The following is a 57,671-nucleotide window of genomic DNA, read 5'->3' as shown; positions in this document are numbered from 1 at the left end:
TGCATCCGGCAGTTTCACCAGCTTCTCGGCCTGCAGCACATGCAGCTCGCTATACGCGCCCAGCGGTCCGGTGGCATAGGCCACGCGGTCACCCACCTGAAAGCCGCTGACCGCAGCCCCCACCGCCTCGACGATACCCGCACCCTCGGTGCCCAGGCTGGACGGCAAGCTTGGTGGCGCATACAGGCCGCTGCGGAAATAGGTGTCGATAAAATTCAGGCCGATCGCCTGGTTCTGCACCCTTACCTCATTGGGACCTGGGGCTGCGGGTGTGTAGTCGGTGTAGTCGAGAACGTCCGGGCCGCCGTGACGGTTGAACTGGATACGCATGGCCATTTTCAGAGTCTTCCGCGATTGAATGCCTGGATGATGCCCGCACGGGCAGAAACGTGCCGTTATCCAATCGTCTGCATTGACCGCCGTCAACTGCGGCCGTGGGGTGCTGGTGTTATGCTGGCCGCCCATTTTTCCCCGCGGCCACGTGCCGCCTGGCCTTACCCGTTTTCAAGGTGCCGCCGTGAGTGACCGTACTGAGGCCGTCAAAGCCTACCTGCTGGATCTGCAAGACCGTATCTGCACTGCCCTGCAAGCCGAAGATGGCGGTGCCGAATTCTTCGAGGATGCCTGGCAGCGGCCAGCCGGCGGTGGCGGCCGCACGCGGGTGATGGAGAACGGCGCGCTGATCGAAAAGGGCGGGGTGAACTTCTCCCACGTGTTCGGCGACAGCCTGCCGCCTTCGGCCAGTGCGCATCGGCCGGAACTGGGCGGACGCGGCTTCGAGGCCCTTGGCGTGTCGCTGGTGATCCACCCGGAAAACCCCTACGTGCCAACCTCCCACGCCAACGTGCGTTTCTTCAGCGCCGAGAAAGAAGGCGAAGAGCCAGTCTGGTGGTTCGGTGGCGGTTTCGATCTGACGCCCTACTACGGCAATGAGGAAGACTGTCGGCACTGGCACCAGGTCGCCCATGACGCTTGCGCGCCCTTCGGTGCCGAGGTCTATCCGAAGTTCAAGGCGTGGTGTGATCGCTACTTCCATCTCAAGCACCGCAGCGAGCCGCGCGGCATTGGCGGGCTGTTCTTCGATGACCTCAATCAGTGGGACTTCGACACCAGCTTCGCCTTTATGCGCGCCATCGGCGATGCCTATCTCGCCGCTTACCTGCCCATCGTGCAGCGCCGCAAGCTGACCCCCTATGGCGAGCGCGAGCGTGAATTCCAGGCCTTCCGCCGTGGCCGCTATGTCGAGTTCAACCTGGTGTTCGACCGCGGCACGCTGTTCGGCCTGCAGTCCGGCGGGCGTACCGAGTCGATCCTGATGTCGCTGCCGCCGCACGTACGCTGGGGCTACGACTGGAAGCCAGAGCCGGGCAGTGAAGAGGCGCGCCTGACAGAGTATTTCCTGACAGATCGTGACTGGCTGAATGAGGCGGGCCGCTGATGGACCGCTACGGCGTATTCGGCAACCCCATTGGCCACAGCAAATCACCGCTGATTCATCGCCTGTTTGCCCAGCAGACTGGCGAGCAGCTGAGTTATGAAGCCCTGCTCGCGCCGCTGGACGACTTCCCCGGATTTGCCCGCGCCTTCTTTGCCGATGGTTTGGGTGCCAATGTCACGGTGCCGTTTAAGGAGCAGGCGTTTGCTCTCACCGATCAGCTCAGCGCCCGTGCTCAACGCGCTGGCGCGGTCAATACCCTAAAGAAGCTTGCCGACGGCAGCCTGCTTGGCGACAACACCGACGGCGCCGGCCTGGTGCGTGATCTGACGGTGAATGCCGGGGTAAACCTCAAGGGCAAACGCATTCTTCTGCTCGGCGCCGGCGGTGCGGTGCGCGGGGTGCTGGAGCCGTTGCTGGCCGAGCAGCCGGCGGCGTTGGTGATTGCCAACCGCACGGTGGAAAAGGCCGAGCAGCTGGCCCGCGAATTCGCCGACCTGGGCCCAGTGGTTGCCAGCGGTTATGACTGGATTGATGCGCCGGTGGACCTGATTATCAACGGCACCTCGGCCAGCCTGGCCGGCGAGTTGCCGCCGATTGCACCGAGCCTGATCCAGCCGGGGCATACCCTGTGCTACGACATGATGTACGGCAAGGAATTGACTGCCTTTAACCGCTGGGCTGCCGAGCACGGCGCAGCGCGCACTCTGGATGGCTTGGGCATGCTGGTCGAACAGGCCGCCGAAGCCTTTGCCCTGTGGCGTGACGTACGCCCTGCCAGCGCCCCGGTGTTGGCCGAACTGCGCCGCCTGCTGGCCGAGGGTTAAGCGCGTATGCCGCTGAGCCCGACTGAACTGGCGCAGATCAGCGCGCTGACCCTGCGCCATTATCAGGAATGCGCCGAAGACTTTCGCGAGGGCACCCGCGACCACGATGTCAGCCAGAATATCGCCGCCCTGCTCGCGCATATTCAGGCCACTACGCCCTACCAGATTCTCGATTTCGGCTGCGGGCCGGGGCGCGATCTGCGCACTTTCAGCGCTATGGGCCACAGCGCTGTCGGTTTGGACGGCTGCGCGCGCTTTGTCGAAATGGCTCGCGCCGACAGTGGCTGCGAAGCCTGGCAGCAGGACTTTCTCGCCCTTGATCTGCCGCCTGAGCGCTTCGATGGCGTGTTTGCCAATGCCTCGCTGTTTCATATTCCCCGCCAGGAACTGCCACGGGTGCTGAAGCAGCTGCATGCCACCCTTAAACCTGGCGGCGTGCTGTTTAGTTCCAACCCCCGTGGCGAGAACCAGGAAGGCTGGAATGGCGAGCGCTACGGTGCCTATCACGACCTGGCCAACTGGCGCGTGTTGCTTAACGCCGTAGGCTTTAGCGAGCTGCAGCATTACTACCGCCCAGCGGGTTTGCCGCGTGAGCAGCAACCCTGGCTGGCCAGTGTCTGGCGCAAACTTTGAGCCTTCAGTACACGTCGCGCAGATAACGCTTCTGTTCGGCCAAACGGCGAATATGTTCGGCGGCTTTTTCCTCGCTCAAACCACCGTGCTCGCGCGCCACATCGCGTAGTGCCTGTTCGACATCCTTGGCCATGCGGTTGGCGTCGCCGCAGACATACAGCTGCGCACCCTCCTCCAGCCAACGCCACAGCTCGCCGCCCTGTTCACGAATACGATCCTGCACGTAGATCTTCTGCGCCTGATCGCGGGAGAAGGCTAGGCTGAGGTTGGTCAGCAGGCCGTCGTGCTGCATCGCCGTCAGCTCGTCGCGGTAGTAGAAGTCGCTGGCCGCATGCTGCTCGCCGAAGAACAGCCAGTTCTTGCCGGCATCGCCGCGCGCGCGGCGTTCGTGGAGGAAGCCGCGAAACGGCGCCACGCCGGTGCCGGGGCCGATCATGATCATCGGCACGTCGCCATCTTGCGGCACGCGAAAGTTTTTATTGCTCTGCACAAACAGCGGCACCTCGGCGTTATTCACACGGTCGGCGAGAAAGGTCGAGGCCACGCCCTTGCGCTTGCCGTAGCGCACGGCGGACACGGTCAGGTGCACTTCGCCGGCATGCGCCTTGGGGCTCGAGGAGATGGAATACAGGCGCGGTTGCAGGCGCTTGAGGCTGCCCAGCAGTTCGTCAGCCGTGTGTTCAGCCGGATAGGCCTGCAGCACATCGGCCAGTTGGCGGCCCCACAGCCAGTCCTTCAGCTCGGCCTTGCACTTGCCAAGCAGGCTGCGCAGCTCGTTGCTGGCGCTGCGCTTGGCGACCAGGGCGATGGCCTCGTTGCTCGGTCGGGCAATTTCGAAATGACTGGTCAGCGCCTCGCGCAGCGGCAGCTCGCCGACCTTGGCCACGTTGACCAGTTGTTCGCCGTCCAGGCACGTCAGTTCGAGCACTTCCTCGACCAGCTCCGGGCAGTTGCGCGGCCATACGCCGAGGGCATCGCCGGCTTCGTAGGCCAGGCCGGAGTCGCCCAGGGCGAAGGCGAACTGGCGGGTGTCCTTGCTCGCGCCTTCTGCGTTCAGGCGTAGGTTCAGCGCCAGGCGCGCGGGCAGCGGCTGGGTCTTGCTCACCGGCTGAGGGCCGACGGGCTCAGTTGCGGCTGCGCTGTGTGCGGGAGCCGGCGTTGCAACCGGGCGCAGCAAGGGCAGCAGCTCGCTTAGCCAGGCCGCCGCTGCGTCGTCGAAATCGCTGTCGCAATCCAGGCAGGGCCGCAGTGGCGTGGCGCCGAGTTCGGCCATACGCCGGTCGAGGTTTTTGCCGTGCTGGCAGAACTGCTCGTAGTTGGGATCACCGAGGGCCAGTACCGCATAACGCAGATTTTCCAGGCGCAGGTCGCTGGTCTGCAGGGCGTTCCAGAAGGCCTGGCCGTTGTCCGGTGCATCACCGTCGCCGAAGGTGCTGCTGAGCAGCAACACCGAGCCGGCGCTGGCCAGTTGCTGCGGTGGGTAATCGGCCATGCAGCTGAGCGCCACAGCTACCCCGGCCTCGCTCAGGTGCGCCGCAAGGCGTTCGGCCAGTGCTTCGGCATTGCCGGTTTGTGAGGCCCACAGCAGCGTCACTGCAGGGTTTGCTGCCAGAGCCGCTGGCGCGACGCGGCTGAATATTCCGGCGAGCATGCCGTCGAGCCATAGGCGGGTCGGCTCGGCCAGGGGGGCCTGGCTTGGCAGGCTGGGCACTCCGCCGCCGGGGTTGCTGCGCAAGCCGCTGATATAGCCGGCCATATAGGTGCGCTCGCTTTCGCTGAGGGGAGGCGGCGCGCTGCAATCTACGCCGACCAGGGCCGCAAAGGTTTCGATGCTCGACATCGCGAGTTCCTCGGGCGGGTGAGATAGGCGAGTGCTGTCGACTGCCTCGGCTGCGGGCGAGTCGAGGTGTTGATGGGCGATCAGCTCGATACGTCGCAGGCTGACGGCGCAGAACTTGAATTCCGGCTGCTGCGAGATGGGGTCGATGGCGTCGCTGGTCACCGCGTTAATCGCCAGGTTGTCGCCGTACACATCGTTCCAGTGGAACGGCGCAAAGCAGCCGCCGGGCAGCACGCGGTCGCTGATCTGCACCGGCAGCACGGCATGGCCACGCCGCGAACGGACTTCCAGCTGGTCTCGGTCGCGCACGCCGAGGGCGGCGGCGTTCTGCGGGTGCACTTCGATAAAGGGGCCGGGGTTGAGCTTGTTCAGCGTGGCGACCTTGCCGGTCTTGGTCAGGGTGTGCCACTGGTGCTGCAGGCGCCCGGTGTTGAGTACGAAGGGGAAGTCGGCATCGGGCATTTCCGCCGGGTCGAGGTGCGGGCGCGGGAAGAACTGCGCCTTGCCGCTGGGCGTGGCAAACGCCAGGCGCGGCGTGCTGCCGTCTGCGCGAATGTGCAGATGCTGGCTGATTCCGTCGTTGATGTAGCGCAGCGGCATACGCCCGTCGCCCTCTTCACTGGCGCAGGGCCATTGCAGCGGCGTTTGGCGCAGGCGCGGGTAGCTGGCGCCGCGCAGGTCATAACCGGTTTTGCGGTTGTGGAAGCGTTTGATTTCCTCGAATACCTGCTCGGCTGATTCGTAGCTGAAGCCGTCGGCAAAGCCCATGGCGCAGGCCACCTCGGCGATGATCCGCCAGTCGGCCATGGCCTCTCCGGGCGGCTCGACGGCTTGCGGCATCAGGGTCAGGTTGCGTTCGGAGTTGATCATCACCCCTTCGGCTTCGGCCCACAGCGCGCCAGGCAGGAGGATGTCGGCGTAGCGATTGGTTTCGGTGTCGAGGAAGGCGTCCTGGGCGATCACCAGTTCGGCGGCCTTCAGTCCTTCGATCACCTTGCTACGGTTGGCCATGCTCGCCACTGGATTGGTGCAGATGATCCAGCAGGCCTTGACCTTGCCGGCTGCCAGATCCTCGAATAGGGTCACGCTGCCGCCGCCCAGGCGGGTGTGCAGGGTGCCGGCGGGCACGCCCCAGATCTGCTCGACAAAGGCGCGGTCGTCGTCCACCAGTACGCTGCGCTGGCCCGGCAGGCCGGGGCCCATATAACCCATCTCGCGGCCGCCCATGGCGTTGGGCTGGCCGGTGAGGGAGAACGGCCCGCTGCCGGGGCGGCAGATCTTGCCGGTGGCCAGGTGCAGGTTGCACAGGGCGTTGGTGTTCCAAGTGCCGTGGGTGCTCTGGTTGAGGCCCATGGTCCAGCAGCTCATCCACTCGCCGGCTTCGCCGATCCAGCGTGCGGCCTGGCGGATCGCCGCTTCGCTCAGACCGGTGTGGGCGGCGACGTAGTCGGGGGTGTAGCTTTCGAGGAAGTCCGGCATGACCTCCCAGCCTTCGGTGAACTCGGCAATAAAGGCCGGATCGGTGTGGCCGTTCTTGTGCAGCAGGTGCAGCAATCCGTTGAGCAGCAGCAGGTCGCTGCCCGGTTTGATCTGCAGAAACAGGTCGGCCTTGTCCGCCGTGGCATTACGCCGGGGGTCGACGACGATCAGCTTGGCGCCGGCCTTGACCCGTGCCATCAGGCGTAGAAACAGGATTGGGTGACAGTCGGCCATATTCGCGCCGATCACCAGCAGCACATCCGCGCGGTCGAAATCCTGGTACGAGCCGGGCGGGCCGTCGGCACCTAGCGACAGCTTGTAGCCGCTACCGGCGCTGGCCATGCACAGGCGCGAGTTGGATTCGATCTGGTTGCTGCCCAGGTAACCTTTGACCAGCTTGTTGGCCAGGTACTGCGCCTCCAGCGACATCTGCCCGGAGACATACAGGGCGATGGCGTCCGGGCCGTGTTCGTCGAGAATCGCGCGCAGGCGGGCGGCGGCGGCGCTGATCGCGGCGTCCATGGCGATTTGCCCCGGGTCACGGTTACGTTCGCTGCGCAGGTAGGCGTGCTGCATGCGGCCGGATTCGTTCAGCGGCTGGGCGCAGGTGCTGCCCTTGGTGCACAGGCGGCCGAAGTTGCTCGGATGCTGTTGGTCACCGCTGACCTTGGCGATCTTGCCGTTTTCCACTTGCATGACGATGCCGCAGCCGACGCCGCAATATGGACAGACACTCCGAACCGTTTTGTTCGCCACACCCCTCTCCTGCACCTGAAACGCAAAACGCCATGCAACCCTCCGTCGAAACGGGAGTGGCACGGCGTCTTTGTCGTGGATGGGCAATCAGCGTTGATTGCCTGGGTTGGTCTATAGCAAGGCACGCGCCAGGGTTCGCCAGGGCGGCTTGAACGCCCGCGTGGCAAGGCCTGGCGAGGTGTGTGCGGGACCGCTGGCCGGTTTTGCGCGACTCATAATGGGGCGCAGGCTGCCCTGCTCGCCTCTTTTTGGGTCTTTATCGCGCCGGGCAGGTGAGCCTGCAACTGCGCCTGCAGCCCACTGCAATGCGGGCCGCAGGCCACTGCGGGGAAACTGGCACAGGCGCTGCATGAGCCCCTGCGAGCCCGCCACATTCGGGCCGCCCATTCGATCAATGGCGATCGCCAGCCTGCACAGGCAATGGGTAATCAGGTGCCACTCGCAGGCACCGCACAGAACAGGCAAAGGCGCCTGAAACCGCAAGGTTTCAGGCGCTTTTTTTATTGCCGCAGAAAAACCTGATGAGCTTCGGCCGGGAAATGCCATGAACAGCACAGATACCTCCACAGACCAGCAGCGGCTGATCATCATCGGCAACGGCATGGTCGGCCATCATTGCGTCGAGCAACTGATCGAGCGTGGCGCGCTGGCGCAGTACCGCGTGCAGGTATTCAGCGAAGAGCCGCTGCGCGCCTATGACCGCGTGCACCTCTCCGAGTATTTCACCGGCCGCGATGCCGAATCCCTGGCCCTCAGCGGTGCCGAGCTGTACCAGACGCCGGGCGTAACCCTGCACCTGGGCGTGCCGGTGCTGGAGATCGACCGCGAACGCCGCGAAGTGATCACCGCCGAAGGCAGCTTCCCCTACGACCAGCTGGTGCTGGCCAGCGGCTCCTACCCCTTCGTGCCGCCGATTGAAGGTGCCGAAGGCGATTCGCGCCTGGTCTACCGCACCCTGGCCGACCTTGACACCATCCAGGCCGCCGCCAAGAGCGCGCGCCGTGGCGTAGTGGTTGGCGGTGGCCTGCTCGGCCTGGAAGCGGCCAACGCGCTGAAGTCCCTGGGCCTGGAAGCCCATGTTGTGGAATTCGCCCCACGGCTGATGCCGGTGCAGCTGGATGAGCATGGCGGCCTGGCGCTGAAGGCGCAGATCGAGGCCCTGGGCGTCAGCGTGCACCTGTCGCGCGGCACCCAGTCGATCACCCCGGGCAGCGAGTACCGCTACCGGATGAATTTCGCCGGTGACGAATTCCTGGAAACCGACCTGATCGTGTTCTCCGCCGGTATCCGCCCGCAGGACGCCATCGCCAAGCAGTGCGGTCTGGAACTCGGCCCGCGCGGCGGTGTGGCCATCGACAGTCAGTGCCGCACCAGCGACCCGGCCATCTACGCCATTGGCGAATGCGCGGCGTGGAACGGCGGCATCTTCGGCCTAGTCGCACCGGGCTATCAGATGGCCCGCAGCGTCGCCACCCAGCTGTGCGGCGAGGACAGCGAGCCGTTCATGGGCGCGGATATGTCGACCAAGCTCAAGCTGCTCGGCGTCGACGTCGGCTCCATCGGCGATGCCCACGGCGCCACCGCCGGCTCGCGCAGCTACCGCTTTATCGACGAAGCCAACGCCAGCTACCGTCGTCTGGTCGTCTCCGCTGACGGCAAGCAGGCTATCGGCGCTGTGCTGGTCGGCGACAACAGCTACTACGACACCCTGCTGCAGTACGTGCAGAACGGCATCAAGCTGCCGGCCGATCCGTCCTGCCTGATCCTGCCGCAAGGCGAAGGCGCCCCGGCGCTGGGTGCCGATGCCCTGCCGGACACCGCGACCATCTGCTCCTGCCATAACGTCAGCAAGGGTGCGATCTGCTCGGCGATCGACGCCGGCTGTGGTGACCTCGCCGGGCTCAAGGCCTGCACCAAGGCCGCCACCGGTTGCGGCGGCTGCTCGGCGCTGCTCAAGCAGGTGTTCGAACACGAACTGACCGCCCGCGGCGTGACCGTCGACAAGAGCCTGTGTGAACACTTCGCCTACACCCGCCAGGAGCTGTACGGCATCGTTCGCGTGGAAGGCATCGAGAGCTTCGAGGCGCTGCTGGCCAAGCACGGCCGTGGTCATGTCGGCTGCGACATCTGCAAGCCGGCGGTGGGCTCGATCCTCGCCTCCTGCTGGAACCGCTCGATCACCGACCCGGCGCTGGTGCCGCTGCAGGACACCAACGACACCTTCATGGCCAACATGCAGAAGAACGGCACCTACTCGGTGGTGCCGCGTATTCCCGGTGGCGAAATCACCCCGGACGGCCTGCTGGCCATCGGCGCGGTGGCGAAGAAATACGACCTCTACACCAAGATCACCGGCGGCCAGCGCATCGACCTGTTCGGCGCGCAGCTGCACGAACTGCCGGACATCTGGGCCGAACTAATCGCCGCCGGCTTCGAAACCGGCCACGCCTACGGCAAATCGCTGCGCACGGTGAAGAGCTGCGTCGGCAGCACCTGGTGCCGCTACGGCGTGCAGGACAGCGTCGGCATGGCGCTGCTGCTGGAGGATCGCTACAAGGGCCTGCGCTCGCCGCACAAGATCAAGTTCGCCGTCTCCGGCTGCACCCGCGAATGTGCCGAGGCGCAGAGCAAGGATGTGGGCGTGATCGCCACCGAGAACGGCTGGAACCTCTACGTGGCCGGCAACGGCGGCATGCGTCCACGCCACGCCGAGCTGTTCGCCACCGATCTGGATGACGAAACCCTGATCCGCTACATCGACCGCTTCCTGATGTTCTACGTGCGCACCGCCGACCGCCTGCAACGCACTTCGGTGTGGCGCGAGTCGCTAGACGGCGGCCTGGATTACCTCAAGGAAGTGATCATTCACGACAGCCTCAATCTCGCCGCCGAGCTGGAAGCGCAGATGCAGCTGGTGATCGACCGCTACGAGTGCGAATGGGCCAACACCCTGAAGGACCCGGAGAAGCTCAAACGCTTCCGCACCTTCGTCAACCAGCAAGGCGGCGATCCGGACATCCAGTTTGTCGAAGAACGTGGCCAGCGCCGCCCGGTGCGCGCTGACGAGCTTGCCCTTATTCCGCTATTCGAGGAGGTGGTCTGATGAGCCAGTCCAGCGCAACCGCAACAGTCGAACAAACCCGCGTGCAGTGGCGCGCCCTGTGCAGCCGAGCCGATCTGGTTGCCAACTCCGGCGTGGTCGCCTGGGTCGATGGCGCCCAGGTGGCGCTGTTCTATCTGCCTGACGAGACCCGCGGCAAACAGCTGTATGCCGTCGATAACCGCGACCCGAAGTCCGGTGCCAACGTGATTGGACGCGGCATTGTCGGCAGCCTGGCCGGCGACCTGGTGATCGCCGCGCCACTGTACAAACAGCACTACCGCCTGGAAGACGGCAGCTGCCTGGAATACCCCGAGCAGCAACTGCGTACCTGGCCGGTGCGCTTGCAGGGCGACCGGGTGGAAATTGGTCTGAGCTAAAGCCAACGTTCAGTAAACATCGACCAGCCCGCGAACAGCACCCTTGCCCGGTGTTGCTCGCGGGCTTTGTCGTTCAATGGCCGTCCGTATAGGATGGCCATGCTGCGGCACGGCAAAACCTGCACTGCCGGTAATTAATAAGCGAAGGAACCCCGTGCATGCACCGCCGACTTAGCCAGGCCCTGTTTACGCTCTGCATCAGCCTGAGCTGCATCGCCGTTACCCAGGCCGGGGATGTTCAGTTGGCAGTGGCTGCCAACTTCAGCGCACCCATTCCGGCCATCGCCCGCGGCTTCGAGGAGGCCACAGGGCATCGGCTGGTGACGGCTTACGGCGCTACCGGACAGCTCTACGCGCAGATCAAGAACGGTGCACCCTTCGAAGTATTCCTCGCTGCCGATGAGCTAACCCCGGCCAAGTTGGAGAGCGAAGGTGAGGCGGTTGCCGGCTCACGTTTTACCTATGCCATTGGCGCCCTGGCGCTGTGGTCGGCGCAGGTCGGCTATGTCGACGAGCGCGGCGCCGTGCTCAAGGCCAATAAGTTTCAGCACCTGGCCATTGCCAACCCGAAAACCGCTCCTTATGGCCTGGCTGCCGCCCAGGTGCTAGCCAAGCTGGGGCTGAGCCAGGCCGTGGCGCCCAAGCTGGTCGAAGGGCAGAGCATTGCCCAGACCGTTCAGTTTGTTGCCAGTGGCAATGCCGAACTGGGCTTTGTCGCGCTGTCGCAGGTGTACAAGGACGGTCTGCTCACCAGCGGCTCGGCCTGGAAGGTGCCTGCTGAATTGCATACTCCAATTCGTCAGGACGCGCTGATCCTCAAAAAGGGTGAGCACAATCCAGCCGCTATGGCCTTGGTCGAGTATTTGAAAAGCGAAAAAGTGGCCGCAATCATCACGTCCTACGGCTACACGCGTTAGAGGAGCGTTGCGATGCCACTGACTAAAGCCGATTTCGCAGCGGTCCTGCTGACGTTCGAGCTGGCATCGCTGACTACCCTGTTGCTGCTGCTGATCGGGACGCCGATTGCCTGGTGGCTGGCGCGCACTGATTCGCGCTGGAAGCAGCCGATTGGTGCCATCGTCGCCCTGCCGCTGGTGCTGCCGCCAACGGTGATTGGCTTCTACCTGCTGGTGAGCATGGGGCCGCATGGCGTTATCGGTCAGCTGACCCAGAGCCTCGGCCTTGGCACCCTGACGTTTACCTTTGCTGGGCTGGTGATCGGTTCGGTGTTCTATTCCCTGCCCTTTGTCGTGCAGCCACTGCAGAACGCCTTCGAGGCGATTGGTCGTGCCCCGCTGGAGGCGGCGGCGACGCTGCGCGCCGGGCCTTGGGATGCGTTCTTCACGGTGGTGTTGCCGCTGGCCAAGCCGGGGTTTGTCACCGCAGCGATTCTTGGTTTTGCCCATACCGTGGGCGAGTTCGGCGTGGTGCTGATGATTGGCGGCAATATCCCCGGTAAGACCCAGGTGGCCTCCGTGCAGATCTACAACCACGTGGAAACCATGCAGTACGCCCAAGCCCATTGGCTGGCCGGCGGTATGGTGCTGTTCTCCTTTATCGTGCTGCTGGCGCTCTACTCTGGTCGAAGCAGCGGGCGCAGCAGTACGCGGGTGTGGCGATGATCTGGCCTTTGGCGCGGCGCAATCCGGCGATTCGTACAGTCGCCGGGGCGGGTGAAATCCAGGCGCGTTTCAAGGTGGAGCATGCCGGTTTCACCCTGGATGTTGAGCTGAACCTGCCCGGTCGCGGCGTCAGCGCGCTGTTCGGCCATTCTGGCTCGGGCAAGACCAGCTGCCTGCGCTGTTTTGCCGGGCTGGATCAGCCGAGCGCAGGCTACCTGCAGGTCAACGGCGAGCTGTGGCAGGACAGCGCCCAGGGCGTCTTCGTGCCGGCACATCAACGTGCCGTGGGTTACGTGTTTCAGGATGCCAACCTGTTTGCCCACCTTACCGTGCGGCGCAATCTGCAGTACGGCTTGAAGCGCATTCCCGCAGCCCAGCGGCGGATTGCCCTGGAGCAGGCGGTGGAATTGCTCGGTATAGAGCATCTGCTGGAGCGCTTGCCAGGCAAGCTGTCTGGCGGCGAACAGCAGCGCGTAGGCATTGCCCGCGCCCTGCTGACCAGCCCACGCCTGTTGCTGCTGGACGAGCCGTTGGCGTCCCTCGACCTCAAACGCAAGCAGGAGGTGTTGCCCTATCTGGAGCGCCTGCATCAGGAGCTGGAAATTCCGATTGTCTACGTCAGCCACTCGCCGGATGAAGTGGCGCGTCTGGCCGATCATCTGGTGCTACTGGAGGACGGTAAGGTCAGCGCCAGCGGTCCACTCAAGGAAACCCTGCTGCGCGCCGACCTGCCGTTTGTCTTCGAGGACGATGCCGAGGCGGTGGTCGACGGCGTAGTTACCGCCCATGACCAGGCTTACGGGCTGCTCTCCCTGCAATTGCCGGATAGCCAGATCAACTTGCGCTTGCCCCACGGGCCGCTGCCGTTGGGTCAGTCGGTGCGGATCAAGGTCAAGGCGCGGGATGTCAGTCTGAGCCTGCAACAGGCCGAGGACAGCAGCGTGCTCAACCTGTTGCCAGCGCGAGTAGTGGACTGGATCAACGTCGCCGAACAAGCCCATGTGCTGGTGCGTGTGCAGGTGGGCGGCGAGCAACTGATTGCCCGCATCACCCGTTACTCCTTCGACCGCCTGCAGATCCAGCGCGAGCAGTTGCTGTGGGCGCAGGTCAAGTCGGTGTCGTTACTGAGCACTCACTGATGTCTGGGCAAACGCGCCGGGGATGACCTGCGAGCGCTTCAGCCCCAGCCACTCCAACTCGATAAACACCACTACCACAACAGCCTGGACGATCACGAAGGCGTAGCCCAGCGCGTTCGGTGTGAACCAGCCGCTGAGCAGCACCAGCAGGCTGAGCACCACCCATAGCGCATTCAGGCCGATCACCGTGTAGACCGCTGCCCGCGCCATGCTTTCACGGCGCGATAGCCAGAGCAGAAAGGCCACCAGCGGAATCAGCACCACGCCAACGCCGAAGAGGAATGCACCCGGCAGGGCCAACAGACTGCTGAGCCAGTCAGCCAGCAGCAGGAGTTGCGCCGTGGTGATCACGCCCACCAGGCCATCGGCGAGCAGGGCACGGCGCAGTAACAGCGAAGGTTGCAAGGTGGTCATGGCGAAGTCTCCATAAAGAACCGTCGAAATGGCGGCTTGCTCTTAGATTTCGCCGATCCACGCGCCGCGTCGATTACCTCGCAGGTAATGGCTGCAATGACCTTGCTGGTCTATCGTCGATGCCCATGAACAGCCAAATCCAGCCCGTCGGGGCCCTGCTGCGCCAGTGGCGCCAGCATCGTCGTCTGAGTCAGCTCGACCTCGCTTGTGAGGCCGATATTTCCACCCGCCACCTGAGCTTTGTTGAAACCGGGCGCGCCCAGCCCAGCCGCGAGATGCTGCTGTTGCTCGCCGAGCAGCTGGAGATTCCGCTGCGCGAACGCAATCGTCTGCTCAGCGCCGCTGGCTATGCACCGCTGTTTACTCAGCATGCGCTGTCCGAGCCAGCCATGGCGGCCGCGCGCAGCGCCATCGACCTGCTGCTCAAGGCCCACGAGCCCTACCCGGCACTGACCATCGACCGTCACTGGAACCTGCTGGCGGCCAACAGTGCCCTCGCGCCCTTTCTGCAGGGCATTGCGCCTGAGCTGCTGACGCCGCCGATCAACGTCATGCGCCTGAGCCTGCACCCGCAAGGGCTGGCACCGCGTATCGTCAACCTGGGCGCCTGGCGCGCCTACCTGTTGGCGCGGCTGCAGCGCGATTTTCAGGCCAGCGGCGATGCTCAGTTGCACGCGCTGTGGGATGAGCTGAACGCCTATCCAGGGCCGGCGGCGCCCGCGCAATTCGACAGCGACACAGTGCTGATGCCGTTGCAGTTTGCCAGCGAGCAGGGCGTGATCAGCCTGATCGGCACCACCACGGTGTTTGGCACCGCCAATGACATCACCCTGGCGGAACTGGCGCTGGAAACCTTCTTTCCGGCCGATGCCTTCAGCGCGCAGTACCTGCGTGACTTGGCCGAATCGACGCATCTTTCCGACGAAATCACTCTTTAGGCTGCTTTTATCCCGTATTCAGTGCAGTACCCTGTTGCGCGCGATTGTATAAGCTGACCTCGTTCAGCACTGCTCACAAAAATAATAAGGAGCACACCACGTATGCGTTCTATAACGCTGTCTCGCTCGCTATTGCTCGCGGTTATCGGGTTGTTGGCCGGCCTCTCGCCGCTGACCTTTGCCCAGGCCGTTACCCCCCAGGAACAGGTTCAAGTGCAGGCCAGCCGGGTTACCAGCAGCTTGATGCTGTTACGCGGTGAGGGTTTCCAAAAGAAACACCAGGACGCCCTGGAAACTGATCTACAGGCCCTGGCCGCCGCCGTGCAGAGCCTGCCGCAAAGCAGCGATGCCCTGCGCAGTGCCCATCAGGAACTGGTGGTGCAGATTCGCCGTGGCGTGGCCTTTGGCCCGAGTGAAGATGACATGCCCTGGCGCTACCCCGAGGACCTCAGCAAGGCCCTGCTCGGCGTGCTTGAGGAAACCCGCAAGCTGGCCGGCCCGGCTGATAGCGAACTGTCCGCCAAGCTCGAATACCTCTCGGTGCAGTACCTCAGCCGCGCCTACTTCGGCAATTTCGAAACCGCCCGCGAGCAGCCCGACACCTACCTCGGCCAGGATGAACGCAAGATCGTGCCGTCAGTCGATGCGCAGCTGGCCGCACTGGATGGCAAGGCCGACCCGCAGGTGGGCAAGCTGAAAACCCGCTGGGATTACCTCAAGGCCGCGCTGGTTGACCTTAACAGCCAGAGCAGCGCCCTGCAGAGTGCCTCGGGTCGACCGTTTGCGCCGATCACCGTGTATCGCCATACACGGTCACTGACCACGCAGTGGATGGCGATGTATTGAGGTCTGTCTTGGATCTGCTGCGCGTCGGCCCTGCTGCGTTAAAAACAGGCTCGGAATGCTCATGTACAAAAGTACACTCCGCTTCCTCGCCTGTTTTTGCCTTGCAGGACTCTAGCTCGCAAGATCTTGATTACGTTCTAGGCGTGAATCGATCAAGCAGTGGTTTTCTTCTCGCGGATACAGGTCGGGCCGGCGCGCTCGACGATGGCGTGCTCAACCTCTTTGCGTAGGCCCAGCAGGAAGGCCGCTTCGGCGGCGACGAACAGTGGGCCGATCACCAGGCCCATGACGTCATCGACAAACGCCGGTTTGCGCCCTTCGTAGTAATGGCCGACAAACTGAATAATCCAGCCGATCACAAACAGGCCGATGCCGCTGCTTAGCCACACCGCCGTTGATTGCACGGCCAGGCCCGCCGCTGCCCACAGGCTGAGCACCAGCAGCAGCGCCATCAGCAGGCCGAAGCGCAGGTCCAGGCGCAGGTAAAACACGCCCGCCGCCACGGCCACCAGCAGCGCGGGGGACAGCCAAAGGCCCAGCAGCTCGAAGCCGGGGCGTGACAACAACACGGCCACCGCCACAACGATCAGTGGAATACCGATAAAGTGGCTGAGAATATTGCGTTGGTCGCGGTGATAGGCCGCGTATTGAGCCAGATGATCAACCAGGGTTTTCATTATTATTTTCCTCATGCAAGACAGGTGGCCAGCATGAACCCACGCCCACGCAGCGCTCTGTCAGCTAGCCGACAAACCGCCTGGAGCCGTCGATGAACAGCGGCCACCACTATCAGGCACGTCTGCGTCAGGGCCACTGGTTCAGCGCCCTGCCCGCTGCATTACAGGAGGCGCTGCTGGCCGCCGCCCAGGTGCAGCAACTGGCGCCTGGTCAGGTGCTGTTTCGTCGGGGCGACAAACCCTGCGGGCTGTATGCGGTGGTCGAGGGCGGCATGCGCATCGGCGCGGTCAGTGCCACCGGCAAGGAAGCGCTGCTGACCCTGGTCGAGCCACCCTACTGGTTTGGCGAGATTTCCCTGTTTGATGGCCAACCGCGCACCCATGATGCCTTTGCCGAAGGCCCCGCCACCTTGCTGCTGGTGCCGCAGGCGCGGCTGCTGGCGCTGCTCGAACAGCAACCGCAGTACTGGCGTGATTTCGCCCTGCTGATGAGCCATAAACTGCGCCTGGCGTTTATCGCCCTGGAAGAAATGAGCCTGCTGCCCGCCGCCCCACGTCTGGCCCGGCGCCTGCTGCTGATTGCCGAGAACTACGGTGAAGGCGAGCCGCGCCGCGTGCTGCACCTGCCGCAGGAACAGCTGGCGCTGATGCTGGCGATCTCCCGGCAGACCACCAACCAGATCCTCAAGGAGTTGGAGGCCCAGGGCATTCTGCGCCTGACCTATGGCGAGATCGAACTCCTCGATCTGCCGCGCTTGCGTCAGGCGGCGCAGTAGGCAGCGGCTGCAAAGACTGAACCTCTGGCGCAGAATGGCGCTCTATTGCCGACCTGTTTGCCGCCAGAGCCCGATGTACTGATGCCGATAAACGCTGAGACACCCCCTGCCGTCCACGCTGACCTGCCCCTGGTGCTGGCCGGCCCGCTGCTGCGCCGCATGGAAGCGCAGCGCCTGGTGCTCTGGCTGGTTGGCAGCAGGCCCTTATCGCTAACCCTGCAGCTGAGCCATGGTGATGCAGCCGAGCCACAGCGCTTACCGCTGCACGGTGACAGCTGCCAGGTTATCCAGATTGGCGAGCAGGCGTTTATCCACCTGATTGACCTCAAGCTGGAAGCGCCGCTGCCCTGCGATGTGCAGATTGATTACGACCTGCTGATCGAACAGCCGGATCAGGCCGCGCTGGGTATCGCCGACTGGGCGCCGCACTTGCTGTACGACGGCGCGACCCAGGCGAATTTTGTGCTGCGCGCGCAGCTGGATCATCTCCTGCACGGCTCTTGTCGCAAGCCTCATCATCCGGCGGCTGACGGCTTGCTCTGCGCTGACCGTCTGCTGGCCGAAGCGCATGCCGCCGAGGAGCGCCCGGCCTTGCTGCTGATGAGTGGCGATCAGATCTACGCCGATGATGTCAGCGGGCCGATGCTGCGGGCGATTCATCAGGTGATTGAGCGCCTGGGTTTGTTTGGCGAGCATTTGCAAGGTGCGGTGGTCGATGACAGCACGGCGCTGTACCAGCACCCCGCCAGCTACTACCAGCGCGCCGAGCTGCTGCCGGCGCTGAAGAGCAACGAAACCCTGCGCGAGCGCTTCTTCGGCGGCGTGGAAAAACCGGTGTTCACCACCAGCAGCGCCGACAACCACCTGGTGACCTGCGCCGAAGTGCTGGCCATGTACCTGCTGGTCTGGTCGCCGGTGCCCTGGACCTTGCTGGATGCCGAAATGCCGGCGCTCAGCGCCGAGGAAGTGCCGCGTTATCAAGCCGAGCGTGAGCATATCGAGACCTTTCGCGGCGGGCTGGGCCAAGTCGCCCGCGCCCTCGCCCATTTGCCGACGCTGATGATCTTCGATGATCACGACATCACCGATGACTGGAACCTCTCCGCGCAGTGGGAAGAAACCGCCTACGACCACCCGTTTTCCAAACGCATCATCGGCAATGCGCTGATCGCCTACCTGCTGTGCCAGGGCTGGGGCAATAACCCTGATGTGTTTGCTGAGCCGCTGCAGATGATCCGCGCGATGACCGAGGGCCGCGATGCTGCCAACCACATGGACAGTCAGCCGCAGGATGCGCTGATCGACAGTCTGCTGAGTTTTCACCAGTGGCAATTCGTCCTGCCGAGCAGCCCGACGCTGGTGGTGCTCGACACCCGTACGCGGCGCTGGCGCAGCGAGCGCAACCTCAAGCGACCGTCTGGTCTGCTGGATTGGGAAGCGCTGTGCGAGTTTCAGCAAGAGCTGCTGGATCATCCGGCGGCGATCATCGTCTCCCCCGCGCCGATGTTCGGCGTCAAGCTGATCGAGACCATCCAGAAGGTCTTCAGCTGGGCCGGCCATCCGCTGATGGTCGACGCAGAAAACTGGATGGCCCACCGGGGCGCAGCGCAGGTGATGCTGAACATCTTCCGCCACTCGCGCACGCCGGGTAACTACGTGATTCTCTCCGGCGACGTGCATTACTCGTTTGTCTACGAGGTGTTGATTCGCCAGCGCAAGCGCGGGCCGAAGCTTTGGCAAATCACCAGCAGCGGCCTGAAAAACGAATTCCCGCCGCGCCTGCTCGACTGGTTCGACCGCCTCAACCGCTGGCTCTACGCGCCGTGGTCGCCGCTCAACTGGCTGACCACGCGCCGGCGCATGCAGGTCAAACCGCGCATCCCCTCGCGCAGCAAGGCCGGCGAACGCCTGTGGAATGGGGCGGGGCTCGGTCAGGTGTGGTTCAACGACAACGGCCAGCCGAGCGCGATCTATCAGCTGAATGCCGATGGCTCGCCCGCGGTGGCGTTTGTCGATGACCGTGATAAAGCACCGAGCACGGCGCCTGCCCGCCGCGCAGCAACTCAGTCGGCCGATCGCTCGGCCTGAGAACGCACTGGCCAGAACATGGCCAGCCACTGCGCGCGCCAGCTTAATGTCAATGCGACGAGCAGCGTGGCGACGCCCAGCAGCATCAGCCACAGCAGGATGGCCATGGCCGGCGAATCGCCCGCCAGGCTGCACAGCAATGACAGCCCAAGCATCAGGCTGGCGCCGCTGCGCAGGGCGACTTGCCGTGACGCCGTCTGTTGCACGCCTTGATGCACCTGACGCCAATGGTTGGGCAAGGCCAGAGCGAGCCAGGCAAAGCCCAGCACCGCCAGCAGCAGGGCCAACAGCGAGTACAGAGCGGCGTCAGACATGGGCGACCTCCAGCGTTTCTTCCTGCGGTACGCGGCGGCGCAGCTTGTGCGCGGCCAGCAGGGCGAGTGCGGCCGCAGCGAGCAGGCACAGGTCTGTGCCGGCCACCGGGCCGTTGCCGCTGCGCAAGGTGGCCAGCAGGTGATCGCCGGTGTTCAGCCAGTTGGCCAGAACGGCCAGCACCGCCAGCAGCGCAATCGCCGTGCATTGCTCGCGCCAGGCGTGCAGGTAACCGAGGCGTTGGTCCCGCATCACGCGCCACACGGCATGGGCGCTCGCCACGAACCACAGGGCATAGAAACTCAGGATTTCGACACGCGCGCGACCCAGGCCAAACAGCTGCTCCTGCATGGGCAGCCAGCGGTTGGCGAGCAGAAACGCCAGGGTGGCGAGAATCACCCCGCACACGCCGGCAACACTCAGGGCATCCAGCAGCGAGACACCGAGATGGCCGTGGCGCTGCTGCTTCTTGCGCCGGGCCTGGGTCCAGAAGAACAGCCCGGTGGCGATCACCACACAGCCGCCCAGCCCGCCGAGGAAATACAGCCAGCGCAGGGCGTCGTGGCGGAACTGGATGTAGTGCAGGCCGGCGATGAAGTTCCAGGTGTTCACCGTGGCTGAGGCCTGGAAACGACCCATGACCTCACCGCTGACGTTGGCAAAGCGGAAGTTGTCGATGTCCTTGGTCACGCTGCTGTGGCTGGTGCGGCGCAGCAGCACATTGCCGTTGGCATCCTTGGGGTTGTTGACCCGCAGCAGGTACACCGAGCCCCGTCCCCAGTGTTGTTCAGCCTTGGTCACCATGAGCTCCAGCGGCGCCAGTTCTCCCGGCTGCTTGGCGGCCCGCAGGCGGATGCGACCGAGTGCTTCGCCGAGGAAGGCGCGTTCGGCGCTGACGCCGCTTTGCACCTGCTCGCGGTAGGTGTGCTGCGGCGCATCCGGGTAGTAGATGGCGAAGGCGACGATCAGCCCGGACAGGGTGATCAGCAGGTGGAACGGCAGCAGCGCCACGCCGACCACGTTATGCACATCCAGGGTGCTGCGGCCAAAGGCGCGGTGCAGGCGCAGGGTGAAAAACTCGCTGAACAGCTTGCGATGGATCACCACGCCGGACACCAGCAGGCAGAGCATGGCCATGCCGGCGATGCCCACCAGCCAGGCACCGATGTTTTTGTAGCGCAGCGTCAGGTTGTGGTGGAAGGGGTAGATAAAGCCACTGGCCCCCAGGGTCAACGGCTTGGCCAGCGGCTCAAGAGTGATTGGGTTGAACAGGTCGCGGCTGCTCTTGCGCGACTCTTCGCTGCCGTAAGTGAGGGTCAGAAACGGCGTACGTTCCAGGGGCAGGATGATGGTCCAGACGGGCGCGTTGGCGGCGCGTTGTTCCAGCAGTGGGCGAATGTCACGGTCCAGCGACGGCCGCTGCATGCTGTCATCCCAGTGCAGGCGCGTGCTGGGCATCATCCAGCGGTCGATTTCCTTGTCGAACACCGACAGGCTGCCGGTCCAGAATACGGCGAACAGCAAGACGCCGAGCAACACGCCGGCCCAGGTGTGCAGCTCGCCCATGCGGCTTCTGAATCCTGTTTTCATGCTTGCACCTGCAGCAGCAGGGGCGTGCCCCAGGCCAGCAGGCTCAGGCCGCCGAGCAGCAGCCAGGCGTTACGCCGGCGCTCGCAGGAAAAGCCCCAGAGCAGCAACACCAGCAGGTAAATGAAGCCGAGCATGAGCGCCAGCATCACCGCATCGCCCTGACTCATGCCGGCCCACCAGGCCAGCAGGCCGCTCAGGCCAACCAGTTGTGCGCTGGCGAAATAGGCCAGCGCACACAGGCCGACAACGTGGGTAGCCGTCGCGGCCGGTTGGATAACATCGCGCAGGTGCATGACGGCCTCACTCGAAGCGGTAGCTGGTGCTGAATTGCAGCGAACGCGGTTCGCCCGGCAGGATGCCGAGGTCGTTGGTGGCTGACTCGTAGTAGGTCTTGTCGCCCAGGTTGCGGACGTTGAGGGCAAACGCCCAGGGGCCGCGCTCATGGAACAGCCCGGCATCCAGCACGGTGTAGGCCGGCAGGGTGACGGCGTTGGTGGTCGAGGCGAAGGAATCGCCCTGATGGCGCACGCCGAGGCCGACACGCCAGCCGCTACCCAGCTCTTTGACGCCCCACAGGGTGGCGCTAAAGCGTGGGGCGTTGGCAGCCCGTTTGCCTTCCAGCGGCGTGGCCGGCTGCGTCGGGGTGATCGCCGGCGCCGTGGTGTTGTTCGACTGGGTCACCCGCGCATCCAGGTAGGTGAGCCCGCCCTGCAGGCTCAGGCCGTGGCCGAGATCGCCGAGGGCCGAGAGCTCGACCCCTTCGGCGGTGATTTCACCGACATACAGCGACGGGCCGTTGGGGTCGCTGGGGTCACGGGTCGGCACGTTTTCCTTGATGATCTGGAACAGGCTCAGGCCCAGCTCCAAGGCACCGTCATTCAGGCGCAGCTTGCTGCCCAGCTCATAGCTGGTGGTGATCTCCGGCGGCTGGATGGCGTTGCCGGGATCAATCACCCCGGTGGCGCTGCCAGGCTGGTAGGAGCGTGAAGCGGACAGGTAGTAGGACGACCAGTCATTGGGCTGATAGACCAGGCCGGCGCGCGGGCTGCGGTAGTCATCATCGCGGCTGTAATCACTGCCCACGCGGTTGTCGAAGTCGCGCTCCAGTTGGTCTTCGCGCAGCCCGAACAGCATCACCCAATGCTCGTTGTAGCGCATCAGGTCCTGGATGTAGTAACCGGCGGTGTGGGTTTCGTAGATGCCATCGCGGCGCACGGAGGCTGCGCTGTAGGGCACGGTCTTGAGCACCGGGTTGTACACCGACAGGTTGTAGGCGGCCGGCAGGTCGCCGCCGCGTGACAGGGTGTCGCGTTCCTCGATGGCGTACTCGGCGCCGACCATCAGCTCGTGCTGGATGCCCAGCCACTCGACCTGCTTGCTCAGCTCCAGCTTGTTGGCCAAGTCAGTCTGCTGGCTGTCGAAGTTGCTGCGCGACAGGCGCACGGTGGGCGTGGCGGTGTTGAGCAGCAGGCGGTTGATGGTGGTCTGGTTGCGCTCAAGGTCCAGGGTGCGGTGGCTCAGGGTATTGCGCAGTTGCAGACTGTCGCTCAGGTCCACCTTGAGGTCGGCCTGGAAGGTGCTGTCGGCGCTGGTGCCGCTGTCGTTGTCGCCGGGGTTGGCCGAGCCGTAATAGGTCGAGCGCGAGACATCCGCCGGCTTGCCGTTGATCCCGGGAATACCGGCGTCGAACACGCGCTCATCGGCCAGGTGCTGGGCGCGCAGGTCGAGGGTCACGTCATCGTTGAAGCGCAGGGTGGAAGCCAGCGCCAGGCCGTGCTTCTTGTACCAGACCTCGTCGCGGTACGAGTCGCCCTCATCGGCCATGGCATTGATGCGCACCTGTACCGCTTCGTTCAGCGGCTGGTTGACGTCGAGGGTTAGGCGCCGGGCATCGTAGGAGCCCAGGCTGGCGGCCAGGTCAGTCTGCGCCTGCGAGTGCGGGCGCTTGCTCACCAGGTTGATCAAGCCCCCGGCCGAGCCTCGACCGTAGAGCACGCCGCTGGGGCCTTTGACCACTTCCACCTGCTCCAGGTTGAAGGTGTCACGGAAGGTATTGCCGCCATCGCGCATGCCGTCCACATAAGTATCAGAAATAGCCGAGAAGCCACGGATGACGAACTGCTCGCGAATACCTTCACCAGTGCTGCTGGTCACGCCTGGGGTGTAGGCCAGGGCTTCCTTGATCGAACGCGCGCCGCGATCACGCAGCACAGTGGCTGGCACCGCATCGACCGTCTGCGGTACATCCAGTGAGTCGGCATCGGTGCGGGTGGCGCTGCTCACCGGCACGCTGCTCTGGTAACGGCTGGCCTTGCCGGAAATGGTCATCGCGGGCAGTTCGGTGCGGGCCGCTGCGTTGTCCATGTGCGCGGGTGCGGGCCGCAGCACATAACCGCCAGCCTCTACTTGTAAGGCCTGCAAGCCGGTACCGGCCAGCAGCACCGCCAGGGCTTCGGGCACGGTGTAGTGGCCTTGAAGACCTGCGGTTACCTTGTCGGCCGTTTGCTCGGCGGTAAAGCTGAGCAACAGGTTGGCGCTGCTCGACAGGCTGCGCAGTGCCGGTGCCAAAGGCCCGGCGGCAATCGTGAAGGCTTGTTGCGCCTGCTGCTGGGTGGGCGTGCTGTCTGCGGCCAGGGCCACGCCCGGCAGTTGCTGGAGGGCCAGGCTGCAGGCCAGGGCCAAGAGCAGACGGCCATTCGGCCGCTGTTGGAGGTTGCGCGCGGTGTGACGCGGCGGCGTCATGGGGCGATTGGCACGGTGCATGGGGGCTCCTGGCACAGAAAGCGAATAAGGTTCTTGCTGTGTAGGTGCCGCGAGAATCGAAATCGGGCAGTGCGTGGCTGAATTATTTTTCGTCGCGCTCGACTATCCGCTGCGACGCGGGCTTAGCCGGCCTGTTCGATCAGCACCCAGTAGCGGCTGCGCGTGCGCACCTGCACTGGCAGCACGCTGGGCAGCGTGGCGAGAATGCGATCGCTGTCGTGCACCGGAAACACCCCGGACAGGCGCAACCCGGCCACGTGCGGATCGCAGCGCAGCACCCCGGGGCGGTAGCGATCAAGCTCGGCGATGAATGCGCCCAGGGGCATGTCATCAGCAATGATCTGCCCACGGGTCCAGGCCAGATCAGCCTCATGCAGCGGTCGCAGTGGGTCGATATGGGTGCGGCTGAAGCCGGTGCGTTGCCCGGCCAGCAGCACTTGCACGCGGTCACTGCGGGTCGGGTGGAGTTGCACGGCGTTTTCCTGCACGGCCACCTGGGTATGGCCGTCGTCCTGGCGCACGCTGAAACGCGTGCCCAACGCGCGAATGCGCCCTTGGGCGGTCTGCACCTCAAGCGGACGTGGGTCGACGGGCTGCAGGCCCTGGGCCGCGGCGGTGACGACCATGATCTCGCCCGCGCGCAGGTGCAGCAGACGGGTCTGCGCATCGAATTGCAGATCGAGCGCCGTGGCGGTGTTGAGCGTGACGTGGGTGCCATCGCTGAGGGTCACGCGGCGTTGCTCACCGGTGCCGGTACGGTGTTCGGCCAGCTGTTCCTGCCAGGTCTGGGTGCGGCTGGCCAGCAGCCCGGAGCCGGCCAGCAGGCCACCCCAGAACAGCGAACGCAACAGCGTGCGGCGGCTGGCTTGAGTGGTTTGGCGGGCATAGGGCGAGAGCGTCTGGTAGGCACTCTTGGCCGGCAATGCCTTGAGCCGGCCGGTCATGGCCTCGATATGCCGCCAGGCGCGTTCGTGCTCGGGGCTGGCGGCGCGCCAGGCTTGCCAGGCCAGCTGCTCCTGGGCGCTGGTTGCGCCTGACATCAGCAGGGTCAGCCATTCCACCGCCTGGTCGGCCACGGCTGCGCTGATCGGCTGGCCCTCGGCCAAGAGCCTGGCGGGTGTGTTGGGGTAAACCGCGTTGTGCTGCCCGTTCATGTCAGCTGGCCAGTGCAAACAGGTATTGGCGGTTGGCGCGCATCAGGTACTGCTTCACCGAGCTGCTGGATACGCCCAGGCGTTCGGCGATTTCGGCATAGCTGAGTTCTTCCAGGTGGGCGAGCAGGAAGGCTTCCTTGACCTGGGCCGGCAGACCGTCGAGGGCGCTGTCGATCTGGCGCAGAGTTTCCAGTGCCTGCAGCTGTTCTTCCGGCGAGGGGTAAACCGCTTCCGGCAGGCTGGCGAGCACTTCAAGGTAGGCGTCTTCCAGGCGCTGGCGGCGATGACGATGGGCAATCAGCCGGCGCGCGATGGTCGCCAGAAAGGGCCGGGGTTCACGGATTTCACCGACCTGACCGGAATGAATAACGCTGACGAAGGTGTCCTGAGCCAGGTCTGCGGCAGCAAAGGTGTCGTTCAGCTTGCGCCGCAACCAGCTTTCCAGCCAGCCGTGGTGCTGGCGGTAGAGGGTGTCGAGGTCGGTAGACAGGTCAAATTCAGAGGCGGGCACAGTGAGCTCCGGTCAGCCGGATGGCTACTCAGGCGCACATGATAATTATTATTATTAAAAACTCAATGCTGCCGGTGACGTGTGCCCCGGCAGCTGATCAGCGGACGGCGCTTACGCGTCAGCGCCGCAGCGTTCTTAACGCAGCTTTTCCAGCATCTGGTAGTACCACATGCCGGCGGCCAGCATCGGGTTGCCGAACACATCACCCAGCGGCACCTTGATGTGTTTGCAGGCGGCAAAGGTGTCGTAGTGACCCAGGGTGCCGGTCAGGGCGTTGGCCATGATCTCGCCCATGATGTGGGTGGTGGCGATGCCGTGGCCGGAGTAGCCCTGGCAGTACCAGACGTTGTCCGAGAGCTTGCCCAACTGCGGGATGCGGTTGATCACGATGCCCATGGCGCAGCTCCACTGGAAGTCGATGTCGACGCCCTTGAGCTGCGGGAAGGTCTGCTCGATACCGGGGCGCAGTTCGGCGGCGATATCCCGCGAGTCGCGCCCGGAGTAGTTGCAGCCACCGCCGAACAGCAGGCGGCCGTCGGCGGTCATGCGGTAGTAGTCGAGGACGAAGCGGCAGTCGTACACGGCCAGGTCCTGCGGATTGATTTCTTTCGCCAGCTCACCCAGCGGCGCGGTGGTGACGATGCCGCCCATGGCCGGGAAGATCATACCCTTGAGCTTTTTCGGCTCCAGCTTGTGATACACGTCGCCGGCCAGCAGCACCTGCTTGGCGTTGATCCGGCCTTGGGCGGTGACCACTGCCGGCTTGGCGCCATGCACAATCTCCAGTACTTCGGAGTGCTCGAAAATCAGCGCGCCCAGGCTGGCTGCGGCCTTGGCCTCACCGATGCACAGATTCAGCGGGTGCAGGTGCATGTTGCGGGTGTTCTTTAGCGCGCCGCTGTACAGGTCGCTGGCCAGGTAGCTGCGCACGCCGGCGCGGTCGAGCAGGGTCACGTCAGCGCCCATGCCGCGACGCTGTGCTTCGGCGTAGGTGGCTTCCAGCTCCTGCATGTGCGTGGGCTTCATCGCCGCGTGCAGGTGACCGTACTTGAGGTCGCACTGAATGCCGTACTTTTCCACGCGGTTCTTGATGATCTCGTGACCGCGCCAGCGCAGGTGCCAGATAAAGTCTTCGACTTCCTCGCCGAGTGTGTTGCGCATCTGCTTGGTCATCGCCGCATCGCCCGACAGGCTGCCAGTGACCTGGCCGCCGTTGCGCCCGGTGGCGCCCCAGCCGATCTTGTTGGCTTCGACAATCGCCACCTTGAGGCCGCGCTCGGCCAGCTCCACGGCAGACGCCACGCCGGTAAAACCGCCGCCGATGATCACCACATCGACGCTGACCTCGCCTTGCAGGGTCGGGTAATCGGTTTCTTCATTGAGGGTGGCGCTGTAGTAGGACGGGCAGCGCACAGCGGCGGGCGTTGCAGGTTTGAGGGCGGCATTCATAAGCAGCTTCCTGGTAGACGACGGGAATGGACAGAGGATCAGGGCTGAGCGGTCCAGTCATCCGGCGGGCGCGCGTGACGGCAATGCCACAACGCCCAGAACGCCAGGGTATGCGGCAGTTTGACCTGGTCACGCGGCGCGGCTGCGTGCAGGGGAACGGGGGAAAACACATGAGAAGAGCGCATGGCCACAAGGTTCACACAGGGCCATGCGTTGGTTAAATGCGGTTTTTTACATGCTTGGTTGCTGTTGGGCTAAACATTACGCGCGTCCATCAGCCACCGCGTAACTGCGCCATCACCCGCTCTGCATTCTCGGCGCAGGGCATGCCCTCGGGTTTGCTTTCGATGCTGGCGATGATGCTCAGCAGTTGCGCCTTGTTTTGCGCCAGCCGTTGTTGCATGGCCTCGATCTCACCGACTTTACTCTGCAGGCTGGCCAGCAGCTCCGCGTGCGCCAGGCCCTGTGAGTCGCCTTGCGGCAGCAGGCGGCGGATTTCGTCGAGGCTGAATCCGGCCTGCTGCGCGCAGCTGATGATGCCCAGGGTCTGCACCGCCTGTTCCGGGTAGCGGCGGTAGCCGTTGGCCTGACGTTGGGCGCTGATCAACCCACTGGCCTCATAGAAACGTATGCGCGACGCCGCCAGCCCCGTGCGGCTGGCCAGTTCACCGATTTTCATCCTCAGTACTCCGGGCTATTGACCTTAAAGTTGACTTTAACCTTAGCCTTGCTCCACCTGCTACCTCGGAGTACGCCATGACTGCCTTTCAACCGCTGCACCTGCCCAACGGTACTGTCATCCCCAACCGCATTGCCAAGGCGGCGATGGAAGAAAACCTGGCTGACGCCAGCCAAGGCCCGTCCGCTGAATTGCTGCGCCTTTACCAGGCCTGGGCCGAGGGTGGTGCCGGGTTGCTGATCACCGGTAACGTGATGGTCGACCGCCGCGCCATGACCGGCCCCGGCGGCGTGGTGCTGGAGGATGAGCGCCAGCTGGATAAATTCCACGAGTGGGCCCGGATCAGCCGCGCTCAAGGCGGGCAGGTCTGGATGCAGATCAACCACCCTGGTCGGCAAATGCAGGCCAACCTTGGCCAGCAGACCGTCGCGCCCTCAGCGGTCGCGCTGGAGCTGGGTGGCCTGTCGAAAATGTTCCCCGTGCCCAAGGCGCTGGATGAAGCAGAAATCCAAACTCTGATTCAGCGCTATGCGCGCACCGCGCAGTTGGCCGAACAGGCCGGCTTTACGGGCGTGCAGGTTCATGCGGCGCACGGTTATCTGCTCAGCCAATTCCTTTCGCCGCTCAGCAACAAGCGCAGCGATCGCTGGGGTGGACCGCTGGAAAACCGAGCGCGGTTTCTGCTGGAAGTGGTCAAGGCGGTGCGGGCTGTGGTGGCCCCCAGCTTCTGCGTGGCGGTCAAACTCAACTCGGCGGACTTCCAGCGTGGCGGCTTCGACGCGGCCGATGCCAAGCAGGTGGTGCAGTTGCTCAATGAGCTGGCGGTTGATCTGGTCGAGCTGTCCGGCGGCAGCTATGAAGCGCCGGCCATGCAGGGTGATGCCCGCGACGGCCGTACCCTGGCGCGTGAAGCCTATTTCCTGGAGTTCGCCGGTGAGATTGCCTCCGCGGCGAAGATGCCGGTGATGGTCACTGGCGGCATTCGCCGTTTACCAGTGGTCGAGCAGGTGCTGGCCAGCGGCGTGGCCATGGCTGGGATAGCCACGGCCCTGGCGATCAACCCGGCGCTGCCGAAACAATGGCAGGCCGGGCAACCCAGCAGCGCCGAATTGCCGCCTATTCGCTGGAAGAACAAGGCGTTTGCCTCCCTGGCGTACATGGCTGTGGTGAAGTTTCAACTGCGCCAGCTCAGCCTAGGCAAGCACACCCACGCTGGGGTCTCGCCGCTACGCGCGCTGTTATTGGAACAGCTGAAAAGCGCGCGACGTACCCGCCACTACAAACGCCTGATGGCAGCGGGTTAATCGGGCAAATGCCCGGTTTTCACCCAGATCAGGCAGCCTGCTTCGCTGAACGGTGTGTGCTGTGACAGGTGTGGGCTGCGCAGCCAGCTGCCGGCCGGGTAGTCGCCGAACTCGTCCTGAAAGGTGCCTTCAAGCACCAGGATTTCTTCGCCACCCCAATGCCTGTGTGCATTGAAGTAGGTGCCGGGGGCCCAACGCACCAGCGCCACGTGCTCGGTACCGTGCTGGTGCAACGGCAACACCTGCAGGCCCGGCACCAGGCCGGGTCGCCATTGTGCCTGGGTGCTGTCGATCACCACTGGCTGATCATCAGCTTCATCGAACTGCATCAGTTTGACGAAGATCGTGCAGCCTTCGCGGCTGAAGGGCGCATGATGGCTGCCGATTGGGTTACGTACGTAAGTGCCGGCTGGGTAATCGCCGCGCTCATCGGAGAACACCCCGTCGAGCACGAGAAATTCCTCGCCGCCGGGGTGGTGATGCTCGCTGAAGCGCGAACCTGCCGCATAACGCACGATGCTGGTAGCGCGTGCCACCTCCTCGCCGATGCGGTCCAGCATGCGCCGCTCTACCCCTGGCATGGGTGAAGCCACCCAGGGGCTGTCGGCCGGACGGATCAAGGCGCGCTGACTAAAGTCGGCATTCAGTTGCATGGTCGCCCCCTTCACTCCGTCTGATTCAAGCCTGCTTGAGCAGGTGGATCAACGCGTCTGCGGTGGCATCCGATGAGGCCGGGTTTTGCCCGGTGATCAGCAGACCATCTACGGCTACATGGCTCTGCCAATCGTTCGTGCTGGTGTAATGGCCACCGTTGGCGATGAGCATATCCTGCACCAGGAATGGCACCACGTCGGTTAGCTGCACCGCAGCCTCTTCGCTGTTGCTAAAGCCGGTGACTTTCTTGCCGCTGACCAGCGGCAGACCGTTGGCCGCTTTGACATGACGCAGCACACCCGGAGCGTGACAGACCGCCGCTACCGGTTTGTTTTGTGCCTGGAAGTGTTCGATCAGTGCGATGGAGGTGCGGTCTTCGGCCAAATCCCACAGTGGGCCATGGCCGCCCGGATAGAACACGGCGTCGAAATCATCGGCCTTCACCTGGCTCAGCGGCACGGTGTTGGCCAGCGCCTGTTGCGCTGCCGGATCAGCACGGAAGCGCTCGGTAGCGGCTGTCTGTGCATCAGGGGCGTCGCTCTTAGGGTCCAAAGGTGGCTGGCCGCCTTTGGGCGAGGCCAAGGTCAGTTGCGCGCCGGCATCCTTGAACACGTAGTACGGCGAGGCGAATTCCTCCAGCCAGAAGCCGGTCTTCTGCCCGGTGTTGCCCAGTTGGTCGTGAGAAGTCAGTACCAGCAGGATCTTCATGGGTATTCCTTGGGGCGCAGGCCCTGATGAGCAAAGAGGCATGCAGCTTACGCGCGTTAGCCGCTGGCGATAATGTAAACGGCTTAATGGTGCCTATCACGTGCAGGCATACAGCGCCGATCAGGGTTCGGGTTTGTATCCGAGACGAATGCCGCCCCAATGCCGGCCGTTGACCATAATCGGCACCGACAGGTCATGCATCAGCTCACCGGTGTCGCGCATATAGGTCTGCAGCAGCACCGGTTTCTGATGGCTGCCACAGCGGATGCCAGTGCGGTCGTTGAACAGGCGCTTGCTGCGACTCTTTAGCGTGTCCACCGCGCGGTCACCGCATGGTGGGTGGTTGAAGGCATTGTTGTGCGTTGGCACATAGCCTTCGGCGGTGCAGGCGATGGCGAACACCAGGCCTTCGTGCTGGCTGAGCAGGGGTTCCTGAATGGCCGGCAGCACCTGATCGGCATAGCCGTCAAAGCGCGTTTTGTACTTGGCCGGGAAGCTGCCGGCAATCGGTTGGTAATGACGGTCGAACAGGTCACTGGCGCTGATCCGTCCGCTTTGTAGGTCAGCCTCGAACTGCGAGGCAATCTGCGCCGCGGCGCTGCGCGCGAGGTCGTAGATGCGCTGGTGGTAGTCATCCAGGCCGACTTCGGCGAGCTGTTCGCTGACGCTTTCGGCCTGCGCGACTAACCGCTCGGCGGCGCTGCTGAGTTGACGCGTCTGCCCTTCGCTGTCGCTAACATCGCCGCGCAGCTGGCCGACCGCCACAGACAGTTCAGCCAGGCGTTCGTGGTTCTGCCGGGTGCCGCTGTCGATCTGGCTGACCTGATCCTCTACATTTGCCGCCAATCCGGCAATGCCTTGCAGTTGCGCGCCGGTGTGCTCGACCTGCTGCGCGGCCAGGGTCAGTTGTTCGGCCTGCTGCTGCATATGGCTGACCACCGCCGCGCTCTGTTGGCGGATATCGCTGACGATCTGCCCGACTTCCTCGGTGGCGCTGCTGGTGCGGCCGGCCAGGTTACGCACCTCATCGGCGACCACCGCAAAGCCGCGGCCGAGTTCACCAGCGCGGGCCGCCTCGATGGCCGCATTCAGCGCCAGCAGGTTGGTCTGGCTGGCAATCGACTGGATTACTTGGGTGACTTTCTCGATCTGCTCGGTGCGGCTGCTCAGGCCGTCAATCAGCTCGCGGCTGGTGGCGGTCTGCGCACTCAGGTGCTGCATGGCATCGATTGCCTGACGCAGCTCCTGCTGCCCGCTGCTGCTGTCTTGCCGCACGCTCTGCGCGGCAATCAGGGTCTGTTCGGCGCGCTGGGCACTGTCCTGTTCGGTGTGGGTGATGGCCTCGGCGGCCTGGTTGATCTGCTCGGTGGCGCTCAGTTGCGATTGCAGTTTGCCGGCCAGCTGCTGCGCCGCATGCGCCACTTCAGCGGCGGCCAAGGCGTTGTGGCAGGTGTGCCGCGACAGGTTCTGGCTCAGGGTGCTGAACGCATCATGTGGCGTCTCGGCGGATACGGGCAGCTCTTCATGCTGGCGCTGCCAGGGCCCCAGCCACGGCCACAGGGCCAGCAGCAGAAAGGACGGAATGCTGATAAACCAGGGCAGCTGGATCTGCTGGTACGTCACCATCAACCCGGCCAGCCCGATGGCATGCAGCAGGCAGGCCTTGGGGTAGGTAATAAACGCAGAACGCATGACAAACCTCGTTATTTTTATTCTGGTCGAACCACGACCAGAAACTGCCTGCGGCACGCCACCATGAAGTGGACGGGCCATGCCTGCTGAAATGGGAGTGCGTGCAGCTGGAGATTCCTGGGTAGGCAATCGGCCGCTGTCAGCGAATCTATAGACCATAGCGGGTGTCGCTCCCTGCGGCCAACCTTTGCTGGGAGGATGATTCGAGCACCCGTGGCGGTTCAGGGCCATGGCACTTTGGTAGCAGGTGGATCAGTCCTTACAGGCGATGGCGCTGAATAAAACCCTTGTCGAGAAAATCCTTCCAGCGCCCGTAGAAACGCCCGCCGGCACTGTGTCCATGCCAGTCCAACAGGGCACCGCCGTCACCGGTCGCCAGCAGCGCTAAGCTCTGGCGTTGCGGCCGGTAGCGTTTGAGGGGCAGGCCGCGCAAGGCGGCGCTGAGGTTGTTCGCTAGCACCGGCCCCTGGCGCACCGCGTACACCCCGCTTTTGCGTGCGCCGGGCAGGCTGGCGCAGTCGCCCACGGCGAAAATCGTCGGGTGGGTGTAGCTCTGCAGCGTTGGTGCGATCAATACGAAGCCCTGCTCATCGCAGCCCAGGCCACTGTGCGCTGGCCAGGCAAAGGCCTTGGCACCGCTGGCCAGCAGCAGCCGTTGACCGCGCCAGACCGGTTCGTCGCCGCTGAACAGGCAGTCATCCTCAATGCGGCTGATTGGGCAATCCTCGCGCACCCACACACCACGCTGACGGAGATGGCCGAGGGCCCGCAGACGCACTCCAGCAGACAAACCATCGAGCAAATGCCCGGCACAGAACAGCGCCAGTTGCGGCACCTTCCCGGCCAAGGCCAGCGCCAGTTCAACTCCCGCCGCGCCGCCGCCGAGAATCGCCAAGGGCTGAGGCTCGGCCTGCCAGCGTTGCCAACCATCAAGAAATGCCGCGAAGGGTTTTACTGCCAGCACCTGCATGCCATCACCGTGCTGCGCAGGTGCAGAAACCTGCGCGCCGACATTCAGCGACAGCCAGCTGCCATTCAAGGTCTGCCCATTGGCCAGTTGCACCTGTTGCTGTGCGGCGGACAGGCTTTCCAGCGGGCTGACAATCAACTCGACCTTGGCCGCGCGGCACAGTGCCTGCAGCTCGACCTGGCAATCCTCTGGCCGATGCCGCCCAGCCAGCAGCCCCGGTAGCATGCCGGAATACCAGGCCACCGGACCGGCACTGAGCAGCGCAATGCGCCCCGGCGGCCGCTCGACCAGGGCCCAGCGCCGCAGCACGCCGAGGTGGGCGTGGCCGGCGCCGATCAACAGCAGGTCATAGTGATGAGTCATGCAGGGCTTCCATGGGTTGCGCTGAGACAGAGCCCGCATGGTAAAGACTTAAGCGCGCGGTTGTCGCCCATCAGGTTGTTGCGATTTAGCTATCTGCTCTGGGTACGGTGATGTGCTTGACCTGCTGAAACGCTGACAGCCCCCAGGGCCCCAGCTCGCGGCCGATGCCGCTGGCCTTGCCGCCGCCCCAGGAGGTGTGCGGGTAGATCACCTGCGCCGAGTCGATCCACACATGCCCAGCTTCCAGCGCTGCGGCCACGCGCAGGGCGCGCTTGCGGTCGGCGCTGACCACGGTGGCGGCCAGGGCAAAGTCGCAGTCGTTGGCTTGCCGCACAGCATCTGCTTCATCTTTGAAACGTCGGCTGCAGAGCACCGGACCGAAAATTTCCTCACGCCATAGGCGGCTGTCGGCGGGCACATCGGCGTACAGCGTGGGTGCGACAAACCAGCCCGGCCCCGGCAGTTGCTGGGCGCCACCGAGGCAGTGCAGGCCTTCCTGTGCGGCGATGGCGAAATACTCCAGCACTTTGTGCAGCTGCGCCTGACTGGTCATCGGGCCCATTTCGCAGCCATCGCTCAGTGGGTCGCTGACCTTGAGCGCGGCCATGGCGTTGGCCAGCTTGTCCAGTAGGGCGTCGGCGATGCTGTCCTCGACCAGCAAGCGCGAGGTTGCCGAGCACATCTGCCCGGCGTTCCAGCAGATGCCGGCGATGATCCACTGCACCGCCTGGTCCAGGTCGCTGTCGGCGAATACCAGGATCGGCGATTTGCCGCCCAGCTCCAGGGCCACTGGCATTGTGCGGGTGCTAGCGGTCTGCATCACCTTGCGCCCCACCGCATTGCTGCCGGTAAACGACAGCTTGGCGATCTGCGGGTGAGCGACCAGGGCCGCGCCGGTGGCGGCATCGCCCGGCAGCAGGTTGAACACCCCCGCCGGCAGGCCGATGGCGGTAGCAATCTCGCCCAGTTGCAGCTCGATCAGCGGGGTCAGCTCGGACGGTTTAAGCAGCACACAGCAACCCGCCGCCAGCGCCGGGGCGAGCTTCCAGGCGCTGGTCACCAGGGGGAAATTCCACGGCACGATCAGGCCGACCACGCCGAGCGGTTCCTGGCGGGTAAAGGATTGGTAGCTGTTGTCCGGCAAGGCCACGGCGGCGTTCTGCCGGGCATCCAGGCCGTCCGCCAGCTCGGCGTAATAGGCAAAGGTGGCGATGGCATCGCTGATATCCAGTTCGGCCTCATGCCGCGGCTTGCCGCTGTTGCGCATCTGCAACTCGATCAGCTGCGGGCTGCGCGCCTCGAACTCTGCGGCGAAGGCGCGTAGATAGTCAGCGCGTTCACGGGCCGGGCGTTGGCTCCAGGCCGGAAAGGCGCGGCGCGCCGCCTGCACTGCCAGCTCGACATCCGCCGCCGAGGCGCAGGCCACGCTGGCAATCTGCTCGCCGGTGCTGGGGTTAAACACCGGCAGTTGGCTGGCGCTGCTGGCGGTGTGCCAGACGCCGTCGATAAACAGTTGTGCGCTCATGCATCACCTTCAGCGGAAGGATGGAACGGTGCCTGCTCCAGCACTTCGATAATCAGCGGGCGGTCGCTCGGCGCACCGCGCAGCAGCTCGGCCAGGTGCGCGTGGTCGCTGGCACGTTCGGCGGCGCAGCCGAAGCCTCGGGCGATGGCCAGCAGATCTGGGGTGTAGATATCCACGCCAATCGGGGTGATGTCGCGTCTTTCCATATAGCGCTTGATCTCGCCGTAGCCTGAGTTATTCCACAGCAGCACGATAATGCCGACGCCGGCCTCCACCGCGCTGGCCAACTCCGGCAGGGTGAACTGAATGCCGCCATCGCCCATCAGGCTGATCACCGGGCGGTTTGGCTCGGCCAACTTGGCACCGATCGCCGCCGGCAAGCCGTAGCCAAGGGTGCCGTAGCCGGTGGAGGCGTTGAACCAGCGTCGCGCGCCGTCCAGCTCCACCAGGTGGTTGCCGCTGTACACGGTCTGGGTCGAGTCGCCGACAAAGCGCGCCTCGGGCAGTACCTCAAGCACTGTTTCGAACAGCTGGCGGTAATGCGCCCAGCCGCTGAAATCCTCGGTCAGATGCGCCTGCACGGCAGCGGTGCGCATGGCGCCGGGGCTGTTGTCGCGTTGTTCACCGGGGTCGAACTCGGCCAGCAGCATGCGCATGGCCAGGCGCGCGTCGCCCTGGATGGCCAGGGTTGGGGCGAAGTTGCGCTGCAGTTGCTGGGCGTCGATATCAATGCGAATCAGCGCGCCACCGAGCTGGAAGTTGCCGTCGAACACCACGTCGTAATCGGTCTCGCCCAGCTCGGTGCCGATCGCCAGCACCACATCGGCGGCCAGCGCCAGCTCGCGTACCGGGATCAGCGACTGGTTGCTGCCCAGCAGCAGCGGATGGCCAGGCGGCAACAGGCCCTTGGCATTGATGGTTTGTGCGGTCGGCGCATCCAGGGCTGTTGCGAGCGCGCGGGCTTCGGCCTGGGCCGTGACGCAGCCACCGCCGAGCAGTAGCAGCGGGCGCTTGGCGTTTTTCAACATGGCCGCCGCTTCGCGGATCAGCGTGCGGTTGGGCGAGGGGCGCTGGATGCTCGGTTTGGCGGCCAGCTGCATGTGTGTGGCATCGGCGGTGATGATGTCCAGCGGCAGCTCGATATGCACCGGCCGCGGCCGTTCCCCTTCGAATACGGCGAAGGCGCGGGCCAGCACAGCGGGCAGCTCATCGACGCTCATCAATGTGTGGCTAAACGCCGTCACGCCGGCGGTCATCGCCCGCTGGTTGGGCAGCTCATGCAGATAGCCTTTGCCCAGGCCGAGGCGCTCGCGCTCGTTGACGCTGGAGATCACCAGCATGGGAATCGAATCGGCGTAAGCCTGGCCCATGGCCGTGAGGATATTGGTCATCCCCGGGCCGGTGATGATAAAGCACACGCCCGGTTTACCCGAGACGCGGGCATAGCCGTCGGCCATAAAGCCGGCGCCCTGCTCGTGGCGCGGGGTGATATGGCGGATGTTGCTGTGCGGCAGGCCGCGGTACAGCTCGACGGTGTGTACGCCGGGAATGCCGAATACGGTGTCGACGCCCCAGGCTTCGAGTTGCTTGACGAGAAATTCGCCGCAGGTGGTCATGTCATCTAATCCTGTGCTGTCGTTGTAGGAGCGGGGGGAAGCCGAGTCCCATGCCCGCGAACCGCTGGAGCTAAGAGCATCGCGGGCATGGCCCGCTCCTACGTCAGAGGTTTTTAACCGACGATCCAATGCGCCATCAGCGCGATGATCGGCAGGGTGATCAGGGTGCGGATGATAAAGATGGCGAACAGTTCGAGGATGTTCAGCGGCAGCTTGGCCTTGATGATCAGCACGCCGACTTCCGACATATAGATCAGCTGGGTCAGCGAGACGCAGGCCACCACGAAGCGGGTCAGTTCACTCTCGATCCCCTTGCCCAGCACCGCCGGCAGGAACATATCGGCAAAGCCCACCAGCATGGCCGGCGCGGCCTTGGCGGCTTCCGGCAGTTGCAGCAGTTCCAGCAGCGGCACGATCGGCGCGGACAGCCAGTTGAAGATCGGCGTGTACTCGGCAATCGCCAGGGAAACGGTGCCGATGGCCATTACCAGCGGCAGCAGGCCGAGCCAGATATCCACCACGTTATGCACGCCGACCTTGACCATCTGCGCGGGCGAGGGGTTGCTGTTGGCGCGTTTTACCGCCTGCAGCACGCCCCAGCGCAGCAGCGAGGTGCCGGCCGGTACGTCTTCCTTGATCTGCTTACCGACACCGGCAACGTAGTCGTCTTTCTTCCACGACAGCGGCGGAATGCGCGGGGTGATGATCGCCGCCGCCAGGCCCGCCACTACTACGGTGAGGTAGAAGGGCACGAACAGGTGGTCGAGCTTCATAAAGCTGGTGATCAGCAGACTGAAGGCGATGGAGGCGACCGAGAAGTTGGTGGCGATCACCGCCGCTTCTCGGGCGCTGTAGAAGCCCTTCTGGTACTGCTGCGCGGTGATCAGCACGCCGACGGTGCCGGAGCCGAGCCAGCTGGCGATGGCGTCAATGGCCGAGCGGCCTGGCAGGCCGAAGACCTTGCGGAACACGTTGCGCACCAGGGTGCCGCAGAGCTCCATCAGGCCGAAATCGGTGAGTAGCGGCAGGATCAACCCGGCCACCAGAAAGAAGGTGATCAGCACCGGGGCCAGGTCTTTGAGTACCACGCCGCCGGTGTTGGCGTTCCACACCCATTCCGGGCCGAACTGCCAGAAGGTCATGGCGGCAAACACTGCGCCGAGCACGCGCAAGCTGAGCCATAGCGGGCTGAGGTTGAACATCTCGTTAAGTGTCGGGCGTGTGGTCAGCCACTTGGGTTTGAGCAGGCTGGCGAACAGGCCGAGGGCGGCGGAAAACAGCAGCAAGCCGGTGGCGATGGCCGGCAACCAGGCGCTTAGCGCGGCTTTCAAGGCGTCGGCCATTACGCCCAGGCCGATGGTGACCTTGTCGTCATAGACGATGGGGGTGAGAAACAGCAGCACGCCGAGCAGCGAGGGGATCAGAAAGATCAGCAGCTGGCGCAGGTTGTAGGAGCTGTGAGCGGGCGGCTGGTCGTCCAGCAGCGGCATGCTTTGGTCGTGGTTCATCGTGGCACCCTATTTATTGTTGTAGTGCACGGGCACCGCACGAGGTGCCCGATCAGTATAAAAAAGCCGGGCCCGCTTCAGCGGTGCTGAACACCCGGCAACACGCAGAGCATTTCGTAAAGCAGGTTTGCCCCTAGCAACGAGGTATTGCCGGTGGTGTCGTAGGGCGGCGAGACCTCGACCAGATCACCGCCAACCAGCTGCAGGCCCTGGCAGCCACGGATGATTTCCATGGCCTGGATGGTGGTCAGGCCGCCGATTTCCGGGGTGCCGGTACCTGGGGCCCAGGCCGGGTCGATGCCGTCGATATCGAAGCTCAGGTACACCGGGCCGCCGCCGACCTTGGCGCGCACTTCTTCCATCAGCGGGGTCAGGGATTTGTGCCAGCACTCTTCGGCCTGGACCACACGAAAGCCCTGCTTGCGGCTCCAGTTGAAGTCCTCGGCGGTGTAGCCCTGGGCACGCAGACCGATCTGTACCACGCGCTCGCAATCGAGCAGGTCTTCCTCGACGGCGCGGCGGAAGGTGGTGCCGTGGGCGATTTTCTCGCCGAACATATGGTCATTCACATCGGCATGGGCGTCGATATGCACCAGGCCGACCTTGCCGTGTTTCTTCTTGATCGCGCGAAGAATCGGCAATGTGATGGTGTGATCACCGCCCAGGGTCAGCGGGATGATGCCCAGTTCGAGGATCTCGTCGTAGGCTTCCTCGATGATGCGGATGGCCTCGGCCATATTGAAGGTGTTGATCGGCACATCGCCGATATCGGCGATATTCAACGAGTCGAACGGTGCGGCGCCGGTGGCCATGTTGTAGGGGCGGATCATCACCGACTGGGCGCGGATCTCGCGCGGGCCGAAGCGGGTGCCGGAGCGCAGCGAGGTGCCGATATCCAGGGGCACGCCGACAAAGCCGACATCCAGTTGGCGTTTCTCTTCAGCTTTCTGGATATGCGGCAGGCGCATCATGGTGGCGATGCCACCGAAGCGCGGCATCTCGTTGCCGCCCAGGGGCTGGTGCAGGATCTTGTCCACGGCTAGGCCTCAGCATTGTTGTGGTTATTAGTGGGGCCGATTCTTGGTCAGGCTGCGCTTGCGACAAATCGCTGCAGGCAAAAACTTAGTTCAGAAATTTCTAAACTAATACGCGCCTCTGTAGGATGGGTCGAACCGCGTAACCCATCCGAAGAGTCCGCGCTGATGAGCCAAGCCCTGCCCGATCTGAAACTGCTGCGCATCTTCGTCTCGGTGGTGCGTCATCAGGGTTTTGCCGCCGCGCAGCAGGAGCTGAACCTGTCCACCTCGGCGATCAGCACCTATATGAGTCAGCTGGAGAGCCAGCTGGGTTTGAGTCTTTGTCACCGTGGTCGTGGCGGCTTTAGCCTGACCAGCAAGGGCGAGCTGTTCCATCAGGAAACCCTGCGTCTGCTGGGTGAGCTGGAAGGTTTCGAGCGTTACTCGGCGGCGCTCAAGGGCGAGCTGCGCGGCACCCTCAACCTCGGCGTACTGGATTCCACGGTGAGCGACCCGGCCCTACCCCTGGCCGAGGTAATCGGCGCTTACAGCCAGGAGCACCCGGCTGTGCACCTGCATCTGTCGGTGGTCAGCCCTTACGAGCTGCAACTGGCGGTGCTGGATAACCGCCTGGACCTGGCCATCGGTGCGTTCTCCACGCGGATGAACGGCCTGGTCTACCAACCGCTGTACCGTGAGCAGCACTGGTTGTATTGCAGCGAGCGGCATTCGCTATTCACCGAGCGGCGCATCCCCGAGGAAGTGATCGCCCAGCAGCGTATGGTCGGCCGCGGTTACTGGAGCCAGGCGGAGCTGGCCCGGCACGGCTTCAAGCACAGCGCGGCGACGGTGGAGTCGATGGAGGCGCAGCTGATTCTGGTGCTGTCCGGCGCTTATATCGGCTACTTGCCGGAGCACTACGCGCAGCCCTGGGTCGAGCAGGGTCGGCTCAAGGTGCTGCTACCGGCGACCTTCGGCTATCAGGCGCCGTTCTCGTTGATTTTGCGCCGTGGCCGTTCGCGGGAAGCGCTGATTCAAACCTTTCGCGACTTGCTTAAGGCTCAACTTAATCAGGGGTAGAGCCTGTTTAGCGCGTCGTACTGCGCAACTGCGGGGCAGCGAAATAGCTTTCTGCCGACTCGCCGGTGTTGTCGCTGTCGGCGGCGAAGACCACGCCGAGAATCTTGCGTGGCGCGCTGCCAAAGGCGGCGGTGGCGTCTGCACGTAGATCGCGCGACTCCGTGAGCCATTGCCCCAGTGGCGCTTCCGGGCCACGCAGCACGTGCATTTCCACCGTCTCGGTGTAGGCGCTGCGCGCGTGGGTGCCGGGTGTCGCGCGGTTGTCCCAGACATAGCTGAGGGTTGCCGCCGGCAGGTCGGGATCAAAGAACGTACGCGCCAAGCGCAGCTTCTGGCGGGTGACGAAGCTCAACGAATCCAACGGGTAATCCAGCAGCACATAAACCCGCGCCGCGTAGTCGTCACCTTCACGGGTGGCGAAGCGCGCCTGCTCCAGTTTGCGCTCGGTGCGCCACTGCCAGCTCAGTTGCCAGGGCTGATCGCCGGGGAGGTCCAGCGGATGCAGCAGGCCGCCCGCGGCGGCATCGGCCTGGATGCGCAACACCTGCTGGCCATCCTGCTCGACCAGCGTACGCGAGGACGGTTTGAGTTTGGGGATATCCGCCAGGCGCCAGGGCGCTGACCATTCACCGCTGGGCGGGCCGGCCGTCCAGGGCGTCAGTTGGTTTTCGGCTTGCGCCAGCGGCGTCAGCACAAGTAGGGCCAGCAGTAACCTACGCATCAGCTGCGGCGCCAGGTATGGAAACGCTCGACCAGGCGCAGCAGGCCTTGCGGCGCATGAGCGCGTTTCCATTCACCGGCCGCGTATTTGTTGGCCTCGGCCATGGTCGGGTAGGTGTGGATGGTGCCGAGAATCTTGTTCAGGCCGAGGCCATGCTTCATCGCCAGCACGTATTCGGCGAGCAGCTCCCCGGCGTGTTCGCCGACGATGGTCACCCCGAGAATCTGATCCTTACCCGGCACGGTCAGTACTTTGACAAAGCCGTGGGCGGCGTCATCGGCAATCGCCCGGTCGAGGTCGTCGATGCCGTAGCGGGTCACCTCATAGGCGATATTCTGCGCCTTGGCTTCGCCTTCGGAGAGGCCGACGCGGGCGACTTCGGGGTCGGTAAAGGTGCAGGCAGGAATCACCCGGTAATCCACCTTAAAACGCTTGAAACCTGAGAACAGCGCGTTGACCGCCGCATACCAGGCTTGGTGCGCCGCCACATGCGTGAACTGGTACGGCCCGGTGACATCGCCCACCGCATAGATATTGGGGAAGCGTGTCGCCAGGTACTCGTCGGTTTCCAGGGTGCCGTTAGGCCGCACCGTCAGGCCCAGTTCCTCGACGCCGTAGCCGCTGACATTGGCCACCCGGCCGAGGGCCAGCAGCAGACCGTCGAAGGCGATGGTCACCTCCTCGCCGGTGTCCACGCGGCGGGCGACCATGCGTTGTTCGCCATTGACCACTTCAAAGCGTTCGGCGCGGTGTTGCAGGCGCACATCCACGCCGTCGGCACGCAGGCTATTCAGTACCAACTCGCTGGCGTCGGCATCCTCGCGCGGCAGCAGGCGTTCGGCCAGCTCCACCTGAATCACCTGGCTGCCGAGGCGCTGGAAGGCCTGGGCCAGCTCGCAGCCAATCGGTCCGCCACCGAGCACCAGCAGCCAGCGCGGCTGTTCACGCAGGCTCCAGATGCTGTCCGAGGTGTAGCTCTGCACCTGCTCCAGGCCAGGAATCTTCGGCACCAACGGCCGCGCCCCGGCCGCGATGATCAGGTTGCGGCTGGTCAGGGTTTGGCCGTTCACCTCCACGCTCCAGGGCGAGAGGATCTTCGCTTCGCCCTGAATCACTTCGACGCCCAGGCCGGTGTAACGCTCCACTGAATCATGCGGTTCGATGTCGGCGATCACCCGCTGGATGCGCTGCATCACGGCCGGGAAATCCACCGTGCCCTGCACGCCGGTAAAGCCCAATGCCGGGCCCTTTTTCAGTTCATTGGCCAGCTTGGCCGAACGCAGCAGCGCCTTGGATGGCACGCAGCCGGTGTTCAGGCAGTCGCCGCCCATCTGGTGTTTTTCGATCAGGCTGACCTTGGCCTTCACCGCTGCTGCGATATAGGCGCTGACCAAGCCACCGGCACCCGCGCCGATCACCAGCAGGTTGCGGTCGAAGGTTTTCGGTTTGTGCCAACCGGCATACACCCGCCGCGCCTGGATCAGGCCGAGCAGCTTGCGCGCGATCAGCGGGAATACCCCAAGCAGCACGAAGGCACCCAGCAGCCCCGGCGAGAGGATGCCCGCCAGGGAGTCCAGCTGGCCCAGTTCGCGGCCGGCATTTACGAATACCAGTGTGCCCGGCAGCATGCCGAGCTGGCTGACCCACCAGTAGGTGCGCGCCGGCAGGCGGGTCAGGCCCATGGCCAGGTTGATCAAAAAGAACGGAAACAGCGGCACCAGGCGCAGAGCGAACAGGTAGAACGCGCCTTCACGTTCGATGCCCGCATCAATACCGGCCAGGCGCTGGCCGAAGCGGCTTTGCACCCAATCGCGCAGCAGAAAACGGCTGCTGAGCATGGCCAAGGTCGCGCCCAGCGTCGAGGCGAAGGACACCAGCACAAAGCCCTCGAGCAGACCGAACAGTGCGCCGGCCAGCAAGGTCATCAAAGCCGCGCCGGGCAGCGACAGCGCCGTGACCGCGACGTAAGCGATAAAGAACAGCCCCGCCGCTAGCCAGGGCTGCGCGGCCACTTGAGCATTCAGCGCCGCTTGCTGCGCTTTGAGTGCTTCCAGGTTGAGGTACTGGCCGATGTCGAAGACAAAGAAGCTGCCTAGCAGCGCGAGGATCAGGCCCATCAGGGCGAGTTTGCGGCTATTCATCAGTCAGCGCCTCCAAGGCGCAAAGGCTTTGGCACAGGCTAAAACCGGCCAGCAGAGCAGTCTCTGGGCGGTCGGTCAGTTGGCCGAGCACCCGCGAACGATAGGACAACGCCGCCGGGCTATGGGCAGGCCACTGGCGGTCGAAGTCGGCGAGAAAAGCAGTGTGGTCGTAGTTCAGCGGCAGCGCTTCGATAAACAGGCCGTCACGCTGGCAACGGTAAAGCGCCGCCGGGTGTGGCGTGGTGGCGATGCGACTGAGCAGGCCATAGCGGCCTCCGGCAAAGTTCGGCAGTCCGGCCGCGCCGTTATTGATCAGCGCGCCATGCTCCAGGTTCAAGGCCACCGCCGAGCAGGTATGGCTGGTGGCGAGTACCTGCACCCTGTTGGCGGTAAACCAGGCGTTCAGTTGCTCCTGGCGCTCCGGCTCGCTGAGCGATTCCCGCGAGCAGCCCCAGCCAGCCAGGGACTGCTCGTCGCCATGGCTGATCGCCACGCGTTGGCCGGCGACACTCACCAGCACGGTACTCGGACGCGCCGCCAGGCGTGCGGCCATACCCGGCAAGCCCTGCACGGTTCTATTCAATTCCAGCTGGATGGCATTGGAGCGCTCGACTACCGCTTCATCCACCGTCATCGGATAGGCACAACCACAGCCGGCACCGCTGTCATCGGCGCGGCCCAGCTCGGTTTCGACATTGCCGCGCAGCGGTAGATGGGCGGCGAGGCCCTGCTCGATCTGCTGGAAAATCTCGGGGTCGCGATCGAACCAGTGGGCGTCACCGTTAAACACCACGCGCGCCTTAGGCTCCGCCGCCACGCGCCGCTGCAGGGCGGCCAGGGCCTGGCGATTGCCATACAGGCCGCCGACCACATAGAGGGTGTCGCACTCGAAGGCGGGCTCACCGCTAAAGGCATCCCGCGCCAGACGGTAGTCCAGCGGGCAATCGCGACCGGCGCGCATCAGGCTTTGCCTCGCAACCAACCAGGCAGTAGATAGCCGAGCACACAGAGTCCCAGGCCATACAGGTTGGTGCCGAGCAGCAGCGCGTATTTGCCGTCGCCGATGGCCCAGCTCTGCGGAATCCAGTTCAGGGTCAGGGCAACGCCCAGGCCCAGCCCAGTCCAGAAGCTCAGGTGAAAACCCAGCCGTGTCGGCGTGGTGAGACCGTGCAGGACGAACACCGGCGCCAGGCCGATGACCATGGTGCCGCTAATGGTGGTGGCCTTGAGGATGTCGGTGCCGGCGATCATCGGCAGGTTGCCAAGCAGTGCGAATACCACCATCACCGCCATGCCCACGCCAATGGCTTTCTGCCCGAGGTCGCGGCCGGCCAGCTTCGGCAGCTCGCGCCCGGCCAGTTTGGCCAGGCTGGAGAAGGTCGAATCCAGGGTCGAACCAGCAGCGGAAACCATCACCACGGTCATCACCAGCAGCGCGCCGATGCCCAGGCTCTTGGCCAGGGCGGCGGGTACGTTGTCGGAGGCGGCCAGGCCGGTAAGTTGGGCGTGCACGCCGATAAGGCTGAAGGCGAGGATGGCGATAAAACCCAGCACCCCGGCAATCAGGAAGGAGCGGCGCATGGCCTTTTCTTCGCTGATAAAGCCACGGTCGGTCAGCACCGGGTCATGGAAGCCGTAGCTGAAGGCCTGCAGGCCGGCGACCAGCAGCAGGTCGACGCCGGCATTCAGTGCCCAGTTGCTGGTGCTGGCCAGCTCAGTCGGCGAATGCTGCGGCAGCACCAGGCCGAGCACCCAGACCAAGGCAATCACGAAGATCGCCGCTTGCGCCGCGTCGGTAAGGATCGAGCTGCGCAGCCCGCCGCGCAGGCTGTAGGCCAGAGTCACTGCGGTAAACAGCAAAGCCGAGGCAATAAATTCGAAGCTGCCCGAGTCGCCGTAATAACCGCCGACCACGGCCGTGTTGCTCCACACCTCGTTGAACAGGCGAATCAGAATCGCCGCGGAAAACGCCAGCGCTGCGCCACGGCCGTAGTGACTGCTCAGGAAGCTGACCAGGCCGGTCGCCGCAAAGCGCCGACGCAGGCGGTAGATGACAAAGCCAGTGAGCGGAATTGACAGCCAGTACATGGCATAGGCCAAGCCGCCGACCAGGCCATAAGTGGCACCCAGATTGGCGGCATTGGTCACCGATTTGGCGAAGATCCAGCTGATAAAGATGCTGGAGGTGATCAACCACGGGCTGGCGCTGCGGCCCTGGTTGTCCTCGCCATTAAAGAACCCGCCCAGGGTTACGGCGCGTGGCGACAAGGCCAGCATCAGCACGCCGTAGACCACAAGAAAGCCCCAGAAGAACAGCCCGGTGAGACTGGTTGGTTGCATGGATTGATCCTTAGGAAGTTAACGAACCGCCGCAGCTGGAGCCCTGGCCGGCGGTGCAGGCATAACAATGATCACGGGTCACGATGGGGTTGCCGGCCAGTGTTGCACTCAGCAGATCGCGCAGGTGCGGCCGGTCACGGCCGATCACCTCTGGCAGTTGCAGCGGCAGATCGAGCATCTGGTTGAAATCGCAGTCGTACAGGTAGCCCTGCCAATCGACGCTGACTAGGCTGCGGCACATCAAGGGTTCGAGGTTTTCCGGCCGGTAGCTGTCGCGCAACAGCTGCATATAGCCGTTGAACTGGCCCTTGCTGACCAGGGTGCTGCCAAAGCGCGCAATCGGCTGGTTGGTGATGGTCAGCAGGTGGTTGAAGACGATGCCGAAGTCCTCGACCAGGTGGCGTTTGTAATCGGCTTCCAGCGCCGCTTGCGGTGGCGGCAGGCTCGGCCCTTGTGGGTTGTACACCAGGTTGAGGATCAGACCGCTACCCGGCTGGCCGTAGCCCAGGGCATTGAGCTGTTGCAGGCCCTTGATGCTGGCATCGAACACACCATCGCCGCGCTGCTTGTCGACGTTATCGCGTGAGTAACAAGGCAGCGAAGCACTGATTTCCACGCCCTGGTCGGCGAGAAACTGCGCCAGGTCTTCATAGCCCGGCTCGCTCAAGATGGTCAGGTTGCAGCGATCGATCACCCGCAGGCCTTCACGCCGCGCGTGGATCACGATCTCGCGAAAACGTGGGTGCATCTCCGGCGCGCCGCCGGTGAGGTCGAGGGTGTGCACCGGGTGGGCGTCGATCACCTGATGCAGCAGGGCCAGGCTTTCATCGGTCATGGCCTCGGTGCGGGTCGGCCCGGCATTGACGTGGCAATGCAGGCAGCGCTGGTTGCAGCGGTAGGTCAGGTTGATCTGCAGTGCTTCCAGCTGGCCACGGCGGATGGCCGGAAACGCCAGTTGGTCGAGCAAGGGAAGCATGGCATGCACGGTGTCTGTTTCCTTGATGCTGATGCGTCGGTTGATTATGTCAGCCGCTAAGTAGCCACTATAGAGAGTGCCCGAGGGCTTTTGTTACGCATGTAGGCAGAAGAATGTTACGCAATTAGTTATACAAATCTTATACAGATAGGGCAGTATCGGCTGATAATTCTCAGCAAAGGATGTGTCGATGCTACGTCTTAGCGTGTTCTTTGTAGCGGGTTTTCTGGCCGTGCCGTTTTTTCATCAGCCGGTTTTGGGTGTGTTGCATGCCTTGGCTGTGGTGCCGTTTGCGCCGTTCAACTTGAGCCCAACGGCGCCGCTGGGAGTGCCGTCATTGCTTTCGGCATCCTTCTGGGGCGGTGTCTGGGCGGTGGTGATGCTGCTGGTTTTGCGCTGGGATGCACACAAGCCACAACCCTGGATCAAGGCCCTGCTGTTTGGTGGTATCGCCCTGACTACTGTTGCCCTGCTGGTGGTGTTTCCGCTCAAGGGTATGGGGGTTGATCCGGCGCAGTTGCCGGGCCGCTTTTTGATTGGCTTTCTGCTCAACGCCACCTGGGGCGTGGGCACCCTGATTCTGGCCCGGACCCTGCTTCCGCGCTAAAGGAGATCACCATGCTTGTGCGCCTCACCTACGCCAGCCGTGCCAGTCACGGCGTTTCTTCCGAGCTGATCCGCGAGATTCTCGACAGTTCACAGCGCAACAATCCAGGCAAAGGACTGACCGGCATCCTCTGTTGCAACGCGGATATCTTCCTGCAGGCGCTGGAAGGTCCGCGTGCAGAGGTGAACGCCCTGTACAACCGATTGGCAGATGACAGCCGGCACAAGGACCTGACCATCCTCGATTACGCGGAAATCAGCATGCGCCGTTACGGCAACTGGAGCATGGGCTGGGCTGGTGCGAAGCAGGCCAACCGCGAGTTGTTTCTGAAATATTCCTCCAGCGACCGTTTTGACCCCTTCAACATGAGTGCCGAGCAAATTACCGGGCTGCTACTGGAGCTGAGTGAGACCGTCAGCGCAATCAAATCGCCAGTTCTCAGCTAGAATTCTCGAGCGTCAACTCGCTCTAGCCGGCGAGCTGTGTTCACCCTGAGCCTTGGCGCACCTCGCAGTTTATTGAGGCGCCAGGATGCTCCGTTTGCTCAACCTTCCTTTGCTGGCTGCATTGCTCTGCTTTGCACTGGGCAGCGCTTCGGCGTTTGCTGAGCTGCCATTGTTGGTGCTGAGCAACAAACAGCTCACGCGGCCGGTAGAAGTGCCCGCCAGTTTGGTGCTGGAAGACCCCAGTGGCAATTTGACCGCGGCCGAAGTGCAGCAGCGTATTGACCGCGAAGGCACGCGAATGGATGGCGTGCCGCGCCTGGGTTACTCCGCCAGCGCCTGGTGGCTGGCGTTTCGCCTTGATGCACCGGTGGCCGAACGTCTTGACCTGATGATCGACCGGCCTTTTCTCGACGACATCGAAGTCTGGCTATACGACCGTGAGCGGTTGATCGCGCCCTTCTACAGCGGTGACCACCGCGATTTTCTTTTGCGTGGTGCGCCCTCGCCACATTTTCTGCTCAACCTGCCGCGTCTTGGCGAAGGTCCGCATACCTTGTTACTGCGGGTGCAAAGCGGTTCGGCGGTGAGTGTGCCGATGCAGCTGGTGGCGGCCGAACAAAGCCCGCTATTGCTGGCCGAACACTGGATGCGCAGCGGCTTGCTATTGGGTGCGCTGCTCAGCCTGACCCTGTTCTTCCTGGTGAAATACAGCGCGTTGCGCGAAACGCAGCTGGTGTGGTTCTGCCTGACGGTGGCCAGTGTGGCGCTGTACAACGCCAGCATGCACGGCATCATCAGCCTGCTGGCGCCGCAGTGGGTGTGGTTGTCGGCTCAGATGGCCAATTTGGCCAACCCTGGCATGTTGATCTTCAGCAGCCTGTTTCTCGCCAGCTCGCTGAAACTGGAGTTGGGCCGTGTGCGCCATCTGCGCAATGTGCTATTTGCCGTGACCCTGCTGGTGTGCGGTTGGACCATAGTCAGCTATGGCCATTTCCGCTCCTACCAGGCACTGAATGTGCTGATCCTGTTTAACGGCATGTTCCAGCTGCTCTTGTTGATTCTCGGCGTGTACCAGCGGCGGCCTTATGCCATCGGTTACCTGCTGTGCTGGAGTTCGGCCCTGTTGCTGATGCTGTTGGTACCCCTCGGCCGCACGGGTGTGATTCCCTTGCCGCCGGGGTTTAATTACATGCATGCCTACCTGCCAGTGCTGAGCATGCTGCTGTTTGGCGCCATCCTCGATAAGCAACTGGAGCATATCCGCCGTGCCTTGTTGCAAAGCAAGGCTCAGGCGCTGGGCAATCTGGAGCAGTACCAAGCGTTGTTCAGCAGCAGTGGTGAGGGTATTTTCCGGTGCACCCGCAGCGGCGCCCTGATTGAAGCCAACCCCAGCTTTACCGCGCTACTAGGGCTGGCACAGGACAGCCGCGAGCTGTCCATGCAGCAGCTGTTGGGCACCGAACAGTGGGCCGAGTACGTGTCGCAACTGCACAACGAGCAACCGGCCACTAGCCAGGAATGTCAGATTCATGGCCTCGACGGGCAGAGCCATTGGGTATACCTGTCGTTGCACCTGCGCCCGACCCAGGATTGCATCGAAGGCATCGTGGTCGACCTCAGTGAGCGCCGCGCGCTGGAAGAACGCTTGCAGTACCTGGCTGCACATGACTCGCTGACCGGCCTGCTCAACCGCCGCGAGTTAGAGCGTCTGCTGCGTGAAAGCCTCAAAGGCCAGAGCACGCCGCGCTACAGCCATTTGTTGTGCCTGGACCTGGATCAGTTCAAGCAGGTCAATGACCTCTGCGGGCACTCGGCGGGTGATCAGCTGCTGCGCCAGCTGTCTGGCCACTTACGGCACCAACTGCCGCGGCATGCCGAACTGGCGCGCATTGGGGGCGATGAATTCGCCGTGCTGCTGCGTGAAATCAACAACGAGGCCGCTCTGGAACATGCAGAAAATCTGCGCCACTGCGTTGAGCAATTCGTCTTCAGCTGGCAAGGCCGACCATTCCGCGTGCAGGCCAGCATCGGCCTGCTGGAGCTGGACAGCGGCGTAAGCGACTGGGAAACCGCATTGAACTGGGCCGACAGCGCCAGCCAGTTGGCCAAACACCTCGGCCGCAACCGCGTGCAGCAGTTCAACCCTGCCGATGGCGTGCTGCTGGAGCATCAGCGCCAGCTGCAATGGATCACCCGCCTGCGTGAGGCCATCGAACTGGGCCATTTCGAGCTGTTCTATCAGCCGGTAATGGCGCTGCAGAACGCCAGCGATGGCCTGCGCTATGAAGTGCTGCTGCGCTACCACGACCCGCACAGTGGCGAGTGGATCAGCCCGGGGCAGTTTCTCGGTGCCGCCGAGCGCTACGGCTTTCTCGGTGCCATCGACCGCTGGGTGGTGATGCGCCTGCTGCAATGGCTGGCGGACAACCCGCGGCATGTGCAGCAATTGGCTCAGGTGAATTTCAACCTGACTGCCAGCTCGCTGCTCAACGCGCACTTCCACGAGATGCTCCACAGCGAGCTGCTGCGGCACAACTTGCCGGCGCACAAGCTGTGCATCGAAGTGACCGAGATGGTCGCGCTGGGCGAGCTGGGGGTGTCTGCGCAGTGGATCAAGCAGTTGCGCAGCCTGGGCCTGAAAGTGGCGCTGGATGACTTCGGCAGCGGCTTTGCCTCCTACGCCTACCTGCGCCATCTGCCGCTGGATATCGTCAAGATCGACGGCAGTTTTATCCGCGGTATCGAGAGTGACCCGATCAACCAGGCCATGGTCGGCTCGATGCAGCAGATCGCCAGCCAGCTGGGTCTGAGTACCGTGGCTGAATTCGTCGAAAGCCCGGAGACGCTTGAGTGTGTGCGCAAACTGGGCCTCGACTATGCCCAGGGCTACTGCATCGGCCATCCGCAACCACTGACTCAGCTAAGCGATGCGGCCGATGCAGAAGTGCAGATGCAGCTCGCCCTCGACCGTCGTTGATCCAGCTCAACCTTTATCTGAGGTTGCCGAAATAAGCTTACCGCCGGTAGTTCCGGCTGCTGTCTCCTGCCGTCTTTTTGGAGTTGCGTGCATCATGTTTGACCGTAAATGGCGTTTGCGTTGTGAGAGTCTGGAGCAGGAAGTCAGTCGTCTAAGTCAGGAAAAATCCGCCATGCAGCGCGAGTTGGACGAGCTGCGCAGCTTGCATCAACAGAGCCAGCAGGAGCGCAACGAGCTCAATGGTGTAACCCGTTATCAGCATGAGCTGCATGGCAAACTGAGCCGCTTTGAAGATTCCCTCTCGCAGACCCGTGATGGCGTGGTGGCCCAGGCCGAACAGCTGAACCAGGAAGTCGCCAAGCTCGAACAGCACAGCGGCATCTTCCAGCAAACCTCAGTGCTGCTGGCAGGCTTCTCGGACTCCCTGAGCAGCATGGCGGTGCAGGGTGTGAGCAGCGTGCAAAGTGTCGATCTGCTGCAGCAGCGGGTCAGCGAGATCAGCCGGATTGTTGAGCTGATCAAGGCGATTTCCGACCAGACCAACCTGCTCGCGTTGAACGCCGCCATCGAAGCAGCCCGCGCCGGTGAACAGGGCCGTGGCTTTGCCGTAGTAGCCGATGAGGTTCGCGCGCTGGCACAGCGCACCAGTCAGGCTACCCAGGAAATCAGCACCCTGGTCGGCAGCATCAATCAGGAAACCGACAGTGCCAGCCGTTCCATCGGCAGCCTGTCCAGTGAGGCCACGCGCTTATCCGGGGATGTTTCGCACTCGGCGCAGACCCTGGATGAAATGGTCGTGCTGGGCGAACACATGAGCCAACTGATCGAAAGCATCGCCCTGGGCTCGTTCTGCGAGGCGGTCAAACTCGATCACCTGCTGTTCAAGCTCACGGTCTACCAGCGCCTGTTCCTGCATGACGGCAACACCCAGCTGAGCAGCCACACCAGCTGTCGCCTGGGGCAGTGGTACCAGAGCAGCGACACCAACGCGCGCTACGGCAAGCAGCGCAGCTTCCAGCAGCTGGAGCAGCCGCATCGGGTGGTACATGACAGCGCGCATGAGGCCCTGCACGCCGCCCAGGCGAAGGAGTGGAGCAAGGTGCTACGCGCCGTCAGCGATATGGAGAAGGCCAGCATGGAGGTCAACTCGCTGATTTCGGAGTTGGCGGGTAGTTGATTCGCTGCTACGAGGCTTTATCTGCACGCTACACCTAAGGGATGCGTTCCAGCAGGCTGAGGTCCAAGCGCAGCATGCGCACACAACGTTCATCGCGTAGCTCTTTGGGCGACTGGTTACTGCGCAGGCGCAGCACCTGGCAGACCAGATTGAGCACCAGCGCCTCGCGGCTAAACACTCCGCTGCCGAGGTTGTAGAACGCCGCGATCAGCTCACGCAGGCCGAACGGCAGACGCCAGCGGATGCGCAGCGCCGAGCCGAAGCTGGCGGCGCGTTGCTGGAAGCTCTGGTGAATATCCTCATCGCGCAATAGGCCGCCGGCGTCCTGCCAATCCTGCAGGCTGCGCAGCAGGGCCAGCTCACCGATGTTGTGCAGCAGCGCGGCGGTAAAGCACAGCTCGGCATCCAGTTGCAGCTCGTCTGCCAGCCAGCGCGCCAGTTCGGCGCTGCGTTGTGCGCTGTCCCAGGCGCTGCTGGCCAGCTCGGCGAGGCGCGGATCACTGAGCAGTGCGTTGCGTTGTACGGCCATGCCCAATACCAGATTCAGCGTACGCGCCAGGCCCAGACGCGGCAGTGCCTGGCTGAGGGTTTGGCAGGGTGCGCCCTGGTGCTGGGCGGCGCTATTGGCGGCGGCGATCAGTCGCGCGGTGATCTGCGGATCACGGGCAAACACCTCTTCCAGCTCACGCAGATCGCTGTCGTCACCGTTGAGGCACTGGCTCACCGAGTCGCGTACCGAGGCCAGCAACGGCGCGCCCTGACCTTCTTCGCGCACCGCATTGAGGTAATCATCCAGGCTGTCGACCAGCAAGGGTGCCGCTATCGCTGTTGCGCTGGCGGCGGCGCTGCCAAGAATGCCGAGCAGGCGCTGGCGTAGTTGTTCGGCATTAAACGGCTTGGCCAGGTAGGCCGCCGGTGCCAGCGGCCGCGCAGCGCGCACGCTGCTGGCATCCAGGCGACTGCTGATCAGGATAAACGGCAGCGCCGGAGTGCGTGGATGGCGGCGCAACTGGCGCAGCAATTCCAGACCATCAAGGCCCGGCAGGTCGCCATCGGCAATCACCAGCGCCGGCAGACGGCGTTTGCATTTGGCCAGCGCTGCCTCACCGTCGGTGACTCTTATAACTCGCGCATCGGCGCGTACATCGAGTACCAGTTGCACGAGCAGATCGGCAGTCCAGGGGTCTGCTTCGGCGATCAGAATCTCCGGAGCGTTGGCCAGGGCAGTCATGAAAACCTCAGGGAAAAGCGTGATGGCAAAATAATGGCGCCATCGATATGGCGGCGCGCAGTGTACGGGTTGGTTACTTTAAAACCAGCGTCGCCCGACGAAATGCTGAGTCTTTAGTCAACTTTGTAAGTTTGCCTGAAAATACCGCAATAGAGCGGTCTGGTTGTCCTACAAAGCGCTTTTTAAACGCTTCAGGGACAGTAATGGAGGGATGCTGCCTGGGGTGCTTGTACACTGGCGATTAGCGCCGTGCTGACTGTTTGATTACCGGGGCAGATGCAGAACGCAAAAGACCCGCCGAAGCGGGTCTTTTGTATGAGCGCTGCGGGCTTACGCCAGTTCGTCGAAGCACTCGGCGATGATCGCCAGGCCACGGTCGAGCAGCGCATCTTCAGCGGTCAACGGCACCAGCACGCGCAGGACGTTGCCGTAGGTGCCACAGGACAGCAGGATCAAACCCTTCTCACGCGCCTTGGCAACAATCTGCCCGGTCAGCGCGGCGTTGGGTTTGTGCACGTCGCCACCTTCGCACAGCTCCATGGCAATCATGGCGCCCAGGGCACGTACTTCGCCGATGCTGTTGTGCTTGGCTTGAATGGCTTTGAGGCCAGTGACCAGGTGCTCGCCCACTGCTTTGCAGCGATCCAGCAGCTGCTCTTCCTCGAACACTTCCATCACAGCCAGGGCCGCGGCGCAGGCAATCGGGCTGCCCGCGTAGGTGCCACCTAAACCGCCTGGAGCGATGGCGTCCATGTATTCAGCTTTGCCGCACACGCCCGCCACCGGGAAACCGCCGGCGATGGATTTGGCAAAGGTGGTCAGGTCGGCGGCGACGCCCATCTGCTCCATGGCGAAGAAGGTGCCGGTACGGCCAGCACCGGTCTGCACTTCGTCAGCGATCAGCAGGATGCCGTGCTGATCACACAGGGCGCGCAGGCGCAGCATGAAGTCTTTCGGTGCCACATAGAAACCACCTTCACCCTGTACGGGTTCGATGATGATCGCGGCGATATCGCGCGGCTCGGCATCGTTCTTGAAGATGCGCTCGATGCTGGCGATCGCATCATCCGTGCTGACGCCGTGCAGTTCACACGGGTACTGGGCGCGGAAGATGCCGCCCGGCATCAGGCCCATACCGGCCGAGTACGGTACGACCTTGCCGGTCAGACCCAGGGTCATCATGGTGCGGCCGTGGTAACCGCCGGTGAAGGCGATCACGCCGGCACGGCCGGTGGCAGCGCGGGCGATTTTGATCGAGTTTTCCACGGCTTCGGAGCCAGTGGTGACCAGCAGGGTCTTCTTGGCGAAGTCGCCTGGCACGCGCGCGTTAACTTTCTCGCACAGTTCAACGTACGGCTCGTAGGCCAGCACTTGGAAGCAGGTGTGGGTCAGTTTGGTCAGCTGCTCTTGCACCGCCGCCACCACTTTCGGGTGCAGGTGGCCGGTGTTGAGCACGGCGATGCCGCCAGCAAAGTCGATAAACTCGCGGCCTTCGACGTCGGTGACGGTGGCGTTCTTCGCCGACTCGGCAAAGATCGGGTGGATCTGGCCCACGCCGCGCGGGACGGCAGCGGTGCGGCGTTGCATCAAAGATTCGTTGGTCTTGCTCATGATGTCCTCATTCGCCGGTTAATCTCGGCGCGGTTCAAGGATGTGTCACCGGCGGCGGTTTGGCAGTTTTCGATGATCGACTGCCACAACACGCCCGGCCACAGCTATGTCCATATAAAGCCGAAGGCGCAGCGCTCTCGTGCGTCTTCGGCGGGGTTACTGCTACGTCGCCGGGGTTAGATACCCAGGCAGAGGTATTTGATTTCCAGGTAATCCTCAATGCCGTACTTCGAGCCTTCGCGGCCAAGGCCCGAGGCCTTCACACCACCGAACGGCGCGACTTCATTGGAGATCAACCCGGTGTTGACGCCGACCATACCGTATTCCAGAGCTTCCGCCACACGGAACACACGACCCAGGTCACGGGCGTAGAAATACGAAGCCAGGCCGAACTCGGTGTCGTTGGACATCGCGATCACTTCGGCCTCGTCCTTGAAGCGGAACAGCGGCGCCAGTGGGCCGAAGGTTTCTTCCTTGGCTACCGCCGCGTTCTTCGGCACGTCGACCAGAATGGTCGGCTCGAAGAAGCTGCCACCCAGGGCGTGCGGCTTGCCACCGGCGAGCAGGCGTGCGCCTTTGCTCAGGGCGTCGGCTATGTGTTCCTGCACCTTGGCCACAGCCTTGTCGTCGATCAGCGGGCCAGTGGTGGTACCTTCATCAAGACCGTTGCCGATCTGCAGCTTGGCCACGGCGGCGGCCAGTTTCTCGGCGAAGGCGTCGTACACGCCGTCCTGAATGTACAGGCGGTTGGCGCAGACGCAGGTTTGGCCGTTGTTGCGGTATTTGGAGATCAGCGCGCCTTCGACGGCTTTATCCAGATCGGCATCGTCGAACACGATAAACGGCGCGTTGCCGCCCAGTTCCAGCGAGACCTTCTTGATGTCCTTGGCGCATTCGGCCATCAGCTGGCGACCGATTTCGGTGGAGCCGGTGAAACTCAGCTTGCGCACGATCGGGTTGCTGGTCAGCTCGCCACCGACTTCACCGGCGCTGCCGGTCACTACGCTCAGCACGCCTTTTGGAATGCCAGCGCGCTCGGCCAGAGCAACCAGGGCCAGGGCGGAGAACGGCGTCTGCGACGCGGGCTTGATCACCATGGTGCAACCAGCGGCCAGGGCCGGGCCGGCTTTACGGGTGATCATCGCCGCGGGGAAGTTCCACGGGGTAATGGCCGCAGTTACGCCGATCGGCTGCTTGATCACGATCAGGCGCTTGTCCGGCTGGTGGCCAGGGATCACGTCGCCATACACGCGCTTAGCTTCTTCAGCGAACCACTCAATAAAGGAAGCGGCGTAGGCAATCTCGCCCTTGGCTTCGGCCAGCGGCTTGCCCTGCTCCAGAGTCATCAGGCGGCCGAGGTCGTCCTGGTTCTCGATCAGCAGTTCAAACCAGCGGCGCAGCTTATTCGAGCGTTCTTTGGCGGTCAGGGCACGCCAGGCTGGCAGCGCACGGTCGGCGGCTTCGATGGCGCGACGGGTTTCCGCTGCGCCCATTTTCGGTACGGTACCGATGATTTCGCCGGTGGCCGGGTTGTTGACCTTGATGGTCTGGCCGTTGTCGGCGTCCAGCCAAGTGCCGTCGATATAAGCCTGCTGACGGAACAGCTGGGTGTCTTTCAGTTGCATGGCAGTCTCCTAAATTCCGACACCCTGGCATCGGTACGTGTCATCGAATGTGCCGTACTGCAGCGCAGCTGGGCCTAATCTGTAGGGCTGGTGCTGGCCGTGGGCGGGCATGGGTTGCGCCGCGCACAATTTCAGCAAGAGCGTTTGAAATCTCAAACGAATCCTAGTGTCAAGAGGGGTAAAGGGCAATAGCCTGTTCGAAAAAATTAACGGAATATTGTCCTTATTCAAGGGATTTATACGAATAGACAGCTGGCGGTCGCTTAGCGTGCAGAATCACGAACAAGGCAGCAGCATGGACGCCCGCCAGCGACATGCGTATGATTGCGCCCGCGCTGCACCAGTAGCTCAGCTGGATAGAGTACTGCCCTCCGAAGGCAATACTCGTCGACTTGAGACGGGTGTCAGCTAATGGTCAAATAGACCGCTGCAACACATACGCACCAGTAGCTCAGCTGGATAGAGTACCGCCCTCCGAAGGCGGGGGTCGTGGGTTCGAATCCCGCCTGGTGCGCCATATCTGGATGATTTAAAAGCCTTTTCTCTAAGGCTCTGCCGATCCAAAGCCTGAATTGGCTAATTTCTTAAAATTAATCTCCGTGCTGATACCCAGCCAGTGGTGAGCACTGCCCGCAGCGCGCCTCTCCGACTCATTTTCGGGCTGTGCCAATTCTGTGCCTAAACCGTGCCTCAAAGTCTGGCCCCCCTATTTTGCGAGCGAGGGTTTTGAGTACTAGCTGATGGCGGTCAAAGTTGCAGCGCTGCCTAAAGCGCTGAAGATGCTCACGCTGGGTAGCCGAGTCTGGAGCAGTACTACCAGCCTGTGCGGATTCGGCGACTTGGCTACTGTCACTTTTCTGAACTCAAATCGAATCCAATCCAATCCCTCCCAGACCAAAGAAACCCGTCCTCTTCTGGAATAGCGGATGCTCCCTTCGGTCGCATAGCGAAGTGTCGCCGTTTCCCTGTGGTCTTGAGCGACCAAGTTGCCTGACATGTTTCGCATTTACAGTAGAAGTCCTGCTGCTGCCCGCGCTCGAATCGAGCCGGATGCCCACAAAGTTGGGCGAATGCTGAGATCTGTTCAATGGCATCCCCGACGGCATCAACTACTTGCGAGTTAGCTGAACCTTTGAGTGAAGCCTTCAGTTCGGCTGCTTTCTGAGCATCGACTGGCGCGAGGAGCCTGACGTGAGTAGACGAAATAGATTCAAACTGTTCCGGCCAAGCCTGGGTTAGCTTTTTGGCCGGAGTGGGCAACGCCCCCAGCTTTCGGCCATGACCTTGGAGCAACTGCCGCAACATCCACTCATCGAACAACTTCCCCATCTTCTCCACGACATAAAGGTCCAGCGGTGAGACAGGAAGACTCTGCGGCGATGCGACACTGGTTGACACGCCTGGCCAACACACGATGCGATCAGGCTCCAGACTCTCACTGATTTTTATTGACGCGCCGAACCAGGCAATCGGTACGATCCTCAAGGCAGATCCCTCTGACTGAGTTACGACCCAATCATGTACATCATGCCGGAGTACGAAACTCCGCCCTGCCCAACTGAAGACGTAATTTCCATCAATCCTTCGCAGGCCATACCGTTCAAGCGCACGCCTGATCACAAGACCAACGTAACTGACATACGCCAGTTGAAATTGCATTTGCCGCGCCAAGCGTTCTTCCGGGGGTAAGAGCCGGCCTTCTCGATCATCTTTCAACTTCTCCCAAAGCGGGGGCAGATGGCGATAGTGCGGATCGTGGTTGAGAATGTTTGTCCGGTGAACTTGGGCAGGAACCACAGATGCAGGAGGCACGAGCGAATAAAGCCCCCTTTGCTTCAAACTGTTGCTGCTGACCGAAAACTGACCCAGTAGAGGCTGTTCTGCCGACTGAAAACTGACCCAGGTGTTCAACTGCTTCTGCTCAATTTTTGAGCAGGAGAACACAGGGTGATCAGTATGGAAATGATGGGCAAAA

47 protein-coding genes and 1 tRNA gene (1 of these 48 running past the window's edge) are annotated in these 57,671 nt (G+C 63.3%); 19 read left to right on the top strand and 29 right to left on the bottom strand.

Going from position 1 to position 57,671, the window contains the following annotated elements:
* Positions 1–336, bottom strand: the start of a protein-coding gene (locus HBN63_RS17400; RefSeq protein ID WP_170050282.1) for an NADPH:quinone reductase. The gene continues 642 nt to the left of window position 1, outside the view; only the first 336 of its 978 coding nucleotides appear in the window; the start codon lies at positions 334–336; the stop codon falls past the left edge of the window.
* 181 nt (positions 337–517) lie between these two features.
* Between HBN63_RS17400 and hemF the strand changes: the two genes are divergently transcribed.
* From hemF to HBN63_RS17385, 3 genes are read left to right on the top strand one after another with little or no spacing between them, the layout of a single operon-like run.
* Entirely contained in the window at positions 518–1,438 is a 921-nt protein-coding gene (gene hemF / locus HBN63_RS17395; protein WP_170050281.1) for an oxygen-dependent coproporphyrinogen oxidase, read from the top strand.
* Positions 1,438–2,262: a shikimate dehydrogenase gene (gene aroE / locus HBN63_RS17390; protein WP_170050280.1), complete on the top strand. Its 825-nt coding sequence runs from the start codon at positions 1,438–1,440 to the stop codon at positions 2,260–2,262. The genes hemF and aroE overlap by 1 nt, the downstream gene beginning before the upstream one ends.
* A 6-nt stretch (positions 2,263–2,268) precedes the next feature.
* Positions 2,269–2,895: a class I SAM-dependent methyltransferase gene (locus HBN63_RS17385; protein ID WP_170050279.1), complete on the top strand. Its 627-nt coding sequence runs from the start codon at positions 2,269–2,271 to the stop codon at positions 2,893–2,895.
* A gap of 4 nt (positions 2,896–2,899) precedes the next feature.
* Here HBN63_RS17385 and HBN63_RS17380 read toward each other — a convergent pair whose 3' ends face one another.
* Positions 2,900–6,970, bottom strand: coding sequence for a bifunctional nitrate reductase/sulfite reductase flavoprotein subunit alpha (locus tag HBN63_RS17380; protein ID WP_170050278.1), 4,071 nt, complete (start codon positions 6,968–6,970; stop codon positions 2,900–2,902).
* 544 nt (positions 6,971–7,514) lie between these two features.
* On the opposite strand from HBN63_RS17380, the gene nirB reads away from it, so the two are divergent.
* From nirB to modC, 5 genes are all read left to right on the top strand, one after another.
* Positions 7,515–10,073: a nitrite reductase large subunit NirB gene (nirB, locus tag HBN63_RS17375; protein ID WP_170050277.1), complete on the top strand. Its 2,559-nt coding sequence runs from the start codon at positions 7,515–7,517 to the stop codon at positions 10,071–10,073.
* Positions 10,073–10,450, top strand: coding sequence for a nitrite reductase small subunit NirD (gene nirD, locus HBN63_RS17370; RefSeq protein ID WP_170050276.1), 378 nt, complete (start codon positions 10,073–10,075; stop codon positions 10,448–10,450). Before nirB ends, nirD begins: the two co-directional genes overlap by 1 nt.
* 158 nt (positions 10,451–10,608) lie before the next feature.
* Positions 10,609–11,367 (top strand): molybdate ABC transporter substrate-binding protein, encoded by a 759-nt coding sequence (gene modA / locus HBN63_RS17365; RefSeq protein ID WP_090254253.1) that lies wholly within the window; start codon positions 10,609–10,611, stop codon positions 11,365–11,367.
* A gap of 12 nt (positions 11,368–11,379) precedes the next feature.
* Positions 11,380–12,072: a molybdate ABC transporter permease subunit gene (gene modB / locus HBN63_RS17360; protein ID WP_170050275.1), complete on the top strand. Its 693-nt coding sequence runs from the start codon at positions 11,380–11,382 to the stop codon at positions 12,070–12,072.
* Positions 12,069–13,211: a molybdenum ABC transporter ATP-binding protein gene (modC, locus tag HBN63_RS17355; protein WP_090254258.1), complete on the top strand. Its 1,143-nt coding sequence runs from the start codon at positions 12,069–12,071 to the stop codon at positions 13,209–13,211. The genes modB and modC overlap by 4 nt, the downstream gene beginning before the upstream one ends.
* Here modC and HBN63_RS17350 read toward each other — a convergent pair.
* On the bottom strand, positions 13,194–13,625 hold the full coding sequence (locus HBN63_RS17350; RefSeq protein ID WP_090254260.1) for a hypothetical protein: 432 nt from the start codon (positions 13,623–13,625) through the stop codon (positions 13,194–13,196). The two genes, modC and HBN63_RS17350, sit on opposite strands and share 18 nt — an antisense overlap.
* Before the next feature lie 125 nt (positions 13,626–13,750).
* Here HBN63_RS17350 and HBN63_RS17345 point away from each other — a divergent pair, with 125 nt between their 5' ends.
* Both HBN63_RS17345 and HBN63_RS17340 read left to right on the top strand, forming a co-directional pair.
* A complete protein-coding gene (locus HBN63_RS17345) occupies positions 13,751–14,563 on the top strand; it encodes a helix-turn-helix transcriptional regulator (protein ID WP_090254264.1) in 813 nt (270 codons plus the stop codon).
* Between the two features lie 102 nt (positions 14,564–14,665).
* Positions 14,666–15,409, top strand: coding sequence for a hypothetical protein (locus HBN63_RS17340; RefSeq protein ID WP_160086396.1), 744 nt, complete (start codon positions 14,666–14,668; stop codon positions 15,407–15,409).
* 152 nt (positions 15,410–15,561) lie between these two features.
* On the opposite strand, the gene HBN63_RS17335 is transcribed toward HBN63_RS17340, so the two are convergent.
* A complete protein-coding gene (locus HBN63_RS17335) occupies positions 15,562–16,086 on the bottom strand; it encodes an Mpo1-like protein (protein ID WP_170050274.1) in 525 nt (174 codons plus the stop codon).
* Between the two features lie 92 nt (positions 16,087–16,178).
* Between HBN63_RS17335 and HBN63_RS17330 the strand changes: the two genes are divergently transcribed.
* Positions 16,179–16,862, top strand: coding sequence for a Crp/Fnr family transcriptional regulator (locus HBN63_RS17330; RefSeq protein WP_170050273.1), 684 nt, complete (start codon positions 16,179–16,181; stop codon positions 16,860–16,862).
* Between the two features lie 81 nt (positions 16,863–16,943).
* Entirely contained in the window at positions 16,944–18,950 is a 2,007-nt protein-coding gene (locus HBN63_RS17325) for an alkaline phosphatase D family protein (RefSeq protein ID WP_170050272.1), read from the top strand.
* On the opposite strand, the gene HBN63_RS17320 is transcribed toward HBN63_RS17325, so the two are convergent.
* The 8 genes from HBN63_RS17320 to HBN63_RS17285 form a co-directional block, all read right to left on the bottom strand.
* On the bottom strand, positions 18,926–19,264 hold the full coding sequence (locus HBN63_RS17320) for a DUF3325 domain-containing protein (protein ID WP_170050271.1): 339 nt from the start codon (positions 19,262–19,264) through the stop codon (positions 18,926–18,928). The two genes, HBN63_RS17325 and HBN63_RS17320, sit on opposite strands and share 25 nt — an antisense overlap.
* Positions 19,257–20,852, bottom strand: coding sequence for a PepSY-associated TM helix domain-containing protein (locus HBN63_RS17315; protein WP_170050270.1), 1,596 nt, complete (start codon positions 20,850–20,852; stop codon positions 19,257–19,259). The genes HBN63_RS17320 and HBN63_RS17315 overlap by 8 nt, the downstream gene beginning before the upstream one ends.
* Positions 20,849–21,145 (bottom strand): hypothetical protein, encoded by a 297-nt coding sequence (locus HBN63_RS17310; RefSeq protein ID WP_167145966.1) that lies wholly within the window; start codon positions 21,143–21,145, stop codon positions 20,849–20,851. The genes HBN63_RS17315 and HBN63_RS17310 overlap by 4 nt, the downstream gene beginning before the upstream one ends.
* A gap of 7 nt (positions 21,146–21,152) precedes the next feature.
* Positions 21,153–23,615 carry a TonB-dependent siderophore receptor gene (locus HBN63_RS17305; protein ID WP_170050269.1) on the bottom strand — a complete coding sequence of 821 codons (2,463 nt, stop codon included), beginning with the start codon at positions 23,613–23,615 and terminating at the stop codon, positions 21,153–21,155.
* A gap of 122 nt (positions 23,616–23,737) precedes the next feature.
* A complete protein-coding gene (locus HBN63_RS17300) occupies positions 23,738–24,769 on the bottom strand; it encodes a FecR domain-containing protein (RefSeq protein ID WP_170050268.1) in 1,032 nt (343 codons plus the stop codon).
* A gap of 1 nt (position 24,770) precedes the next feature.
* On the bottom strand, positions 24,771–25,280 hold the full coding sequence (locus HBN63_RS17295) for a sigma-70 family RNA polymerase sigma factor (protein WP_170050267.1): 510 nt from the start codon (positions 25,278–25,280) through the stop codon (positions 24,771–24,773).
* A 135-nt stretch (positions 25,281–25,415) separates the two neighbouring features.
* The gene (locus tag HBN63_RS17290; RefSeq protein ID WP_170050266.1) at positions 25,416–26,729 is read right to left on the bottom strand and encodes an FAD-binding oxidoreductase; all 1,314 of its coding nucleotides are present in this window, start codon (positions 26,727–26,729) and stop codon (positions 25,416–25,418) included.
* Between the two features lie 274 nt (positions 26,730–27,003).
* On the bottom strand, positions 27,004–27,408 hold the full coding sequence (locus HBN63_RS17285; protein WP_170050265.1) for a MerR family transcriptional regulator: 405 nt from the start codon (positions 27,406–27,408) through the stop codon (positions 27,004–27,006).
* A gap of 77 nt (positions 27,409–27,485) precedes the next feature.
* Between HBN63_RS17285 and HBN63_RS17280 the strand changes: the two genes are divergently transcribed.
* Positions 27,486–28,712, top strand: a complete 1,227-nt coding sequence (locus tag HBN63_RS17280) for an NADH:flavin oxidoreductase/NADH oxidase family protein (protein ID WP_170050264.1) — start codon at positions 27,486–27,488, stop codon at positions 28,710–28,712.
* Here the strand turns inward: HBN63_RS17280 and HBN63_RS17275 are convergent.
* The 8 genes from HBN63_RS17275 to speB all read right to left on the bottom strand — a co-directional run bounded on the left by HBN63_RS17275 (position 28,709) and on the right by speB (position 38,785).
* Complete coding sequence (locus HBN63_RS17275) at positions 28,709–29,365, bottom strand: cupin domain-containing protein (protein ID WP_090254295.1); 657 nt, start codon at positions 29,363–29,365, stop codon at positions 28,709–28,711. The two genes, HBN63_RS17280 and HBN63_RS17275, sit on opposite strands and share 4 nt — an antisense overlap.
* Before the next feature lie 25 nt (positions 29,366–29,390).
* A complete protein-coding gene (locus HBN63_RS17270) occupies positions 29,391–30,074 on the bottom strand; it encodes a type 1 glutamine amidotransferase domain-containing protein (protein ID WP_090254298.1) in 684 nt (227 codons plus the stop codon).
* Between the two features lie 120 nt (positions 30,075–30,194).
* Positions 30,195–31,766 carry a methyl-accepting chemotaxis protein gene (locus tag HBN63_RS17265; protein ID WP_170050263.1) on the bottom strand — a complete coding sequence of 524 codons (1,572 nt, stop codon included), beginning with the start codon at positions 31,764–31,766 and terminating at the stop codon, positions 30,195–30,197.
* Between the two features lie 259 nt (positions 31,767–32,025).
* A complete protein-coding gene (locus HBN63_RS17260) occupies positions 32,026–33,099 on the bottom strand; it encodes an FAD-dependent oxidoreductase (RefSeq protein WP_170050262.1) in 1,074 nt (357 codons plus the stop codon).
* Positions 33,100–33,184: 85 nt separating this feature from the next.
* Positions 33,185–34,624, bottom strand: coding sequence for an aldehyde dehydrogenase family protein (locus HBN63_RS17255; RefSeq protein ID WP_170050261.1), 1,440 nt, complete (start codon positions 34,622–34,624; stop codon positions 33,185–33,187).
* Positions 34,621–36,240: a 5-guanidino-2-oxopentanoate decarboxylase gene (locus HBN63_RS17250; RefSeq protein WP_170050260.1), complete on the bottom strand. Its 1,620-nt coding sequence runs from the start codon at positions 36,238–36,240 to the stop codon at positions 34,621–34,623. The genes HBN63_RS17255 and HBN63_RS17250 overlap by 4 nt, the downstream gene beginning before the upstream one ends.
* A gap of 113 nt (positions 36,241–36,353) precedes the next feature.
* Positions 36,354–37,748, bottom strand: a complete 1,395-nt coding sequence (locus tag HBN63_RS17245; RefSeq protein ID WP_170050259.1) for a YjiH family protein — start codon at positions 37,746–37,748, stop codon at positions 36,354–36,356.
* A gap of 77 nt (positions 37,749–37,825) precedes the next feature.
* Positions 37,826–38,785 carry an agmatinase gene (gene speB, locus HBN63_RS17240; protein WP_170050258.1) on the bottom strand — a complete coding sequence of 320 codons (960 nt, stop codon included), beginning with the start codon at positions 38,783–38,785 and terminating at the stop codon, positions 37,826–37,828.
* Between the two features lie 165 nt (positions 38,786–38,950).
* Here speB and HBN63_RS17235 point away from each other — a divergent pair, with 165 nt between their 5' ends.
* Positions 38,951–39,844 carry a LysR family transcriptional regulator gene (locus HBN63_RS17235; protein ID WP_170050257.1) on the top strand — a complete coding sequence of 298 codons (894 nt, stop codon included), beginning with the start codon at positions 38,951–38,953 and terminating at the stop codon, positions 39,842–39,844.
* 7 nt (positions 39,845–39,851) lie between these two features.
* Here HBN63_RS17235 and HBN63_RS17230 read toward each other — a convergent pair whose 3' ends face one another.
* Genes HBN63_RS17230 through arsS form a run of 5 tightly spaced genes read right to left on the bottom strand, consistent with a single transcriptional unit; the run spans position 39,852 to position 46,022 of the window.
* The gene (locus tag HBN63_RS17230; protein ID WP_170050256.1) at positions 39,852–40,565 is read right to left on the bottom strand and encodes a DUF3047 domain-containing protein; all 714 of its coding nucleotides are present in this window, start codon (positions 40,563–40,565) and stop codon (positions 39,852–39,854) included.
* Entirely contained in the window at positions 40,565–42,706 is a 2,142-nt protein-coding gene (locus HBN63_RS17225) for a bifunctional TVP38/TMEM64 family protein/FAD-dependent oxidoreductase (protein WP_170050255.1), read from the bottom strand. Before HBN63_RS17225 ends, HBN63_RS17230 begins: the two co-directional genes overlap by 1 nt.
* Positions 42,699–43,667 carry a hypothetical protein gene (locus HBN63_RS17220; protein ID WP_170050254.1) on the bottom strand — a complete coding sequence of 323 codons (969 nt, stop codon included), beginning with the start codon at positions 43,665–43,667 and terminating at the stop codon, positions 42,699–42,701. The genes HBN63_RS17225 and HBN63_RS17220 overlap by 8 nt, the downstream gene beginning before the upstream one ends.
* Positions 43,667–45,046, bottom strand: a complete 1,380-nt coding sequence (locus tag HBN63_RS17215) for a sodium:solute symporter (RefSeq protein ID WP_170050253.1) — start codon at positions 45,044–45,046, stop codon at positions 43,667–43,669. Before HBN63_RS17215 ends, HBN63_RS17220 begins: the two co-directional genes overlap by 1 nt.
* Positions 45,047–45,056: 10 nt before the next feature.
* The gene (arsS, locus tag HBN63_RS17210) at positions 45,057–46,022 is read right to left on the bottom strand and encodes an arsenosugar biosynthesis radical SAM (seleno)protein ArsS (protein WP_178093429.1); all 966 of its coding nucleotides are present in this window, start codon (positions 46,020–46,022) and stop codon (positions 45,057–45,059) included.
* 190 nt (positions 46,023–46,212) lie between these two features.
* Between arsS and HBN63_RS17205 the strand changes: the two genes are divergently transcribed.
* The 4 genes from HBN63_RS17205 (at position 46,213) to HBN63_RS22100 (ending at position 51,229) form a co-directional block, all read left to right on the top strand.
* Positions 46,213–46,629, top strand: coding sequence for a hypothetical protein (locus tag HBN63_RS17205; RefSeq protein ID WP_170050251.1), 417 nt, complete (start codon positions 46,213–46,215; stop codon positions 46,627–46,629).
* Positions 46,630–46,640: 11 nt separating this feature from the next.
* The gene (locus HBN63_RS17200) at positions 46,641–47,075 is read left to right on the top strand and encodes a BLUF domain-containing protein (RefSeq protein ID WP_090254315.1); all 435 of its coding nucleotides are present in this window, start codon (positions 46,641–46,643) and stop codon (positions 47,073–47,075) included.
* Between the two features lie 85 nt (positions 47,076–47,160).
* Positions 47,161–50,052, top strand: coding sequence for an EAL domain-containing protein (locus HBN63_RS17195; RefSeq protein WP_170050250.1), 2,892 nt, complete (start codon positions 47,161–47,163; stop codon positions 50,050–50,052).
* Positions 50,053–50,146: 94 nt separating this feature from the next.
* Complete coding sequence (locus HBN63_RS22100; protein WP_275941111.1) at positions 50,147–51,229, top strand: methyl-accepting chemotaxis protein; 1,083 nt, start codon at positions 50,147–50,149, stop codon at positions 51,227–51,229.
* Between the two features lie 34 nt (positions 51,230–51,263).
* Here HBN63_RS22100 and HBN63_RS17185 read toward each other — a convergent pair whose 3' ends face one another.
* From HBN63_RS17185 to gabD, 3 genes are all read right to left on the bottom strand, one after another.
* Positions 51,264–52,460, bottom strand: coding sequence for an HDOD domain-containing protein (locus HBN63_RS17185; RefSeq protein WP_170050248.1), 1,197 nt, complete (start codon positions 52,458–52,460; stop codon positions 51,264–51,266).
* A gap of 330 nt (positions 52,461–52,790) precedes the next feature.
* Entirely contained in the window at positions 52,791–54,071 is a 1,281-nt protein-coding gene (gene gabT / locus HBN63_RS17180) for a 4-aminobutyrate--2-oxoglutarate transaminase (RefSeq protein ID WP_170050247.1), read from the bottom strand.
* Positions 54,072–54,247: 176 nt separating this feature from the next.
* Positions 54,248–55,696, bottom strand: coding sequence for an NADP-dependent succinate-semialdehyde dehydrogenase (gene gabD / locus HBN63_RS17175; protein WP_167146019.1), 1,449 nt, complete (start codon positions 55,694–55,696; stop codon positions 54,248–54,250).
* A gap of 440 nt (positions 55,697–56,136) precedes the next feature.
* Between gabD and HBN63_RS17170 the strand changes: the two genes are divergently transcribed.
* Positions 56,137–56,213 (top strand) — tRNA-Arg (locus tag HBN63_RS17170).
* A gap of 332 nt (positions 56,214–56,545) precedes the next feature.
* Here the strand turns inward: HBN63_RS17170 and HBN63_RS17165 are convergent.
* Positions 56,546–57,671, bottom strand: a 1,126-nt coding sequence (locus HBN63_RS17165) for a hypothetical protein (RefSeq protein WP_170050245.1), incomplete at its 5' end; no start/stop codon positions are given.

The organism is Pseudomonas sp. WS 5011 (genome assembly GCF_012985775.1).
Taxonomy (GTDB): domain Bacteria; phylum Pseudomonadota; class Gammaproteobacteria; order Pseudomonadales; family Pseudomonadaceae; genus Aquipseudomonas; species Aquipseudomonas peli.
The sequence above is the reverse complement of the archived record's forward strand: the minus strand, read 5'-3'. Positions and strand labels throughout refer to the sequence as shown.

Coding starts and splice junctions, on each gene's coding strand:
- HBN63_RS17185 (WP_170050248.1), bottom strand. CDS start 52,460: ATGACTGCCCTGGCCAACGCTCCGGAGATTCTGATCGCCGAAGCAGAC.
- arsS (WP_178093429.1), bottom strand. CDS start 46,022: ATGCTTCCCTTGCTCGACCAACTGGCGTTTCCGGCCATCCGCCGTGGC.
- HBN63_RS17205 (WP_170050251.1), top strand. CDS start 46,213: ATGCTACGTCTTAGCGTGTTCTTTGTAGCGGGTTTTCTGGCCGTGCCG.
- modA (WP_090254253.1), top strand. CDS start 10,609: ATGCACCGCCGACTTAGCCAGGCCCTGTTTACGCTCTGCATCAGCCTG.
- HBN63_RS17265 (WP_170050263.1), bottom strand. CDS start 31,766: ATGCGTTCTGCGTTTATTACCTACCCCAAGGCCTGCCTGCTGCATGCC.
- HBN63_RS17345 (WP_090254264.1), top strand. CDS start 13,751: ATGAACAGCCAAATCCAGCCCGTCGGGGCCCTGCTGCGCCAGTGGCGC.
- HBN63_RS17230 (WP_170050256.1), bottom strand. CDS start 40,565: ATGCGTAGGTTACTGCTGGCCCTACTTGTGCTGACGCCGCTGGCGCAA.
- gabD (WP_167146019.1), bottom strand. CDS start 55,696: ATGCAACTGAAAGACACCCAGCTGTTCCGTCAGCAGGCTTATATCGAC.
- HBN63_RS17280 (WP_170050264.1), top strand. CDS start 27,486: ATGACTGCCTTTCAACCGCTGCACCTGCCCAACGGTACTGTCATCCCC.
- HBN63_RS17300 (WP_170050268.1), bottom strand. CDS start 24,769: ATGAACGGGCAGCACAACGCGGTTTACCCCAACACACCCGCCAGGCTC.
- modB (WP_170050275.1), top strand. CDS start 11,380: ATGCCACTGACTAAAGCCGATTTCGCAGCGGTCCTGCTGACGTTCGAG.
- aroE (WP_170050280.1), top strand. CDS start 1,438: ATGGACCGCTACGGCGTATTCGGCAACCCCATTGGCCACAGCAAATCA.
- HBN63_RS17220 (WP_170050254.1), bottom strand. CDS start 43,667: ATGCGCGCCGGTCGCGATTGCCCGCTGGACTACCGTCTGGCGCGGGAT.
- HBN63_RS17340 (WP_160086396.1), top strand. CDS start 14,666: ATGCGTTCTATAACGCTGTCTCGCTCGCTATTGCTCGCGGTTATCGGG.
- HBN63_RS17350 (WP_090254260.1), bottom strand. CDS start 13,625: ATGACCACCTTGCAACCTTCGCTGTTACTGCGCCGTGCCCTGCTCGCC.
- HBN63_RS17245 (WP_170050259.1), bottom strand. CDS start 37,748: ATGAACCACGACCAAAGCATGCCGCTGCTGGACGACCAGCCGCCCGCT.
- HBN63_RS17305 (WP_170050269.1), bottom strand. CDS start 23,615: ATGCACCGTGCCAATCGCCCCATGACGCCGCCGCGTCACACCGCGCGC.
- HBN63_RS17225 (WP_170050255.1), bottom strand. CDS start 42,706: ATGAATAGCCGCAAACTCGCCCTGATGGGCCTGATCCTCGCGCTGCTA.
- HBN63_RS17270 (WP_090254298.1), bottom strand. CDS start 30,074: ATGAAGATCCTGCTGGTACTGACTTCTCACGACCAACTGGGCAACACC.
- modC (WP_090254258.1), top strand. CDS start 12,069: ATGATCTGGCCTTTGGCGCGGCGCAATCCGGCGATTCGTACAGTCGCC.
- nirB (WP_170050277.1), top strand. CDS start 7,515: ATGAACAGCACAGATACCTCCACAGACCAGCAGCGGCTGATCATCATC.
- HBN63_RS17285 (WP_170050265.1), bottom strand. CDS start 27,408: ATGAAAATCGGTGAACTGGCCAGCCGCACGGGGCTGGCGGCGTCGCGC.
- HBN63_RS17330 (WP_170050273.1), top strand. CDS start 16,179: ATGAACAGCGGCCACCACTATCAGGCACGTCTGCGTCAGGGCCACTGG.
- HBN63_RS17310 (WP_167145966.1), bottom strand. CDS start 21,145: ATGCACCTGCGCGATGTTATCCAACCGGCCGCGACGGCTACCCACGTT.
- nirD (WP_170050276.1), top strand. CDS start 10,073: ATGAGCCAGTCCAGCGCAACCGCAACAGTCGAACAAACCCGCGTGCAG.
- gabT (WP_170050247.1), bottom strand. CDS start 54,071: ATGAGCAAGACCAACGAATCTTTGATGCAACGCCGCACCGCTGCCGTC.
- HBN63_RS17255 (WP_170050261.1), bottom strand. CDS start 34,624: ATGAGCGCACAACTGTTTATCGACGGCGTCTGGCACACCGCCAGCAGC.
- HBN63_RS17320 (WP_170050271.1), bottom strand. CDS start 19,264: ATGTCTGACGCCGCTCTGTACTCGCTGTTGGCCCTGCTGCTGGCGGTG.
- HBN63_RS17290 (WP_170050266.1), bottom strand. CDS start 26,729: ATGAATGCCGCCCTCAAACCTGCAACGCCCGCCGCTGTGCGCTGCCCG.
- HBN63_RS17275 (WP_090254295.1), bottom strand. CDS start 29,365: ATGCAACTGAATGCCGACTTTAGTCAGCGCGCCTTGATCCGTCCGGCC.
- HBN63_RS17235 (WP_170050257.1), top strand. CDS start 38,951: ATGAGCCAAGCCCTGCCCGATCTGAAACTGCTGCGCATCTTCGTCTCG.
- HBN63_RS17215 (WP_170050253.1), bottom strand. CDS start 45,046: ATGCAACCAACCAGTCTCACCGGGCTGTTCTTCTGGGGCTTTCTTGTG.
- HBN63_RS17385 (WP_170050279.1), top strand. CDS start 2,269: ATGCCGCTGAGCCCGACTGAACTGGCGCAGATCAGCGCGCTGACCCTG.
- HBN63_RS22100 (WP_275941111.1), top strand. CDS start 50,147: ATGTTTGACCGTAAATGGCGTTTGCGTTGTGAGAGTCTGGAGCAGGAA.
- HBN63_RS17195 (WP_170050250.1), top strand. CDS start 47,161: ATGCTCCGTTTGCTCAACCTTCCTTTGCTGGCTGCATTGCTCTGCTTT.
- HBN63_RS17200 (WP_090254315.1), top strand. CDS start 46,641: ATGCTTGTGCGCCTCACCTACGCCAGCCGTGCCAGTCACGGCGTTTCT.
- HBN63_RS17250 (WP_170050260.1), bottom strand. CDS start 36,240: ATGACCACCTGCGGCGAATTTCTCGTCAAGCAACTCGAAGCCTGGGGC.
- HBN63_RS17325 (WP_170050272.1), top strand. CDS start 16,944: ATGCCGATAAACGCTGAGACACCCCCTGCCGTCCACGCTGACCTGCCC.
- HBN63_RS17315 (WP_170050270.1), bottom strand. CDS start 20,852: ATGAAAACAGGATTCAGAAGCCGCATGGGCGAGCTGCACACCTGGGCC.
- HBN63_RS17260 (WP_170050262.1), bottom strand. CDS start 33,099: ATGACTCATCACTATGACCTGCTGTTGATCGGCGCCGGCCACGCCCAC.
- HBN63_RS17335 (WP_170050274.1), bottom strand. CDS start 16,086: ATGAAAACCCTGGTTGATCATCTGGCTCAATACGCGGCCTATCACCGC.